The sequence below is a fragment of the Thermodesulfobium acidiphilum genome, from assembly GCF_003057965.1.
GTDB lineage: Bacteria > Thermodesulfobiota > Thermodesulfobiia > Thermodesulfobiales > Thermodesulfobiaceae > Thermodesulfobium > Thermodesulfobium acidiphilum.
Map to the genome: position 1 here is coordinate 230,686 of NZ_CP020921.1, position 57,671 is coordinate 288,356.

Annotated in this window: 59 protein-coding genes and 2 tRNA genes; 45 read left to right on the forward strand and 16 right to left on the reverse strand. The window is 34.3% G+C overall.

The window, feature by feature from the left end; translation table 11 throughout:
• Positions 1-130 precede the first annotated feature (130 nt).
• The 11 genes from TDSAC_RS01140 to TDSAC_RS01190 all read left to right on the forward strand — a co-directional run bounded on the left by TDSAC_RS01140 (position 131) and on the right by TDSAC_RS01190 (position 11,883).
• A complete protein-coding gene (locus TDSAC_RS01140; RefSeq protein ID WP_108308153.1) occupies positions 131-1,282 on the forward strand; it encodes a branched-chain amino acid ABC transporter substrate-binding protein in 1,152 nt (383 codons plus the stop codon).
• Between the two features lie 105 nt (positions 1,283-1,387).
• The gene (locus TDSAC_RS01145) at positions 1,388-2,614 is read left to right on the forward strand and encodes an HD-GYP domain-containing protein (protein ID WP_108308156.1); all 1,227 of its coding nucleotides are present in this window, start codon (positions 1,388-1,390) and stop codon (positions 2,612-2,614) included.
• Positions 2,615-2,840: 226 nt separating this feature from the next.
• A complete protein-coding gene (gene glmU / locus TDSAC_RS01150; protein ID WP_108308159.1) occupies positions 2,841-4,238 on the forward strand; it encodes a bifunctional UDP-N-acetylglucosamine diphosphorylase/glucosamine-1-phosphate N-acetyltransferase GlmU in 1,398 nt (465 codons plus the stop codon).
• Between the two features lie 46 nt (positions 4,239-4,284).
• Positions 4,285-5,229, forward strand: coding sequence for a ribose-phosphate diphosphokinase (locus tag TDSAC_RS01155; RefSeq protein ID WP_108308162.1), 945 nt, complete (start codon positions 4,285-4,287; stop codon positions 5,227-5,229).
• Positions 5,230-5,300: 71 nt separating this feature from the next.
• Entirely contained in the window at positions 5,301-6,218 is a 918-nt protein-coding gene (locus tag TDSAC_RS01160; RefSeq protein WP_108308164.1) for a selenium metabolism-associated LysR family transcriptional regulator, read from the forward strand.
• 11 nt (positions 6,219-6,229) lie between these two features.
• Positions 6,230-7,744, forward strand: coding sequence for a DNA polymerase III subunit gamma/tau (gene dnaX / locus TDSAC_RS01165; protein ID WP_199919833.1), 1,515 nt, complete (start codon positions 6,230-6,232; stop codon positions 7,742-7,744).
• 52 nt (positions 7,745-7,796) lie between these two features.
• Positions 7,797-8,075: a YbaB/EbfC family nucleoid-associated protein gene (locus TDSAC_RS01170; RefSeq protein WP_108308168.1), complete on the forward strand. Its 279-nt coding sequence runs from the start codon at positions 7,797-7,799 to the stop codon at positions 8,073-8,075.
• Complete coding sequence (gene recR, locus TDSAC_RS01175; RefSeq protein ID WP_108308170.1) at positions 8,075-8,686, forward strand: recombination mediator RecR; 612 nt, start codon at positions 8,075-8,077, stop codon at positions 8,684-8,686. Before TDSAC_RS01170 ends, recR begins: the two co-directional genes overlap by 1 nt.
• Before the next feature lie 86 nt (positions 8,687-8,772).
• Positions 8,773-9,906 carry a hypothetical protein gene (locus tag TDSAC_RS01180; RefSeq protein WP_150130267.1) on the forward strand — a complete coding sequence of 378 codons (1,134 nt, stop codon included), beginning with the start codon at positions 8,773-8,775 and terminating at the stop codon, positions 9,904-9,906.
• Between the two features lie 4 nt (positions 9,907-9,910).
• Positions 9,911-10,936, forward strand: a complete 1,026-nt coding sequence (locus TDSAC_RS01185; protein ID WP_108308175.1) for a glycosyltransferase family 4 protein — start codon at positions 9,911-9,913, stop codon at positions 10,934-10,936.
• Positions 10,933-11,883: a glycoside hydrolase family 130 protein gene (locus tag TDSAC_RS01190; protein WP_108308177.1), complete on the forward strand. Its 951-nt coding sequence runs from the start codon at positions 10,933-10,935 to the stop codon at positions 11,881-11,883. Before TDSAC_RS01185 ends, TDSAC_RS01190 begins: the two co-directional genes overlap by 4 nt.
• Positions 11,884-11,895: 12 nt before the next feature.
• Here the strand turns inward: TDSAC_RS01190 and TDSAC_RS01195 are convergent, their stop codons facing one another.
• The 6 genes from TDSAC_RS01195 to TDSAC_RS01220 all read right to left on the reverse strand — a co-directional run bounded on the left by TDSAC_RS01195 (position 11,896) and on the right by TDSAC_RS01220 (position 16,580).
• The gene (locus tag TDSAC_RS01195) at positions 11,896-12,918 is read right to left on the reverse strand and encodes a CofH family radical SAM protein (protein WP_108308179.1); all 1,023 of its coding nucleotides are present in this window, start codon (positions 12,916-12,918) and stop codon (positions 11,896-11,898) included.
• Between the two features lie 19 nt (positions 12,919-12,937).
• The gene (locus TDSAC_RS01200; RefSeq protein ID WP_108308182.1) at positions 12,938-13,681 is read right to left on the reverse strand and encodes a menaquinone biosynthesis protein; all 744 of its coding nucleotides are present in this window, start codon (positions 13,679-13,681) and stop codon (positions 12,938-12,940) included.
• 40 nt (positions 13,682-13,721) lie between these two features.
• Positions 13,722-14,729, reverse strand: a complete 1,008-nt coding sequence (locus TDSAC_RS01205; RefSeq protein WP_108308184.1) for a radical SAM protein — start codon at positions 14,727-14,729, stop codon at positions 13,722-13,724.
• Positions 14,722-15,546, reverse strand: coding sequence for an MqnA/MqnD/SBP family protein (locus TDSAC_RS01210; protein WP_108308187.1), 825 nt, complete (start codon positions 15,544-15,546; stop codon positions 14,722-14,724). Before TDSAC_RS01210 ends, TDSAC_RS01205 begins: the two co-directional genes overlap by 8 nt.
• A 20-nt stretch (positions 15,547-15,566) precedes the next feature.
• Complete coding sequence (locus tag TDSAC_RS01215) at positions 15,567-16,130, reverse strand: TetR/AcrR family transcriptional regulator (RefSeq protein WP_108308190.1); 564 nt, start codon at positions 16,128-16,130, stop codon at positions 15,567-15,569.
• A gap of 105 nt (positions 16,131-16,235) precedes the next feature.
• A complete protein-coding gene (locus TDSAC_RS01220; protein WP_108308192.1) occupies positions 16,236-16,580 on the reverse strand; it encodes a DUF488 domain-containing protein in 345 nt (114 codons plus the stop codon).
• A gap of 117 nt (positions 16,581-16,697) precedes the next feature.
• Here TDSAC_RS01220 and TDSAC_RS01225 point away from each other — a divergent pair, with 117 nt between their 5' ends.
• From TDSAC_RS01225 to TDSAC_RS01320, 20 genes are all read left to right on the forward strand, one after another.
• Complete coding sequence (locus TDSAC_RS01225; RefSeq protein ID WP_108308195.1) at positions 16,698-17,651, forward strand: glycoside hydrolase family 130 protein; 954 nt, start codon at positions 16,698-16,700, stop codon at positions 17,649-17,651.
• Positions 17,648-19,939: a glycosyltransferase family 4 protein gene (locus TDSAC_RS01230; protein WP_108308197.1), complete on the forward strand. Its 2,292-nt coding sequence runs from the start codon at positions 17,648-17,650 to the stop codon at positions 19,937-19,939. Before TDSAC_RS01225 ends, TDSAC_RS01230 begins: the two co-directional genes overlap by 4 nt.
• Positions 19,940-19,945: 6 nt before the next feature.
• On the forward strand, positions 19,946-20,773 hold the full coding sequence (locus TDSAC_RS01235) for a type III pantothenate kinase (protein WP_108308199.1): 828 nt from the start codon (positions 19,946-19,948) through the stop codon (positions 20,771-20,773).
• Between the two features lie 45 nt (positions 20,774-20,818).
• Positions 20,819-22,888 (forward strand): elongation factor G, encoded by a 2,070-nt coding sequence (locus TDSAC_RS01240; protein ID WP_108308202.1) that lies wholly within the window; start codon positions 20,819-20,821, stop codon positions 22,886-22,888.
• Entirely contained in the window at positions 22,872-24,746 is a 1,875-nt protein-coding gene (locus TDSAC_RS01245; RefSeq protein WP_199919834.1) for an ATP-dependent DNA ligase, read from the forward strand. The genes TDSAC_RS01240 and TDSAC_RS01245 overlap by 17 nt, the downstream gene beginning before the upstream one ends.
• Positions 24,747-24,764: 18 nt before the next feature.
• Positions 24,765-25,895 (forward strand): pyridoxal-phosphate-dependent aminotransferase family protein, encoded by a 1,131-nt coding sequence (locus tag TDSAC_RS01250; protein ID WP_108308206.1) that lies wholly within the window; start codon positions 24,765-24,767, stop codon positions 25,893-25,895.
• Positions 25,896-26,001: 106 nt separating this feature from the next.
• Positions 26,002-28,599, forward strand: coding sequence for an HD domain-containing phosphohydrolase (locus TDSAC_RS01255; protein WP_150130268.1), 2,598 nt, complete (start codon positions 26,002-26,004; stop codon positions 28,597-28,599).
• Positions 28,600-28,622: 23 nt separating this feature from the next.
• On the forward strand, positions 28,623-29,066 hold the full coding sequence (locus TDSAC_RS01260) for a hypothetical protein (protein WP_108308210.1): 444 nt from the start codon (positions 28,623-28,625) through the stop codon (positions 29,064-29,066).
• Complete coding sequence (locus tag TDSAC_RS01265) at positions 29,067-30,113, forward strand: DUF933 domain-containing protein (RefSeq protein ID WP_108308214.1); 1,047 nt, start codon at positions 29,067-29,069, stop codon at positions 30,111-30,113.
• Positions 30,114-30,131: 18 nt separating this feature from the next.
• Positions 30,132-30,875 (forward strand): UPF0280 family protein, encoded by a 744-nt coding sequence (locus TDSAC_RS01270; protein WP_108308216.1) that lies wholly within the window; start codon positions 30,132-30,134, stop codon positions 30,873-30,875.
• Between the two features lie 64 nt (positions 30,876-30,939).
• Positions 30,940-31,032, forward strand: a tRNA-Ser gene (locus TDSAC_RS01275).
• A 51-nt stretch (positions 31,033-31,083) separates the two neighbouring features.
• On the forward strand, positions 31,084-31,464 hold the full coding sequence (gene rpsF, locus TDSAC_RS01280) for a 30S ribosomal protein S6 (protein ID WP_199919835.1): 381 nt from the start codon (positions 31,084-31,086) through the stop codon (positions 31,462-31,464).
• The gene (locus TDSAC_RS01285) at positions 31,448-31,873 is read left to right on the forward strand and encodes a single-stranded DNA-binding protein (RefSeq protein ID WP_108308221.1); all 426 of its coding nucleotides are present in this window, start codon (positions 31,448-31,450) and stop codon (positions 31,871-31,873) included. Before rpsF ends, TDSAC_RS01285 begins: the two co-directional genes overlap by 17 nt.
• A gap of 79 nt (positions 31,874-31,952) precedes the next feature.
• Positions 31,953-32,186: a 30S ribosomal protein S18 gene (gene rpsR, locus TDSAC_RS01290; RefSeq protein ID WP_108308224.1), complete on the forward strand. Its 234-nt coding sequence runs from the start codon at positions 31,953-31,955 to the stop codon at positions 32,184-32,186.
• A gap of 94 nt (positions 32,187-32,280) precedes the next feature.
• The gene (locus TDSAC_RS01295; RefSeq protein ID WP_108308227.1) at positions 32,281-33,210 is read left to right on the forward strand and encodes a DUF2232 domain-containing protein; all 930 of its coding nucleotides are present in this window, start codon (positions 32,281-32,283) and stop codon (positions 33,208-33,210) included.
• A 45-nt stretch (positions 33,211-33,255) separates the two neighbouring features.
• Positions 33,256-33,714 (forward strand): 50S ribosomal protein L9, encoded by a 459-nt coding sequence (gene rplI / locus TDSAC_RS01300; RefSeq protein ID WP_108308229.1) that lies wholly within the window; start codon positions 33,256-33,258, stop codon positions 33,712-33,714.
• A gap of 35 nt (positions 33,715-33,749) precedes the next feature.
• Entirely contained in the window at positions 33,750-35,432 is a 1,683-nt protein-coding gene (gene dnaG / locus TDSAC_RS01305; RefSeq protein WP_108308231.1) for a DNA primase, read from the forward strand.
• Positions 35,433-35,459: 27 nt separating this feature from the next.
• Positions 35,460-35,906 (forward strand): tRNA (adenosine(37)-N6)-threonylcarbamoyltransferase complex ATPase subunit type 1 TsaE, encoded by a 447-nt coding sequence (tsaE, locus tag TDSAC_RS01310; RefSeq protein WP_108308234.1) that lies wholly within the window; start codon positions 35,460-35,462, stop codon positions 35,904-35,906.
• Positions 35,907-35,911: 5 nt separating this feature from the next.
• Positions 35,912-36,514: a hypothetical protein gene (locus TDSAC_RS01315; protein WP_108308237.1), complete on the forward strand. Its 603-nt coding sequence runs from the start codon at positions 35,912-35,914 to the stop codon at positions 36,512-36,514.
• A gap of 14 nt (positions 36,515-36,528) precedes the next feature.
• A complete protein-coding gene (locus TDSAC_RS01320) occupies positions 36,529-37,002 on the forward strand; it encodes a GNAT family N-acetyltransferase (RefSeq protein WP_108308240.1) in 474 nt (157 codons plus the stop codon).
• A 3-nt stretch (positions 37,003-37,005) separates the two neighbouring features.
• Here the strand turns inward: TDSAC_RS01320 and mfd are convergent, their stop codons facing one another.
• Genes mfd through TDSAC_RS01350 form a run of 6 tightly spaced genes read right to left on the reverse strand, consistent with a single transcriptional unit; the run spans position 37,006 to position 43,210 of the window.
• Entirely contained in the window at positions 37,006-40,344 is a 3,339-nt protein-coding gene (mfd, locus tag TDSAC_RS01325) for a transcription-repair coupling factor (RefSeq protein ID WP_108308242.1), read from the reverse strand.
• A 40-nt stretch (positions 40,345-40,384) separates the two neighbouring features.
• Positions 40,385-40,963 (reverse strand): aminoacyl-tRNA hydrolase, encoded by a 579-nt coding sequence (gene pth, locus TDSAC_RS01330; protein ID WP_108308245.1) that lies wholly within the window; start codon positions 40,961-40,963, stop codon positions 40,385-40,387.
• Positions 40,960-41,934 carry a sodium:calcium antiporter gene (locus TDSAC_RS01335; RefSeq protein WP_199919836.1) on the reverse strand — a complete coding sequence of 325 codons (975 nt, stop codon included), beginning with the start codon at positions 41,932-41,934 and terminating at the stop codon, positions 40,960-40,962. Before TDSAC_RS01335 ends, pth begins: the two co-directional genes overlap by 4 nt.
• A 29-nt stretch (positions 41,935-41,963) precedes the next feature.
• Positions 41,964-42,440 carry an N-acetyltransferase gene (locus TDSAC_RS01340; RefSeq protein WP_321165952.1) on the reverse strand — a complete coding sequence of 159 codons (477 nt, stop codon included), beginning with the start codon at positions 42,438-42,440 and terminating at the stop codon, positions 41,964-41,966.
• Complete coding sequence (gene acpS / locus TDSAC_RS01345) at positions 42,433-42,795, reverse strand: holo-ACP synthase (protein ID WP_108308252.1); 363 nt, start codon at positions 42,793-42,795, stop codon at positions 42,433-42,435. The genes TDSAC_RS01340 and acpS overlap by 8 nt, the downstream gene beginning before the upstream one ends.
• On the reverse strand, positions 42,782-43,210 hold the full coding sequence (locus TDSAC_RS01350; protein WP_150130271.1) for a hypothetical protein: 429 nt from the start codon (positions 43,208-43,210) through the stop codon (positions 42,782-42,784). The genes acpS and TDSAC_RS01350 overlap by 14 nt, the downstream gene beginning before the upstream one ends.
• Before the next feature lie 137 nt (positions 43,211-43,347).
• On the opposite strand from TDSAC_RS01350, the gene infC reads away from it, so the two are divergent.
• From infC to TDSAC_RS01385, 7 genes are all read left to right on the forward strand, one after another.
• Complete coding sequence (gene infC / locus TDSAC_RS01355) at positions 43,348-43,899, forward strand: translation initiation factor IF-3 (protein ID WP_108308257.1); 552 nt, start codon at positions 43,348-43,350, stop codon at positions 43,897-43,899.
• Between the two features lie 3 nt (positions 43,900-43,902).
• Positions 43,903-44,109, forward strand: a complete 207-nt coding sequence (gene rpmI / locus TDSAC_RS01360) for a 50S ribosomal protein L35 (protein WP_013755661.1) — start codon at positions 43,903-43,905, stop codon at positions 44,107-44,109.
• Between the two features lie 24 nt (positions 44,110-44,133).
• Positions 44,134-44,481, forward strand: coding sequence for a 50S ribosomal protein L20 (gene rplT / locus TDSAC_RS01365; RefSeq protein WP_108308259.1), 348 nt, complete (start codon positions 44,134-44,136; stop codon positions 44,479-44,481).
• A 4-nt stretch (positions 44,482-44,485) separates the two neighbouring features.
• On the forward strand, positions 44,486-45,271 hold the full coding sequence (locus tag TDSAC_RS01370) for a TrmH family RNA methyltransferase (protein WP_108308262.1): 786 nt from the start codon (positions 44,486-44,488) through the stop codon (positions 45,269-45,271).
• A 33-nt stretch (positions 45,272-45,304) separates the two neighbouring features.
• Complete coding sequence (locus TDSAC_RS01375) at positions 45,305-45,817, forward strand: hypothetical protein (RefSeq protein WP_108308265.1); 513 nt, start codon at positions 45,305-45,307, stop codon at positions 45,815-45,817.
• 100 nt (positions 45,818-45,917) lie between these two features.
• Positions 45,918-47,795: a carbon starvation CstA family protein gene (locus TDSAC_RS01380; RefSeq protein WP_108308267.1), complete on the forward strand. Its 1,878-nt coding sequence runs from the start codon at positions 45,918-45,920 to the stop codon at positions 47,793-47,795.
• 109 nt (positions 47,796-47,904) lie between these two features.
• Positions 47,905-48,873 carry a GDP-mannose 4,6-dehydratase gene (locus TDSAC_RS01385; protein ID WP_199919837.1) on the forward strand — a complete coding sequence of 323 codons (969 nt, stop codon included), beginning with the start codon at positions 47,905-47,907 and terminating at the stop codon, positions 48,871-48,873.
• 17 nt (positions 48,874-48,890) lie between these two features.
• On the opposite strand, the gene nifV is transcribed toward TDSAC_RS01385, so the two are convergent.
• Positions 48,891-50,063, reverse strand: a complete 1,173-nt coding sequence (gene nifV / locus TDSAC_RS01390; RefSeq protein WP_108308272.1) for a homocitrate synthase — start codon at positions 50,061-50,063, stop codon at positions 48,891-48,893.
• A gap of 180 nt (positions 50,064-50,243) precedes the next feature.
• Here nifV and TDSAC_RS01395 point away from each other — a divergent pair, with 180 nt between their 5' ends.
• From TDSAC_RS01395 to TDSAC_RS01420, 6 genes are read left to right on the forward strand one after another with little or no spacing between them, the layout of a single operon-like run.
• Positions 50,244-50,975, forward strand: a complete 732-nt coding sequence (locus TDSAC_RS01395; RefSeq protein ID WP_199919937.1) for an ABC transporter ATP-binding protein — start codon at positions 50,244-50,246, stop codon at positions 50,973-50,975.
• A complete protein-coding gene (locus TDSAC_RS01400; protein WP_108308277.1) occupies positions 50,966-52,216 on the forward strand; it encodes a SufB/SufD family protein in 1,251 nt (416 codons plus the stop codon). Before TDSAC_RS01395 ends, TDSAC_RS01400 begins: the two co-directional genes overlap by 10 nt.
• On the forward strand, positions 52,216-53,055 hold the full coding sequence (gene panC / locus TDSAC_RS01405; RefSeq protein WP_108308279.1) for a pantoate--beta-alanine ligase: 840 nt from the start codon (positions 52,216-52,218) through the stop codon (positions 53,053-53,055). Before TDSAC_RS01400 ends, panC begins: the two co-directional genes overlap by 1 nt.
• Positions 53,056-54,015 carry a polysaccharide pyruvyl transferase family protein gene (locus TDSAC_RS01410; protein WP_108308282.1) on the forward strand — a complete coding sequence of 320 codons (960 nt, stop codon included), beginning with the start codon at positions 53,056-53,058 and terminating at the stop codon, positions 54,013-54,015. It begins immediately after the preceding gene.
• Positions 54,002-54,739 (forward strand): WecB/TagA/CpsF family glycosyltransferase, encoded by a 738-nt coding sequence (locus tag TDSAC_RS01415; protein WP_108308284.1) that lies wholly within the window; start codon positions 54,002-54,004, stop codon positions 54,737-54,739. Before TDSAC_RS01410 ends, TDSAC_RS01415 begins: the two co-directional genes overlap by 14 nt.
• Positions 54,740-54,743: 4 nt before the next feature.
• Positions 54,744-55,469 (forward strand): dihydroorotate dehydrogenase electron transfer subunit, encoded by a 726-nt coding sequence (locus TDSAC_RS01420; RefSeq protein ID WP_150130272.1) that lies wholly within the window; start codon positions 54,744-54,746, stop codon positions 55,467-55,469.
• Between the two features lie 27 nt (positions 55,470-55,496).
• Here TDSAC_RS01420 and TDSAC_RS01425 read toward each other — a convergent pair.
• From TDSAC_RS01425 to TDSAC_RS09005, 3 genes are all read right to left on the reverse strand, one after another.
• Positions 55,497-55,573: transfer RNA gene (locus TDSAC_RS01425), tRNA-Lys, on the reverse strand.
• A 30-nt stretch (positions 55,574-55,603) separates the two neighbouring features.
• Positions 55,604-56,059 (reverse strand): nucleoside deaminase, encoded by a 456-nt coding sequence (locus TDSAC_RS01430; RefSeq protein ID WP_108308289.1) that lies wholly within the window; start codon positions 56,057-56,059, stop codon positions 55,604-55,606.
• A 438-nt stretch (positions 56,060-56,497) separates the two neighbouring features.
• Positions 56,498-56,647 carry a hypothetical protein gene (locus TDSAC_RS09005; protein WP_199919838.1) on the reverse strand — a complete coding sequence of 50 codons (150 nt, stop codon included), beginning with the start codon at positions 56,645-56,647 and terminating at the stop codon, positions 56,498-56,500.
• Between the two features lie 214 nt (positions 56,648-56,861).
• On the opposite strand from TDSAC_RS09005, the gene TDSAC_RS01435 reads away from it, so the two are divergent.
• On the forward strand, positions 56,862-57,656 hold the full coding sequence (locus tag TDSAC_RS01435; protein WP_108308292.1) for a hypothetical protein: 795 nt from the start codon (positions 56,862-56,864) through the stop codon (positions 57,654-57,656).
• The last annotated feature ends 15 nt before the right edge of the window (positions 57,657-57,671 follow it).

The following is a 57,671-nucleotide window of genomic DNA, read 5'->3' on the forward strand; positions in this document are numbered from 1 at the left end:
AAATGATTTTTTAAAATCTCCTTTTTAATGTATTTTTAAGTTATAAAAAGACTTTATGTTAGGTAATTGACATAATAGTCAGATAGCTATAAAATTTCAATAATTTGATGAGAGGAAGGGGTGTTGTTTAATGAAGCGTTTTGGGCTTTATGGATTATTCTTTGTTTTGATTGGAATTGGTATCCTTCTAGTTGCGGGATGCGCAGGTCAACAAAATAAACCTGCAGGTGAATCTAACGTTATAAAAATTGGCTTTGCTGCTCCATTAAGCGGTTCTCAAGCTGAGATGGGCACATATCTTAAGAATGGCGCACTTATGGCCATCGATAAGATAAATGCAAAGGGTGGGATTAATGGTAAAAAGCTTGAACTTGTTGCGATGGATGACAAAGCTGATCCAAAAGAAGCTGTTTCAGTAGCACAAAAGTTTGCTGCAGATCCATCAATAGTGGCTGTTATAGGGCATCTTAACTCGGGAGCTTCTATACCTGCTTCTGCTATTTATCATCAGGCAGGTCTTGTAATGGTTTCTCCTTCTTCAACTAATCCCAAACTTACCGAACAGGGATTTAATAATGTATTTAGAGTTTGTACTACCGATGCTATGCAAGGTCCTTTTGCTGCAAAGTTTGTAAAGGACAAATTGAAAAAGGATACAGCAGTTGTTTTGGATGACAAAACAGCATATGGTCAAGGTCTTGCAGATGAATTTGCAAAGGCATTTCAAGCTGATGGTGGAAAAATATTGATGAGAGAGGGTATAAATCAAGGGGACAAAGACTTTACTGCCCTTTTGACAAAGATAAAATCCTTAAATCCACAAGTTATTTATTTTGGCGGAATGTACCCTGAGGCAGGCCAAATGGTTAAACAAATGAAGTCTCTGGGGATGAATAAGATAGATTTTGTAAGTGGCGATGGAGTAGAAGATCCTGCTTTCATAAAGATCGCTGGCGCAGATGCTAATGGCACTTATGCAAGTAACGTTGGTCCAGCGATTGAGAAAATTCCTGGAGCAAAGGCTTTTATTGACGAATATACAAAGAAATTTGGAAATCCTCCAGGGCCATATGCACTTTTTGGTTATGATGCAGCTCTTGCAGTAATTACTGCTCTTGAAAAGGCACCTAAACCGGATAGAGCTGATGTATTGAAAGTCATGCCAACTGTAAGCTTTGAGGGGATGCTTGGAAAGACATCTTTTGATAGCAAGGGCGATACTACAAACAAGATTCTTACAATGTTTGTAGTTAAAGATGAAAAATGGCAACCTGTTGATTAGAGAGACTATTTAACTTTTTTTTAAAGATGGCGAGTAATTCGCCATCTTTTTTTTGGCTAAAAAAACAGTTAGAATTAATTAAAAACTTATTAGTGGGTGAAGTAATTGATCAGGATTGATATAAACAGACTTAGAGATGGCTATAAATTGAGCTCTCCAGTACTGGATTCAAAGGGAAGGCTTCTTATAGGTGAAGGTATACCTTTGGATTCGCGCATGATCAAACACCTTAAAGAATTGGGCTTGCAATTTATCCCTATCATTGTTCCCGGATATGAAGACATAACTCCTCTTGAGGCAATATCGAAGAAAGTTGAAATGTTTATGAAAAAAGAGGCTAATGAGATAATTAAAACCGCAAGAAGAACTGCTATGATAAATCCTGAAAGAATTATAAATGCTATAGACTACGTTATGAACGATATGCTTGCAAAGAGTAAGACAGGAATAGTAGTTGATGACCTTAGAACCAATAAGGAATTTTTGTTCGATCATCTTACAAGAGTTTGTATATATTCTGGTATATTGGGTACCGCATTGGGATTAAACGATTTAAGGTTAAGGACTCTTATGATTATTGCATATCTGCATGATGTTGGTATGGCATTGATTGATGACGAAAGCATTTTAAATGGAAGTTATATTACAGATAATCCAGATTATAGAATTAAAGAACACCCAAAGCTTGGAAGAGATTTGTGTAATAGGGCAGGGTTTCCATTTATAGTTAATCAATCAATTTATCAACATCACGAAAGAATTGATGGTAAAGGTTATCCATTAGGGTTGTTAGAAAAAGATATAACAATTTATGCAAAAATAGTTTCACTAGTTGACGCATACGATATACTTACCTCGCCTTTACCTCATAGAAAGCCATATTTACCAAATGAAGCAATAGAATTTATTATGGCTTTAAGCAATAGTGCTTTTGATAAAGACGTTCTAAAAGCCTTTTTAAAAAAGGTAGTCCCATACCCACCCGGAACTTTGGTTTTGTTGTCTGATAATCAAATATGTGTGGTAAAGGATTGTAATAACGATTTGCCTTTAAGACCAATTTTGAAAACTTATGCTTATCTTGAAAATAATCAGGTGAAATATGTTGATAAGCCAACAATAATAGATCTTAAGAGTCATTTGGATCTTACTATTGTAGGACAGGTTGATAGTTCAGGTAAAATTGTTGATTATGAAGGTTCAAACATTTCAAATATCTTAAAGGATTTTGAAAAAGAGAATAATAAAACTGAGAAATTTACTAAAAGTTACGTTAAGAAAAAAGTAATAAAGTTTAAGAGGAGTGCGAAGCTGGTTGATAAAAATAGATAATGGGGAAAAACCTTCTGGAAGCGAAATACAATTTCTATCTTTGATGGGTTTGGAAGGGTGCTTAGACTATAACAGGACAAATTAATTCTAAAGGTGAACTTAAAAGGTTTGCCAAGTTTGATTTTCTGCTAGGACCAGATCTTTTTTTATGTTAGAAATGATATAATTCAATGTAATATATAAGATATATTTATGAATTATAAAAATAATATATAAGGTGATAAATTTGACATATAATAAAAAGATTTATCCAGTTGTATTGTGTGCTGGCGTAGGGAAAAGAATGAGATCTAATTTTCCTAAAGTATTGCATTTTGTTTTAGATAAGCCAATGTTGTGGTGGGTTTTGAGGTCTTTTCGAGGTTTGATAGATAGTGAGCCTATTGTAGTAGTTGGAAAAAATAAGGATCTTGTTTCTCAGTATTTCGCTGATGAAAAAATAAGCTATGTAGTTCAGAATGAACCACTTGGGACTGCTCATGCACTTCTTTGTGCATATGAAAGTTTAAAGGTGTTGTCTGAAGAAGATTATTTTCTTGTGATGCCTGGAGATATGCCATTAATAAAGCAAAATACCATAAAAAATTTGTGTGAAATGTCTGAATTAAATAATGATATTACCTTTATTACCTGTAATGTTGATGATCCTAAAGGTTATGGTAGGATAGTCAGGGATAAAAACAACAACTTTTTGAGAATAATTGAAGAAAAGGACGCGAAAAATGATGAATTGAGGATAAATGAGATAAATGTTGGCATATATCTCATAAAAATTGCTTTATTAAAGCTACTTTATAACATTGAGAACGTAAATGCCCAGGGAGAGTACTATCTTACAGATTTGTTGGAAATCGCTTTGAAAAATGGACATAAGATTGGTACGATGGAAATCTTTGATCAGAAAGAGATATTAGGCGTTAATTCACAAAAGGATCTTTTGGAGGCACAAGGTGTAGCAAAAAGATCCGTAATTGAGGTTCATTTAAATAATGGTGTTCAAATATTTGATATTAATTCAACCTGGATTGGACCTGAAGTTAGTATAAGTTCTGGTGCGAAGATTATGCCTTCTTCAGTTATATACGGAAAAAGTAAAATTGGTTCTTCAACAATAGGACCTTTCTCAAATATAGAAAACTCAACTATAGGCGATAATTGTAACGTTTTCTATAGTGTTATAAGAAATTCCATAATAGGAAGCAATGTAAGTGTTGGCCCTTTTTCACATATAAGGGAACAAACTGTTATTTATGATAATATTAGAATTGGAAATTTTGTAGAACTCAAAAAAACACAAATCGAGAGCAATTCTAAGGTTTCACACCTATCTTATTTAGGTGATACTACTGTTGGATCAAACGTAAACATTGGTGCTGGAACAATAACCTGCAATTATGATGGTTTTGACAAGCATAGAACTACAATAGAGGATGATGTATTTGTGGGAAGCGACTCGATATTGGTTGCCCCAGTTAAACTTTCGAAAGGGTCAATGATTGCGGCTGGTTCAGTTATTACCAGAGATGTGCCAGAAGATTCTCTCGGCATTGGTAGAGCTTCTCAGGTAAATAAAGCTGGATGGGTGAAGGTTTTTAAGAGCATGAAAACCAAAAAGAAAAAGTGATTAAATGTGTAGTTTTTAACCCTGTTAAAGGAAGGAGTATATTTTAGTGGATAATTCATCGTATGCTATATTTTCTGGTTCTTCGAATATAGCTTTAAGCAAAGAGGTCTCAAGCTTTCTTGGAAGAAATCTTGGGGCTGTAAATATAACTCGTTTTAGTGACGGGGAAATTTATGTTAGGGTAGAAGAATCAGTCAGAGGAAAAGATATATTCCTTATCCAGTCAACTTCTAGTCCAGTAAATGAGAGACTTATGGAACTTTTGATAATGGTTGATGCCTTTAAAAGAGCATCTGTATCTTCTATAAACGTTATTATCCCATATTTTTGTTATGCCAGACAGGATAGAAAGGTAAGAGGTAGGGAACCAATTTCTGCAAAATTAGTTGCAAACCTTATTGAGCGTGCAGGTGTTGACAGGGTTATTGGTATAGATTTTCATACTGGTCAGATTCAGGGCTTTTTTGATATATTGGTTGATCATCTTACTGCTATACCAGTATTTGATTCATATCTTAGATCAAATTTTGAATTAGATAACCTGGTAATTGTGTCTCCAGATATAGGAGGGGTTGGAAGAGCTAGGGTTCTTGCTGAAAGAATGGGAGTTCCTCTTGCGGTTGTAGATAAAAGAAGGCCTCTTCCAAATCAAGCTGAAGCGGTTAATATAATTGGTGATGTTATAGGGAAAAGATGTGTTGTAATTGACGATATAGTTGATACGGGCGGAACTATGGTTGAGGCAGCTCACATATTGAAGAAAAATGGAGCAAAAGAAGTATTAGGGGTTGCAACACATGGTATTTTATCGGGGCCTGCTGTAGAAAGGCTTACAAAATCTGATTTTTCACATTTTATAGTTACAAATACTATTTACCATCCAGATGAGTTTTATGGGCCTAAAATTAAGATTATTTCTGTTGCAAGGCTTATTGCAGAATCTATCAAACGTATTGCTTTATCTGAGTCGGTTAGTGAACTTTTTAGATAATAAATTTTCTTAATTAAGTAATATAATATTAGGAAAATTAAGATAATACTTTTAATTAAAAGGAGGACACCTTGTATTTAAGACAATTCAAGGTTTTTTTGGTAGCGGCTGAAAGAGAAAGTTTTACTCAAGCTGCAAAAGAACTTTATTTAACGCAACCTGCTGTGTCATTTCAGATCCAGGCATTAGAGGATTTTTTTGGTGCAAAGCTATTTAAAAGGACAGGAAGAAAAGTAGAACTTACTGATGCAGGGGATGCACTTTTGCCATACGCAAAAAAAATTATCGAAGCAATGGAAGAGTCCAAAAAAGCAATAGAACAAGTTGGCGCTGCAAAAACAGGTAAATTAGTAGTAGGCGCTAGCACAACTATAGGTATATATATATTACCCCCATTAATTGCGATATACAGGTCTAAATATCCTCAAACAATAATTTCTATAAGGGTAGAGAATACTGAAGGCATAGAAGAGGCGCTGTTGAGAAAGGACATAGATTTTGGCTTGATAGAAGGGTTTGTTAAAAGTTCTTATGTGAAAAGGGAGAAATTTAGAGATGACGAGCTTGTTTTGATCGTACCTGCTCACCATCCGTGGCCAGATGTAATCGAATTATCAGATCTCATGATAGAACCGTTAATTCTAAGAGAAGAGGGCTCAGGTACCAGAATGGTTCTAGAAGGGGCTTTAATGGAAAAGAGTCTTTCTGTGTCTGATCTTAATATTAATATGGTTCTGGGAAACACAGAGGCAATCAAACATGCGGTTGCTGCAGGGTTAGGGGTATCTTTTGTTTCAAAATGCACAATTGGCAAAGAGTTAGCATTAGGCCTTTTGAGGATCGTAAGAGTAAGGGGTTTTAGTGTAATGAGAGAACTTTTTATAATCAGAAGAGAGAACGAAGATTTGTCGCCATATGCTGAGAGAATTTTAAGATTTCTCAATAAACCTATGCCTATTGAAACGCCCTTTTCCTCTACAGAAAAATAAGTATGGAGGTATTGTATAGGAAATATAGGCCAACAACGTTTGAGGATATGGTTGGCCAGGATGTTGTAAAAACTGTTCTCGAAAATGCTTCAAAGCTTGATGATCCTCCTCATGTCTATCTTTTTGCTGGCATGAGGGGTACAGGTAAAACTACTGCAGCAAGAATATTTGCAAGAGCACTTAACTGTACTTCAGAAGGCAAAAAACCCTGTTTAAAGTGTGAATCTTGTAAAAAGTTCCTGGAGGGTTCTCTTGATTATGTAGAAATGGATGCTGCAACGCACAGTAGCGTAGAGGATGCAAGGTCTTTAAGAGAAATGGCATTAATTGCCCCTATGTCTTCAAGGTACAGAATATTTGTAATAGATGAGGTGCATCGCTTGAGTCCTTCAGCTTTTGATGCCCTACTCAAGATAATTGAAGAACCGCCTCCTTTTTCGATATTTATCTTTGCAACAACTGAACCCCACAAAGTTCCAAAAACCATTCTTTCTAGGGTATTGAGGTTAGATTTTTCTCCTGTTAATACACAACTTTTAGCATCTTATCTTGATAAGATAGCCAGTCTTGAAGGTTATAAACTTGAAAAGAGTCTACTTTTGGCTATTGCAAGAAGATCAGAGGGTTCTGTTAGAGATTCACTTTCATTTTTACAACAAATTTTTATCCTTTTTGAGAAGAAGAGTTTATCAACAAAGGATATTTATTCTGTTTTAGGTATACCCGATGATGAAATTATCTCAAATATGATGAATTTTATATACAAGGGGGATCTTAGCAGCCTTGTTAACCTTATAGATTCTTTAAGGACATCGAGCTTTAGTCCCTTTGCAATTGTTGATTCCTGGATTTATTTTGTATTATCAAAAATTAATACCGATACAAGACCTTTAAAATTTATTGATAGACTTATAGAGGCAAAAAGTGATTTAAGATACGATCCTAATCCATTTATGAGATTCGAATTGGAAGTTTATGCTATATTTTCACTTCTAAATAGAAACGTGAAAATAAATAATGATAGTGATTCTAAAATTTTAGAAAAGAAAGAAAATATAGAAGAAGGTATAAAAAAGGAAGATAAAGTTGATATAAATGATATAAATATTAAAATTTTAGCTAATAAGATAACACCTCCTGAGAGTTTTAAAGAGCAAAAAAAAGTGGATCTTAATATTGATCAAATTAACAAGGCATATTTAAAGATTCTTGAACAGATCAAAAATACTAATCCACTTTTGCACGCAAAATATGTAGCTGCTAAACCCATAAAGTTTGAAGGTAATAAAATCACTTTTGGCTTTTCTAAAAAGGAGTCAAGATGGCACAAAGAGCAATTTGATTCCAATAAAGAAGAAAGAGAAATGCTAAGGAATATGCTTTCAAAAGAATTAGGTTTTGATGTGGAAATTACTAGCGAATTTATCGAGAAAGAGACTAAAAGGGATTCGAAAACAAAATCTTCTACTTTAACGTTTCCAGATATTTTACAGCACTTTAATGCAAAGGAAATAAAAAACGATTAGACTTAAACTTAGGTAATTATTTTATAAATCAATCAATTTGGGAGGTTTTATTATGATTCCTGGAATGAAAAAGGCACAACAAATGTTAGAAAAATTTCAAGCAGAGCTTGCCTCTTTAGAAGTTGAGGCTAAAGCAGGCGGAGATCTTGTAAGGGTAGTTGTTACAGGCGATCAAAAGATAAAGTCTATAACACTTGATCCTTCTCTTAAAGATGAAGATCTACAAACTCTGGCCGATCTTGTGATGGTAGCTGTTAATAACGCTCTTGAAGAAGTAAAGGAAGCTGGCATGAAAAAGATGCAAAAAATGGGGCTTCCAGGCCTATTTTAATGAAATATCCAAAGCCTTTAAGCGATTTATCTCATGAATTATCCCTTCTTCCGGGGATTGGGCCAAAATTGGCTTTAAGGTTAGCTTTCTTCATTTCTCAGAGAGGCGAGGAGAAGAATCTTTCTCTTATTGAAGCATTGCGAAATTTAAAAAATATAAAAAAATGCTCTCAGTGCAATGCTTTGTCTGAGAACGACCCCTGTGAAATATGTTCAGATCCATCAAGAAACAGTGAAATCTTATGTGTTGTCTCAGATGTGAGAGATCTGTGGAAGATAGAATCAACTAAATCATATTCTGGCAGGTATTTTGTTTTAAACAGTCTAATTATCCCACTGGAGGGTATTGACCCGGAAAAAGCCGGTATGACAAAACTCTTTACTTTAATTAGTACAAAAAAACCTAAAGAAATTATTATAGCGTTTGACTTCAGTATTGAGGGACAAACTACATCTTTATACATAAAAGAAAGGCTCTCAACTCAAAGAGATCAGTTAGGCTATATGCCACAATTAACTCGTCTTGCAATAGGACTTTCTATGGGCGATAACCTCAACAACACGGATGAATTCACTATTTCTCAGGCAATATTGCATAGACAGAAAATGTAGTGCTTTAATGTGTGGGATAAGTTCAACTTTTCAAAATTTTAGAAGGTTATTGTATAACTTTAAATTTTTTAGATTTTATTTTGGATATGTTTAAGATTATTAGTGAAGAGTACAAAGATTATCTTTTGTCTGTGGGCGAGAATTTGATCCTGGTGCCTCAGGAAAACGTGGGCAAAATAATCTATCTAAAAGGCAATATAGATCACATAGAATGTATAAGAGATTTTAAGAAGCATCTTTTTTCAAAGGAAAAAATAATAGAATTTGTAGTTTTTCTGAATGATAACACTTCATTTCGTGCTATTTCTGATGAAAGGATTTTCTTAAAGCTTCATCAATTAGCAAAATATACTAAATGCGAAAGTCCTGAAAGTGCATCGAACAAAAATGTTTTCTCAAGACAATATCTTTCTTTAATTTTACCGAAAATTCCAACTGCTATCCTCATTTTAGCAATTTTGTTTGCAATTTTTATTTTTGCAAATAAGTTTTATAAGAACCCGCATAAAATCTTTTATGGAGAACCTAGTATTAACATTATTTATCCCCAAGGGGATTCAGTAGAGCTTAAAAACATTGAAAATGGCTTATATCTTGAAGTAGAGTCTAATTTCGAACCAAAAGAGATTGATATTCTTGTGGATGGGAGTGTGGTTTATCAGAAAAGGAATTCAAAAGATGTTTATTATCAATGGTTCCCTCCAAATCCAGGAATATATAAAATCGTTGCTCGTTCTCAACTTAACGGAAAGGATGTTTTTTCGAAAACTTTGACAGTTTACGCACAGGTCCCAGAAAACAAAAATTATGCTCAAACTAATATAGAAACTTCAGCTTATGAAACTACAAAAATTGTACTTGGGAATCCTGTCACAATGTATTCAGAGCCTGATGAATCATCTGTGGTAGCTGGAACTATAGATAACGGATCAAAAGTAAAAGTTATTAAAAAGGTTGTAAGTCACAACTCAAAGCTTTATACGTTAAAAGAGGATCTTAGTTTATACACTGATGGGGTATTTATAAGCCTTAAAAAGGGGGAATTATTGAGACTTTACGATTCTTCTGGGGATATTTTTACTTTGATGTATAAAAACGGTGACTCTATTAGTCTTGTGAGACTTCAGAGACAATATCTACAAAGAGTTAATACAGAAGAATGGTACAAAGTTATATATAATGAAAAAGAAGGATGGATAAGTTCTTTCTTTACGAGGTGATGATATGAAGATTGCTATGATTTCACCAATTGCGTGGAGAACTCCTCCAAGGCATTATGGACCCTGGGAACAGGTTACATCATTGCTAACAGAAGGCCTTGTAAAAGAGGGTTTAAATGTAACCTTGTTTGCAACTGCAGATTCTATTACTTCTGCAAAGCTTGTTTCTGTAGTGCCAACAGGCTATGAAGAAGATAAAGAAGCTGACCCAAAGGTCTTAGAGTACCTTCATATCTCTAACGTTTTTGAGATGGCAGACGAATTTGACATAATACATAACCAATTTGACTTTATGCCGCTTTGCTATTCTAGACTTACAAAAACGCCAATGGTTACTACTATACACGGCTTTTCATCTGAAAAAATATTGCCTATTTACAAAAAATATAACAAACACGTTAGTTATGTATCTATTTCAAACTCGGATAGATATCCAAGCCTTGATTATATTTCTACGATATATCACGGAATTGATATTAACAATTTTCCATTTAACCCGGATCCGAGGGATTATCTTTTATTTTTTGGAAGGATGCATCCGGATAAGGGCGCTCATGATGCAATTAAAATAGCAAAATTTTTTAAAATGAAACTTTTTTTGGCAGGTCCTATACAGGATGAGGCTTATTTTAAAGAAAATATACAGCCTCACCTATCAGAAGATATAAAATATTTAGGCAGCGTTGGCCCTGAAAAAAGAGGAGAGTTGCTTTCTAACGCTATATGTTTGCTTCACCCTATATACTTTAATGAACCGTTCGGTTTGAGCGTAATTGAATCATTAGCTTGTGGTACTCCTGTCTTAGCTTATAATAGGGGAAGTATGAAGGAGATACTTGATGAATCAATTGGGATATTGGTTAGCTCTTTTGAGGAGGCAGTAGAGAAGTTTGGGCTTATTTATAAAATAAAAAGAAGTGATTGTAGAAAATATGTGGAAAGAAAGTTTACTTCTCAAAGAATGGTAAGTGAATATATTGAAGTCTATAAAAGGATATTAAATAGCAATCAAGGAGGAATGATACAATGAATTTAGAGTTATATAAAGGTTCTGGAATAGTAAAGAGATATATATTTAATCCTGTTCTTACTAAATATGACGTTCCTTATGAAGTTTCAACAGTTTATAATCCGGCTATTACTATGTATCAAAATAAGTATATATTAATATTTAGAGCAGCTAAGCTTAATGGCAGGTCAATTTTAGGGAAAGCTATTTCTGAAGATGGTCTTAATTTTGAAGTTGAAAGAGAACCATTTATGGTACCTGAAAGCGATGGGTATTTTGGCAGATATGAAAGTGCTGGCATAGAAGACCCACGAATTACTAGAATTGGTGATGAGTACTTTATTACCTATAGCGCTTACTCTGAATATGGGGTAAGGATTGGCCTTGCAAAGACGACCGACTTTAAGAGAGTTGAAAGAATTGCTCTAATTACAAGTGCAGATCATAGAAATATAGTAATTTTCCCTGAGAAATTTGGTACTGACTACGTTAGACTGGATAGACCTCACTCTGATATAATCCCCTGGTCCATCTGGATTTCATATTCAAAGGATCTTATACACTGGGGTAGATCGGAAATTTTGATAAAGCCGAAGCCATATCATTGGGATGAGCTAAAAATTGGTCCGGGTGCACCCCCTATAAAGACAAAGGACGGTTGGCTTAGTATTATTCACGGAGTTTATATGACTATGAGTGGTTCTGTTTATAGATTGGGCGTAGTTTTACACGATTTAGAAGACCCAGGTAAAATTTTGGGTTTATCTGACGAATGGATTCTTGAACCAGAGGATCATTGGGAAAGAGTTGGTTATGTTCCCAACGTTGTGTTCTGTTCAGCTGCTCTGAAGGAAGGCGATTTTATTAGGCTGTGGTGGGGAGCTGCTGATAGCGTAGTGTGTACAGGAATCGCAAGAGTGGACGAACTTGTAGAAAAGTGTCTAAAAAATAAAAGAAAACCCTTATAACAATTTATCTTTCTATTTTATAATGTTATAAAAAGCATCTCTTTGGGCACTTTCAAAACCAGCTGATTTTATGAGATTTTCTAGTTCTTCTGTGCTTTGAGGCTTGTGGTTTTGTCCCATTGCGCTTGCAACCACGTTTTCTTCAAGCATCACTGAACCTAGATCATTTGCCCCGCAAAGTAGAGCAACTGGCGCTACATCTTTTCCTACTGTAAGCCACGATGCACCTATATTTGGTATATTATCAAAAAAAATTCTTGATAGTGCTACAGTTTTTAAATAATCAATTTTGTTTTCCCATTTTGTTTTACTTTTTGATTTAAAAATCCAGGGGATAAATGCTATGAAGCCTCCAGTTTCATCTTGTAGATCTCTTACTTTTTTAAGATGTTGCAATCTATCATCAATCGTTTCGCCGAAGCCTATTACCATGGTAGCAGTACTCATTAAACCTGAATAGTGAGCAATTCTATGAATGTGTAGCCATGTAGAAGACGAGATCTTTTTTGGGCTAATTGTTTGCCTAATTTTGTCGACCAATATTTCTGCTCCAGCTCCAGGGAGCCCCTGAAGTCCAGCATCCTTTAATTTTTCTATTACTTCCTTATAAGAGATACGTTCAATTTTTGAAAAATGATCTATTTCTGCAGCTGATAGTGAATGAAGCACTAAATTGGGATATTTTTTTTTAATGTGTTTGAATATTTCTATTATATCTATAAGCCTAAACTCTGGGTCCAGTCCACCTTGAAGCATAATTTGTGTTGCATTAAGCTTTACAGCTTCGTCTACTCGTTTATAAATTTCAGCCTTAGAAAGCCTGATAGAATTTTTACTTCCTACAGGTACGCTAAAATAGCAGAATTTACAGTTTGAAGTACAAACGTTACTATAATTTATATTTCTATCTATAATATAAGTTACTTTTTTGTGTCCGAACTCAGCCCTTGTTTTGTCAGCCAATTTTGCAAGCTCAAATAATGGCAAATCGAAAAGTTTTTTTGCCTGTGGTATGCTTATTCTATTTTTTATCATGTGCACCTCTTAAAATTTATTAATAATTTAAGCTTTTTATTAATTTTTCTAATTCAAATAGTCCCTTCAAGTCATTCGTGTCAAGGATATATGACAAATTTGAATAATATTCATTTGCGGATGTCTTTTTATATTTCCAATCTAAATTATTTTTTTCTATTTCGGCGAACTTTAAAGCAAGCGAATAGGTTTTAATAAAGTCTAATAAAAGATCGTTTCTAATTTCTTTTCGCGCGGCAAGCAGCGAAAAAACAGTGGGCAAATTAGTTTGTTGTTTCCAGAGTTCTGACACGTCGTATACGAAACTATTATTTTTATTATCCATAAAGCTTAAGGCATCGTCACCAATAATTACCTGAGCGCAGAAGTTACTTGAATTCTTAGAGAAAATAGGATTGATTCTATAAAATTTTCTAAGTATACATATTACCATGCTATTGATAGTATTTGAGGTGTTCGATAACCTTATTATCTTTTTGTCAAGATTTTCAATTGGTTCGTTTGAGACAAGAAAGGTGCTAAGAACTGGTCCGTAGCAAGAAAGACCAAATGGTAAAATTGGTTTGAGCAAATCCTGATTGTTAATCCAGGTAACTGAAGATATTGTTGCAACGTCTAGTTTATCGTTTAATAACATATCGTTTAGGGTTGCGGGATCTGACAGGAAAAATTTATAACCAATTTTTTCAAGTCCCAGTTTCACCGGCAAAAAATTGTAAAACTTTATCAAACCAAACCTTAAAAAATTTTCATTAGTTTTCATTTTTTTGTCTCCCGATTTTTCTAAGATAAACAAACAATTTTTATCCTATCTTTTCGTAAAGAGAATTTCTTTCGAAAGGAACGAGACCAATATTCGTTATCATATCCTTTAGGCTTTCAGCCGATAATCCTCCTGGTTCTGGAGATCCTCCTTCGTGCATAATTTTCTCGTCTACTAAAGTGCCTTCAAGATCATCTGCGCCAGTCCAGAGCGCCATGAGCGCGCAATCTTGTCCTATTGATGGCCAATATGCTTTTATGTGAGGAATTGACAAAACTAAGCGCGAAATTGCAATTGTTTTAAGGGTTTTAATACTTGTTGCTGGTTTTATATGTCTAAATTTTGTGTTTAAAGGTTGAAATTTCAATGGGATAAAGGCCTGGAAGCCTCCTGTTTTTTGCTGTAGATCTTCTAAAAGATTCAGGTGTTCCAATATATCGTCAAAAGTTTCAAAATGGCCATATAACATAGTAGCATTTGATTTTAATCCAATTTTGTGGGCAATTTCATGAATTTTGAGCCACATTTCTGGCGAGGTCTTCTTAGTTAGAAGCTTTGTTCTCATAGAATCTTTTAATATTTCTGCTCCCCCACCTGTAAGGGATACGCTGCCGTGGTTTAAGAGATCTTCAATTATGCTTTCTATTGGTTTGTTCTCTTCCTTTGCGTAGAACTCAACTTCTACTGCCGTAAGAGATTTTATTGTAGCTTTTGGAAGCGTCTTTCTAATTGAATCTAGGATTTTAAGGACTTCATTCCACTTCAAATCTGGATTAAGACCTGAAGTAATATGAACCTCGCTTAACCATGTTAAACCCTGTAGCTTAGAGGCAACGACCTCTGGCGATAGCTTATATGCATCAAAGTCATCTTTGTTCCTGGCAAAAGGACAAAAGCCGCATCTTTCTACACAAATGTTGGTAAGGTTTAGATGAATATTTTTTGCAAAGAAGACGTTTTTGCCGTATAGAGAGCTTTTCTTTTTATTGGCCTCGTTGAACAAATCTATTGGATTATCTATTAAATTTTTTAAGTCTGATCTATTCATTTAATATGCTCTCCGGTATGTCTGGAATAGAAGGAATTAAAGATTTTTCAAATGCAACCTTATACAATATGTTTAGCGATTTGTACAAACTTTCATGAAATTTAATAGTATAATCGTTTACATACATATTTACAAATTTTTCATTCATTTCAGAATTAAGATCTCTGCCAAATTTCATGGCATGTGTGAGTGCTTCCTCAGGATGTGCTTTCCCCCATTTTATGGATTCTCTTAACAGGTTATTTATCATAATTCTTTCGTTTCTTAAACTTTTATGAATAGCGTTGCCACCTAATGGCAAGGGTAAATTATATTTTTCATACCACCACTCTCCAAGATCTACTATCTTTTTTAATCCCATATTTTTGTAAGAAAGTTGTCCTTCATGAATTAATAGACCTGCATCAACTTCTGAGTTAATAACTTTATCCATTATTTGATCGAAAGGAACGAATACTTCTTTGTGATCCTGTGAATATATGCGAAAAACTAAAGTTGCAGTAGTGAGCTCTCCCGGAAGGGCAATAACTTTGTTCTCCAGATTTGAAAGGGGATTTTTTGAAATAAGTATTGGGCCGTATTTATCTCCTACACTTGAACCTACGCTCATAAGATCATACTTGTCTATAATGTATGGTAGGGCATGATAAGAAATTGCGCTAATGTGATAGCGTCCGTTTATTGCTTCCTTGTTAAGAGTTTCTATATCTGATAGGGTTTCTTCTAATTCATATTTTGATTCGATTTTCCCATGCGTTAAGGCATAAAACATAAATGCATCATCAGGATCTGGGCTGTGTGCAACTGTTAATTTCATTAAAAACCTCCTAAAATTAATTATTTTTTAAGTATCTTTAACAATTTTTCAATAAAAAAATCTGAAAATTCTACAAGTGGTTTATCGGACGTAATAGAATCGATCACAAACTCACTTATTGAACCAACAATAATTGTTACGACGATATATTTTTCTACTTCTTCCATTTTTTGATTGGAAAGAATATTTAAAAAAAGCTTTTCCAACTTTTTCCTTACAGAAAATCTTTGTTCTTCGAATTGAGGCCCAAGACTAAAGGCTTCTATAAAGACGAATTTTGTTAGTTCACGATATTTTTCTAATATTCTAAAACCTTCCTTCAAAGCTGACCTAAAAATTTCTTCGAAAGTGTTTCCTTTAGCTTTGTTTTCAATTTTTTTGATAAGTTGATTGCTTAACTCTTCCACTAACTTTATTACCAGGTCTCTTTTTCCGGGGAAATAAAAGTAAAACGCACCTTTAGATGTGTTTGAATCTTCTACAATCTCATCAACGTTTGTGTAATGATACCCTTTGTTTGAAAAAAGCCTTAGTGCACTTTTAAGTATTTTATTTTTTGTAATAGAAGGTTTCTTGTTTTTCATATTGATATGATAGCATTTTTTGTATAATTTGTAAACCGACTGGTCGGTCTAAAAATTATACAAAAATAATATATAAATTAATTATTTCTAATAAAAATAGAATTCTCAGAAGGCTTTATTCAAAAATTCAAGAAGAATTGTTGCGTTGTTTAGATGGCTTTTAGAAGAGTATAAAAGAGTAACAGTAGAATTTTTTTCAATTTGTTTGATTTTTTCTATAAGTTCACCATTTCTCTCTAGTTCTGAAAAGTATCTTTTTTTAAATTCTTCGAATTTTTCAGGGTCATGTGAATACCATTTTCTCAGTTCATTTGTTGGTGCAATTTCCTTTAGCCAGAGATCTATTGCTGCCGTTTCTCTTTTTATGCCTCTTGGCCATAGTCTATCTACTAATATTCGATAGCCGTCTTGTGTTGAATATCTTTCATAAATACTCTTAATTCTTATCAAATTGCCCTCCCTGAGGTGTGCTTAAAAAAGTTGTTTTATATAATGTATCTATATATTTAGTATATATGATAAAATTAATTAATTTTGATAATATTAGATAATAAGTTGGGGTGAAATATGGGTACTCATGCTCTCTTTAAAAGATATGAAGGAAATCCAATTATTACAGCAGAAGATGTATCCTGCGAAGCTCATACCGTTTTTAATCCTGCAGCCGCAAAGTTCGAAAACAAGGTTATTCTTGTTTTGAGAGTAGAAGAACAAAGAGGGTTTTCTTACCTTATAAGAGCTTTTAGTGAGGACGGCGTTAATAATTGGAAAATTGACGATAAACCCTTTATGATTCATGAGCCCCAGATGGGAGAGCAATTCTGGGGATTAGAAGATCCCAGACTAACTTATATGGAAGAATTTGATCAATATTATCTAACTTATGTTTCGTTTGCACCAGGTGGGCCACAACTTTCTTTAGTTACTACTAGAGATTTTGAAAGAATATGCAGGCACGGTAATCTTTTTTATCCGGATAACAAAGACGGTGCCTTTTATCCAAAAAGATTTAACGGTAGATGGGCTTTGATCCATAGACCATATGCAAGGGGAAGGGCTGAAATATGGCTTTCTTTTACCCCCGATCTAAAGCACTACGGGGATCATACCTGTATCATCCCAGTTCGAGAGGGTTGGTGGGATTGTACAAGGGTTGGTATGGGACCCCCACCAATAGAGACTCCTGAGGGATGGCTTGTAATATATCATGGAGTTAGGACTACTGCCTCCGGCTCTCTTTATAGGGTTGGATTGGCTTTATTTGATTTGGATGATCCCACTAAACTTATCTGCAGGACCAATAGATGGGTTCTGGCACCAGAAACGCCATATGAGCTGATTGGAGATGTCCCGGGAGTGTGCTTTCCATGTGGCGCTATATGCGATGAGAATACTAGAGAGGTAATGCTTTATTATGGAGGTGCTGATACATCGACTTGTGTGGCATTTTCTACTATTGACGATATACTTGACTTTATCAAAGAAGACCAAAAAATAGGAAGGACTTTTTACTCGTTATGAGAGGTACTACAAAAGGAGCATCTCCAGATTTTAATGTGGCTTTTGTGGGCACCTATGTGCCAAGGCTATGCGGAATTGCTACTTTTACACATGACATTGCAAAATCTGTTGCTATGTGGTATCCAGATGACGCTTTTGAAAACAGGTGTGTAAGAGTTGTTGCAATGTCAAATGGTGTCTATTCATATCCCAGGGAAGTTTTTTTTGATATCAGAGAAAAGTTTAAAACAGATTATATAAAGGCAGCTGAGTTCATAAATATTTCAAATGTCAATGTAGTAAGCCTTCAACACGAATTTGGTATATATGGTGGTGAACATGGAGGTTATGTTCTTGATTTTCTAAAAAATTTAAAAAAACCTGTTGTAACTACCCTTCACACTGTTTTAGAGAAGCCAATAGAAGGTCAAAAAGAAGTTTTAGAAGAGATCTGCAGCCTGTCTTCAAGAATTGTTGTTTGTGCACAAAAAGCTCAGGAAATATTAGAAAGGGTCTATAGAGTTTCATCTGAAAAGATTTCTATGATTTATCACGGAGCTCCTGATGTTCCTTTTATGGATCCCTCATATTATAAAGATATCCTTAATCTTGAAGGAAAGACCGTTATTTTGACCTTTGGACTCTTAGGGCCCAGCAAGGGGATAGAATATGGTATAGAGGCTTTGAGCAAAATTTATAGAGATTATCCAAACGCTGTATACGTAGTACTTGGTGCAACTCATCCAGAAGTAAAAAGACTTTACGGAGAAAGCTATAGAATTAGCTTGCAAAAAATGGCTTATGAGGAAGGGATAGTTGATAACGTAATTTTTATTGATAGATATGTATCTTTCGAAGAATTGATGAACTTTTTAATTATGGCTGACATATATCTTACACCTTATTTGTCTTTAGAACAGATAGTTTCAGGAACCTTGACTTATGCAATTGCAGCTGGGAAAGCTATAATTTCTACTCCATATTGGTATGCTCAAGAAATGCTTCAAGATGAAAGAGGTGTTCTTGTTCCGTTTAGAGATAGTGATGCCCTATCCAATGCACTTAGAAGACTCTTAACAGATGTTCCTTACAGAAATAGATTGAGAAAAAACGCTTATGATTTTGGCAGAAAGATGATCTGGAAGAACGTTGCAAGAGAATATATTGAGCTTTTTGACGAGGCAATTAAGACTTATTCTAAGGAAAAAAATTTTATATACATTTCAAAAAAAGACTTAATTGGAAAGGAATCATTTCAGACAAAGCTTCCTTCTGTTCACCTTGCGCATCTAAAATTCTTAACTGATGAAACAGGGATATTACAACACGCCCTATACAATATGCCAAATAGAAATCACGGCTACTGTATTGATGATAATGCTAGAGCTTTTATGGTTCTTATCTTGTATTATGAACTTTTCAAAGATCAGAGCATACTTTATCTTTTGTATAGATTCTTATCTTTTATTCACAATGCTTTTGAAGAAAGAACTGGCAGGTTTTTGAACTTTTTAAAATATGATAGAACGTGGATTGATGATTTTAGTGAGGATGCGCATGCAAGAACTCTTCTTGCTTTAGCTACAGCAATACAATGGCCAGCAGTTCCAGAATTAATTCCTATTTGTGCTACTATTTTTGAAAAGGGTATAAAACAAGTTACGGATTTTACTTCTGTAAGGGGAATTAGCCTTTCTATTATTGCTTGTGACAAATTTGTTAGGACTTATCCGGGGGCTAAAGAGATAAAGGATATATTAATTAATCTATCAGAGAAGCTGTTCGATCTTTATAGGAACAATATTTCTGATGATTGGATTTTTCCTGAAAATATACTAACTTATGATAATGCAAGACAACCTCAAGCTTTAATTAGAGCTGGCCAGCAACTTGGCAGTGATGAAATGATTGAACTTGGTATTAGGAGTCTAAGGTGGTTAATAGAAATCCAAACAAATCAAGAAACACAATATCTTAGCATTATAGGGAATAGAGGGTGGTATAGGAGAGGATCTAGTAAGGCTCAATTTGATCAACAACCGATAGAATTAAGTAGCCTTTCTTGTGCGTGTATAGATGCTTACTTTCAAACTGGTGACAAATATTTTTATAACAATGTGATGAAAGCCTTAAGGTGGTTTTTAGGAGAAAACGATTCTTTTTGTCCTGTTGCAAAAGTTGAAACGGGCGGTTGTTATGATGGCTTAGAGCCTCAGGGCGTTAACAAAAATATGGGAGCGGAGTCAACAATATCTTATTTGATGACATTACTTCACGCATATAAATTAATATTTAAAAGAGGCGATTGATATTTTGTGAAAATCGGTATTAAAAAATTTGGCGACAAGTATATATCTAATGATAAAAAATTTTCTATACTTGCCTTTGATTTAGGAAATTCTAGATTAAAATGCTCTTATTTTGAAGATTCGTGTATGAAACATTATGGAGTTTTTCGATTAGATGAGATTTTTGTAAATAATAAATTTTATTCTCAACCTCTCGATAAGTGGTTAAAAGAAAAAGGAATCAATAATGATGTTAAGTGTTTTATCTCTTCTGTAAATTTAACTATAGAAAAACACCTTTTGTCATTTTTGAATGAAATTTTTTTTTCTATTAAAGTTATTGAACCAAAAGATCTTGTTGGCGTGATTGAGATTGAATACGATATAGATATGATAGGAATTGATAGATTGCTGCACTCTATTGGAGCATCGCTTTTTTATGGGGATAGAGTTTGTGTTGTGGATATGGGGACAGCTATTACACTTGACTTAACTAAAGGAAACGTATATAAAGGTGGCTTTATCATGCCAGGAATAGATATGATTTGTAAGTCTATAAAACTTTTTTTGCCACATCTGCCAGTGATAGATATAACAATTAATCATAAAAACGTTCCTTCAAGAAACACGAACGAAGCTCTAAATAACGGTATATTTTATTCTATAGTTTATGGCCTTGAAGGCATTGTTAAGTCGTGGCATGAAAAGTTTGGAGACTTTACTACTGTTCTGACTGGTGGTAGTGCAAGATTTTTTGAAAGCGAGCTGTCATGGCCATATTTCCCTCACCTGACACTTTGGGGGATATATAGATATGCAGAGTACATAGAATCTTTGAATGAGAAAGGTTTTTAATTTAATGATAAATATATTTAATAAAATTTTGAAAGGGATGGTAATATGGGGAAAACTATCAAAACAATTAGTTTAGCCTCTCATGTTGGGGCAGGGAAGACTTCACTAACTGAAGCGCTTTTGTTTTATGCAAAGAAAATTTCAAGGTTGGGTTCTGTAGATTCTGGGAATACAGTTACGGATTATGATGTAGAAGAGATAAAGAGAAAGATGACTCTTTCGCTTTCTGTAGTAAACTTTGAGGAGGAAGGCACTAAATACAACATTATAGATACTCCAGGATTTTTTGACTTTGAAAGCGATGTTATAGCTGCAGAAAGCGTGTCAGAGGGCCTGGTTTTGTTGTTAAATGCTACAAGTACGCTGGAGGTTGGCATTGAGAAGATCTTAAAAAGATTAAAGGCGAATCCAAAACCATTTATGGTTGTAGTAAACAAGATGGATAAAGAGGGGGCAGATTTTTTTAATGCGGTTAATGAGTTAAGATTAAAGTCGTTAGGCTTTAATATTGCTTGTATGTATCTGCCTTTTGGTAATGCAGGTGAATTTAAAGGCATGGTTCATGTGATGAGCAAAAAAAGCATTGTTTTTGATGGTGATTTCAAATTTCATATTGAAGAATCATTTCCAGAAGAATTGGAAACAAGAATTGAGGAAGAACAAGAGAGACTAAAAGAAGCTGCAGCTGAGGGCGATGACACCATTTTGGAAAAATATCTTGCTGGAGAAGATCTAAGCGAGGAAGAAATTGTTTCAAGTTTGAAAAATGCAGTAAAGCTTGGCAAGACTGCTTTGGTAATACCTGTTTCTTCTGTAAAGGGCTACGGTATAGCTCAACTGGTTAGGGCGTTTGGTTACTACTTCCCAGATTATAGCGAAAAAGAAAACCTTGAAATGTACTCAGAAAAGGAGATGAAGGTTTTCCCGATTAATTCAGACTCTGAACTCATCATACAAATTTTTAAGACCGTGCTCGATCCCTTTGTCGGAAAAGTTAGCTTTGCAAAAATTCTAAGCGGTTCATATAAGGGAGAATCCGTTTTGTACAATGTTACCAAGCAACAGGAGGAAAGGATAGCAAGCGTTAGCTTTCCGTTCGGAAAAGAACCTGTTATTACTAAGGAAGCCGATTGTGGGGATATTGTTACCTTTTCCAAGCTCCAGATTACAACTACCAACGACACTCTTTCACGCTCTAAAATAAAATACGAACCAAAGAAAATAGAGTTTCCAAAACCAACCTTTTTTATGGGAGTTTATCCAAAAGTAAAAGGCGATGAGGATAAACTTGGTTCTGCTATTATAAAGTTTATTGAAGAAGATCCATCAATGTTTTATGGAAAAAGTCCAGAAACAGGTGAATTTTTGCTTGGTGGTTTGGGGGATATCCAGATGGACGTTCTAATGGAGAAAGTTAAAAGAAGGTTTAAGGTAGAAGGCACCCTCGTAAAGCCAAAGGTTGCTTATAGAGAATCTATTAAAATTCCGGTTGTAGCGGAAGGCAAGCACAAAAAGCAAACTGGAGGACATGGTCAGTATGGTCATGTCATAATAAAATTTGAACCTATTGGTTATGAAGAAGAATTTATTTTTGAAAGTCAGATCGTAGGTGGAGTCGTCCCAAAACAGTATGTACCTGCTGTGGAAAAGGGTTTACGCGAAGTTCTTGGCAGCGGACATTTGGCAGGCTATCCAGTAATAGGCATTAAGGCAATTTTAGTAGATGGTTCTTATCATGAAGTGGATTCTAATGAACTTTCATTTAAAATGGCTGCACATCTTGCTTTCAAAAAGGCTATGGAAAAGGCGAAACCAGTTTTACTTGAGCCAATTAACTATATTGAGGTAACGGTACCGAAGGACTTTACTGGAGATGTTATGGGAGACCTGAATTCCAAGAGAGGAAGAATTCAAGGGATGGATTCTATAAAGGATTCTGAAACTGTTATAAAGGCATACGTTCCTCAAAGTGAAATTGTAAATTATGCAATGGATTTAAGATCCATTACTCAGGGTAGGGGTTCTTTTGTAACCAGATTTGATCATTTTGAAGAAGCCCCTCCTCAGATTGCCGAAAAAGTTATAAAGGAAGCAAGTGTTGAAAGTAGCAAATAATGCCTTACAATCTAATTTTATTTTATTAGCTCAGGTCTTCGACAAGCTTGAAAAAGAGACCTCGAGACTAAAGATGATGGAGATTCTTGCAGATTATTTTGAAAATATTTCTCCAGAAGATGTAAGAATTGCTATCTATCTTTTATCAGGAAAAACAGGACCATCCTTTGAAGCTGTAGACTTTGGGGTGGGAGAGAAGTTTGTTATTGAGTCTTTGTTGAGAATTTATGGGGGGTTTAAGGTCGAGATTGAAGATTTATATAAAGAATTAGGAGATCTTGGATTAGTAGCAAAAAATATAGTGAAGGATAAAGAAAGCTCCTTAACTCTTAATGAGGTTTTTAGTTATCTTAAAACAATAGCTCTTACTTCAGGGCCTAGTTCCCAAGACAAAAAGATAGAACTTCTTACCGAAATGCTAGACAGAGCAAGTTCTTTAGAGGCTCTTTACTTAGTAAGAATCATTCTTGGTAGACTTAGATTGGGAGCACAGGATGCTACTGTAATTGAGGCTCTTTCCTTTGCCAGGGTCAAGAGTAAGGATTTGAAGCCAAAAATCGAGAGATGCTATAACCTGACTTCTGATCTTGGTTATGTTGCTTATATATTATTTAAAGAGGGAGAGGAAGCATTAGATTTTGTACGTGCTATTGTCGGAAATCCTATTAGGATGGCACTGGCAGAAAGAATGGAAAACCCAGAAGAGATCTTTAATAAAGTAGGCAAGTGTATTGTAGAGCCTAAATATGATGGATTTCGATGTCAGGTTCATAAAATTGACAATAAGGTTAAAATTTATTCGAGAAATCTTGAAGATAATACTTATATGTTTCCAGAAATAGTCGAATCTACAATTAAGTTTTGCAGAGCAAAGGATTGTATTTTTGAAGGAGAAGCAATTAGTTTTGATCCTGAAACCCTACGCTTTATGCCCTTTCAAATAACTGTCCAAAGAAAGAGAAAGCATAATATCTTAAAGGTAGCTGCAAAATTTCCGTTAAGACTAGAAGTATTTGATCTGCTTTACAAAGATGGCCTTGATATTACATCAAAACCTCTATTTGAAAGAAAAAAGCTCCTAAATGACACAATAGTGAAAAATGAAACGATTGTAATATCTGATTCCTATGAGGTTGACAGTCCAGAAAAAATAAAGAACTTGTTTGAGAATTACGTTTCTCAGGGCATGGAAGGAATAATGATAAAGAGATTAGATGGAGTATATCAGGCAGGCTCACGGAATTTTAACTGGATAAAATTGAAGAGATCTATGAAACAATCAATTCTCTCCGATACGATTGATGCTGTTATCATGGGATATTTTTATGGAAAAGGGCAAAGAATAAAGTTAGGGATAGGATCTTTGTTGATAGGTTTGTATGATCCTGAAATGGATTGTTTTGAAACAATAGCGAAACTAGGTTCAGGATTTACTGAGGAAGAATGGATGGAACTTCTTAAAAATCTTGAAGAAATAAGGACTAACTTCAAACCTAACAATTATGTATCAGAAATAAATCCTGATTTTTGGGTAAAACCAAAGATAGTAGTTGAGGTTGAAGCAGATGAAATAACAGTTAGTCCTGTACATACTGTCGGAAGAAAGGGATTGAATAAAGATTATTTAAATAATTTGCCCACAGGAAGTGGCTTTGCACTTAGGTTTCCTAGAGCAAAGAGAATAAGATATGACAAAAGTCCCTTTGATTCTACTACGCCAAATGAAATTTATGAAATGTATGAACTCTCAAAAAACAAAAAGAGTAAGGATATTTCAGAAAATTCTGTTAATTTAGATTCCACAAAGTTGCTAAAAAAAACTAAAATGAAGGATAAAGATAAGACTTTATTTGACTGAGGAGGATAAAAGTTAAAAATGAATAAGAAGGCTATTTTAATGTGTCCAGGTCCATCTGAGGTTAATCCAGAAGTATTTTTGGCTATGGCTAAGCCCCTCGTAAGTCATGTTGATCCAACTTTTTTTGCTCTTTTAGATCAGCTTCAAGGCCAACTTAAAACAATATTCCAAACTGAAAACATCTGTATGCTTTTGTCTGGTACCGGGACATCTGGTATGGAAGCATCACTTATTAATTTCCTTGAACCAGATGACAGAGTTCTAGTTGGGGTAATAGGACATTTTGGAGATAGGATAAGAATGATCGCAGAAAGAATTGGTTGTAATGTAAAAGTAGTTAGCGCACCTGAGGGCAAAGCGCTTGATCCGGACGATGTAGAGATAGCTATAAAGGGATTTTCTCCTAAGCTTTTTGCTTGCGTTCACGCTGAAACGTCTACTGGCGTGCTTCAGCCTCTTGAAGATATTATGAATATTTGCAAAAAGTACGAGGTTCTAACCCTAGTTGACACCGTTGCTTCATTGGGTGGAGTTAATGTTCCTGTAGATAGTTTAGGAATCGATATAGTTTATAGCGGTTCGCAAAAGTGTTTGGGTTGTCCTCCAGGCGTAGCTCCTATAAGTTTTAGCCCAAGAGCTGAAAGGATTTTGGAGTCTTTAACGCCCAGAAATTACTATCTTGATCTCAGGCTTATAAGAAAATACTGGCTTGAGAGAGTATACCATCATACTCCACCAGTAAGCCTTTTTTATGCGTGTAACAAGGGATTTGATCTTATTATTGAAGAAGGTTTGATAAACAGATTTGAAAGACACAGAAAAATAGGTCTTGCATTACAAAAAGGGCTTGAGGCTATGGGCTTTAAGTTGGTTGCTGATAAAAATGTTCAGAACCCTGTGGTTACTGCAGTTTATCTTCCTGCTGAAATAGAGGATATAAAGCTAAGAAAGATATTATTGGAGGAATTTGGGATTGAAATAGCTTTAGGCATTGCTCAGTTAAAGGGGAAGATTGCCAGATTTGGAACTATGGCTGAATCTGCAAGGCCTCAAAATGTTTTGTATTTGTTGAGTGCATTAGAAAATATACTAAAACGCTATAAAATATTTAAAGAAAGCGGAACAGATGTTGCATCTAGCATGCTTTAGAAAAGGGTTGTTTAAGATATTTTTAAAAGATTATTTTGGTGATTATTGAGGATAGTGGATAAAATTATTGTTATTTGTTGAATATTTAAAAAAGTTTTTAAATTATTTGAAACATTTTTGGTCAGGGCTCAAACTTTACAAAAAGATGAGCCTTGTTTTTATTGTCTTGTCTCTAATTATAATTTCTTTGAACGTTATCTTTATGATCTATGAACAATCTAGAGATTATAGAGATTTTATGAACGTTAATTTCCAAAGCGCTTTAGAAATTGAGTCAAACTATATAAACTCAAAAATTTCAAACGATATACTCTTTCCAATTATTAGCTTAAGTTCAAATTTAGGTAGAACTAACCTTAAAGTTGGGCATGAAGGCTTGCTAAAAGAATTTTTGCTAAGAAATCAAGCTTTTAACTCTGTATTAGTTGCTGATACAAATGGAAATATAATTAATGGTTTTGATAGAGAAAAAGGAGCAATTGTAGATCACGAAAACATTTCCCAAAGGTCATACTTTAAAAGTGCTTTAGAAAATAAGTCATTTGCTATGTTTGGGCCTATTCAACTTGATTCAAAGAATATGATTGTAGCACTTTACCCTATATTTACTCGCGAAAATAACATTAATGGTTTTATAATTACATCAATATCTCTAAAGTGGTTTGACTATTTATCTGATGAGATTAATAAGGGGATAAATGCCCCCTTTAAATTTTTTATTGTATCAGGGAAGATGAATTCAATAAGTTTGAGCCATCCAATAAAATTTAATTTTCCAATAGAAAATTTTTTTGACAAAAAATTTTTTAAAACTTATATTGATGGTTCACAATTTACAATGTTTTCAAAAAATATTAATTACACGCCATTTTTTATTATTGGCGGGTATCCTGATTATGAGATAAATTTTAAAATTGGAAGGCTTATCTTAGGTTCATTGTTTCCCATGTTTGCCCTGCTTATTCTGGCAGGATATTTTGGTTTGGTTTTAGGCAAATATTTATCTCGTCCTTTAGAAAATTTAGCTGATGAAGCTGAAAGAATTTCTAAGAATCCAATTTCTGGAGAGGCTTTTACGATCTTTGAGGGCAAGGATGAAATTGCAAGGCTTTCCTTTTCGCTTCAAGTGATGCTTGATGAATTTTACGCTGCTCAGCAACAGCTAAAGGCTGCTGAGGAAGAGAGTAAGTTTGTTGCACAAAACAACTCTGTTTTAATGAAGATAGCATCTTATATAAATAGTTTTGATTCAAAAGAAAGGATAATAGAAAAATCTTTGCAACAAATTAAAGATATAACTAATGCCAGAGTTATTATGCTTTATTTGCTGGATTCTTGTGGGCAAAGTTTAGTAATTGATAGCTTGGTAGGCGAAATTAGTGATGATCTTTATTTAAAACTTAATAAACTTGAAATATTAAACTTTTGGGTTGGTCAGGTATTTTTAGACAAAAAGGTTTCTGTAGTTTTTGATTTGAGGACTAATCCTATTCTGAAATATTCTAATGAGATATTAGAAAACGATTTTTACTCGATTATATGTTCTCCGTTAAATTCTAAAGAAATGCCTATTGGTGCAATTTTATTATTTTTTGACAAACCATATGTATTTCAGTCTGATCAAAGAGAATTCCTGATAAGGGTCTCGGATATGCTTTCTCTGTATCTTTCTAGAATTGAAAGGGAAGAAATCTTAGAAGACTCTACTGAAATGAACTTTTACTTTAGAGATATTTCAATAAAGCTTTCTGGTATGGAAAATATTGACGATACTATTAATCTTGCTATTAACTTTTTGGTTGATAATTTAAGCTTTGTTTCAGATGCAAGGTGTGTCTATTTTAATGAGGAGACTAGTTATAGTGATATTTCTGAAACGTGTGTTTATTCTGTACCATTTAGTGATTTTAAGATTCTCCCGGTAAGAAAAGCAAATTGCCCAAATTTGCCCAGTGACGCTATAAGGATTGCTATTTTGCCGCTGAGATTGTACAACAAACCTTATGCCAATATCATTGTTTATATAAAAGCTTTTGACATGAGGGTAGTTCACTCTGAATTCTTTATGAACCTAAACGATATTTTGAATCAAAAAATTGGCATTACTTATTCTATCCAACACTCAAAGGAACTTTATAAGGAGGCTCTCGAAAGTATTGCTCAGGCTTTAGATGCAAGGGACCCCTTTTCCGCAAAACATTCTAAAAGAGTTAGTACCTTTTCAGTAAGGTTCGGGAAATATTTGAAACTCGATAAAAAAGATATAGATGTTCTTGGGTTTGGTGCACTACTTCACGATATAGGTAAAGTAGGGATTCCAGATACTGTGCTCAAGAAGCCTGGGAAATTAACCCAAACAGAGTATATTTTAATGCAGTCTCATCCAATTGTCGGATATAATATATTAAAGTCTATAAAAGAAGAACTTATGCCAGGACTTTTGGAAATTATTCTATATCACCATGAAAGATATGATGGCAAAGGTTATCCTTATGGCTTAAGTAAAGACGAAATACCGTTTCTTGCAAGGTTAGTTTCTATTGCTGATTCTTTTGAGGCTATGATTTCTGACAGACCATATAGAAAAGGAATGACAAAGTTGGATGCTCTTGCAGAAATAAGCAGGTGTTCTGGTACACAGTTCGATCCTTATCTTGCTCAGATGTTTGTCAGGGTGATTTCACAAACGGCCGATGAAGATTAAATTCAAATTTTAAGGAGGATAAGGTGGTAGCGTTGTTTTTTAGATTGTTGAAAAAAAATGCTTTTCTATTATCGGTGTTCTTGTTGTTTTTATGCTTGGCGCCTCTTCCAGTAAATGCATATGCTTTTCAAGTAGTTGATCAGGGGATATCCAAGATGGCTCCAAACAATCAGGATCCAGATAGTTTTGAAAAATTAACTGTTTTCCCGCAAGACTGGCCTATTTTATATTATTGGGTAAAGTATGTGGATGCATCCCCCAATGATAAGTTGGTAGCAAGATTTCAATATATAGATCAGGAGCCCACTACCTTTTCTGAGATCTCAGAGGTTGTAGAAAAACCCGACGAATTATGGATTACACACGTAGCCCTCAATCCAGGTAAAAGTTGGCCTGTAGGAAAGTATAAAGTTGTACTTTTATTGAACGGCAAAGAAGTATCAACGCTTGAATTTGAGGTGAAATAGTTGGTTGGAATAACTGCCTTTCCCTTTTCAGGAAAAACTACAGTTATTAATCTTTTGCTAAAAAGAAGCAGTTTTCAAAAATCAGATAACGAGGGAAGGATATCTGTTCCTGATGAGAGACTTGAAACTTTGGCCAGGATTTTTGAACCGCTTAAAAAAACTCCAGCATTTATCCCCATAAAAGAGCTAAGTGCTTTTGACTTGAGAAAAAGGATAGAGCCTTCGCTAATAAACGAGATGAAAAATGCTGAAGTTATATCATTTGTGGCCAGGTCTTTTGATATTTCGTTGTATCCATATATATATCCAGAAATTGATCCGAAGCGCGACATAAGAAAATTTTTGGATGAACTTATAATTGAAGACATTGCTGTAGTAGAGAAAAGGATAAAAACATCTTCAAAAGGTATTAAAAAAAATAGTCAGGAAGAAAAAGAAATAGAAATTTTAAAGAAAGCCCTTCCAATATTGGAAGAAGGAAGGTTGTTTAGAGAGGTAGAACTTTCAAGCGATGAAATAAAACATTTAAAACATTATTCGTTTTTGACCCTTAAGCCGTTTCTTTTGCTACTTAATATTGGCGAATCTGATCTTGTCAATACCGGAAAAATTGAAGAAGAATTTACCAGGTTTCTTGGGAGAAGCGCTAAAGTTCTTGCACTTTCAGCAAAGTTGGAAGAAGAGTTATCAATGCTTGAACCTGAAGAGGCAAAAGAAATGCTCTTAAGTTTTGGTCTAAAGAGTTTTGGCCTGGAAAGATTTATTCAAGCGTGTTACGACTTGTTGGGATATATGACATTTTTTACAGTTGGTAAGGACGAAGTTAGGGCCTGGCAGGTAAGAAAAGGTGCAAGCGCTTTAGAGGCTGCAGCAAGGATCCACTCAGATATTGCAAGAGGATTTATTCGTGCAGAAGTTATTTCATATGAGGATTTTATTAGTTGTGGAGCAATGAATGAGGCGAAAAAAAGAGGGCTCCTAAGGTTAGAGGGTAAGGAGTATTTGGTGAAGGATGGCGACATCCTCCATGTTAGATTTAATATCTAACCAGGATTGATAAAGATCGTGTATCTTGACTATAAGAGAAAATTTTATGTTGAAAACCTACACGGCGATCTGAAACCTACTTTTGTTGATGTTGAAGAGTCAAAAATCCTGATCCTTTCTAGGGATATAGTGCTAGAAGCAAAGGACATTGTATGTAGTCTCAGAAAGGATATTGTTGAACACATTGAAAGGGAGCGTTTTTTTAAAAACTCTCTAATTCCGTTGCAGAATATTTTAGGAGAGCCATATATTGTAAGTATTATGAAAAATTATTCAAAAATTATGAACGTTGGGCCTATGGCATGCGTGGCGGGTGCTATAGCTCAAATTCTTGGTGAAAAACTTTTTAAGGGAGAAGATTTAATAATAGAAAATGGTGGGGACATTTTTATCTATAAAAAAGGTTTAATAAATATAAAAGTTTATACAAACGATGAGGTCTTTAAGGACAAAATTGTTATAAGTGTTGAAGGGGGGGAAGATTTTAAACCTTTGGGGGTTGCTACGTCATCTGCAACTATCGGTCCCTCTCTTTCTTTTGGCAAAACTTGTGCTACCGTAGTAGTGAGCAACAACTGTGCCCTGTCCGATGCTGCTGCTACAAGAATAGCAAACGATATTAAAACTTCTCAAGATCTTAAGAGAGTTTTGGACAAGTACAAAAAGATGATATATGATTGTAATATACCAATTCTGGGTGTTGTTTGTGTAATTGATTCAAGTATGGCCCTATTTGGGAAGATAAAGGTTGATTTCGTATAAATGTGTCATTGTTTTTGCTGTTTTCTCTATATTGATAACTGTGTTATAATATGTTTTGCTTTTGGGAGAGGTGCTGGAGTGGTCGAACAGGCTCGCCTGGAAAGCGTGTAGATGGCAAAAAACCGTCTCGAGGGTTCGAATCCCTCCCTCTCCGCCATTTTTTATCCCTGCCCTTAAAAAAGGGCAAAACCCATAGGGAGGTGTATTGTTGGCAAATTCAAAGCTTTATGAACTGGTAATTTTGTTTAATCCCAATGCAGAAGAGGAAAAGATTGATGCGTTGATGAAACGTATTCACGATCTGATCTCAAAAAGTTCTGGAGAACTCTTGAAAAGCGATAATTGGGGGAAAAAAAGATTGGCTTACACCATCGATGACTTGCGTGAAGCCATTTATATCTATGATGAGTTCAGGCTTCCAACGTCTGTGGTGGCTGAGGTTGACAGAATTTTGAAGATTAGCGAGATTGTTATCCGTCACATGATTGTTAAGAAACCAGACGTCCTTCAAAAAGCTGCTTTAAATGCTGAAAAGGAGGATAATCAGTCAAAAGAGGGAGAGACTGATTCTAATGAGCAGGTTCAATAAGGTTATTTTGGTAGGTAGACTGGTTAAGGATCCGGAGCTTAGATACACAGCTGAGGGTGTTCCAGTGGCAAGTTTGACTATTGCTGTTAATAGAATTAACAGGAAAAACTCTACCGATCAAACAAATGCAGATTTTTTTAATATTGTTGCCTGGCGCGCTACAGCAGAGTTTGCTAGTAACTTTATGAGGAAAGGGATTCTCTTTCTTGTAGAGGGCAGATTGCAAAATAGAAGTTATGAAACAAAAGAGGGTTCAAAAAGAACGGTAACTGAAATTGTAGCAGACAGCATACAGCTTTTGAGTCCAAAACAAGAAAGCGCTCAGAAATCTGAGACAGGAGAAGATGTTGCAGAGTTAGATGACTTTATTTTTGATGATGATTTTTCGAAAGGAGATTCTCCATTCTAATGTTTAAACTGTTGGTTTATTCTAAAATCTCTTAAAGAATGCAAGATAGTTATTTTTTAAATTTTAAGGAGGGTTTTGGTTGGCTTTACAAAATACAAGAAAAAGGGTTAGACGAAAGGCTTGTTCTTTTTGTGCTGAGAAGGTGAAATATATTGATTATAAAGATGTTAATCGTTTAAAGAAATATTTAAGCGACAGAGGCAAGATTTTGCCAAAAAGGGCTACAGGAGTTTGTGCTAAGCACCAAAGGCAGCTTACAACTGCGATTAAGAGGGCAAGAATGATAGCTCTTTTACCATTTACTGTTGATTAGAAAATAATTATGGGTAGTTAGCTATGAGTTTTTAGTACTTGATTGCCAGGATCTAAAACCGTTTGCTAACTACTCACTTGTTTAAGGAGGTTATTTGCTTAAAAAAAACTTTGATGCCATTGAGGTTTTCTTAGCTTCAGCCTTGGTGGTTTTTTTTGTTTTGTTTGGTGTTTACGTTCCAACTTTTGGTTTTTTGGGGCTTCTTTTAATGGCTGTTCCTATATGTATAGTTACTTATAGGAGAGGTATTTTTTATGGCGTTTTAACTCTTCTTTTGTCAGGTATTATCCTTGCTATTCTTTTGCCATATATCATTTCTGTAATATTTTGTACAATTAACTTTTCTCTTGGCATTGTTATGGGACTAATTTTAAGGAAAGAAAAGCCAATAAACGTACTACTTGGGACAACTGCAGCACTGTCTGGATTATTTGCTTTAGGTGTAGCATTCTTTATTCTAACTGGTCCAAAGGATCTTCTAAGCAATCTTTATGCAGCTTTTGAATCGTATATGATATCTTATTATCAAGGTTCTTCAGGGGTTGCGACTGAAGAAGTAAAGCAATTTGTAAAGTATATTGAAATCTATCTTCCTTCTTTAGTAATACTTTTATTCTTCATCTGGTCAGTATTTCAATACAGGATTGTTTCGTATGTCTTAAGATACCTATACAAGGTTGAAGTTCCACAGTTTGGCGATTTTAAAGAGGTTCGAATTCCGTACGAATTAAGTTTTCTTTTTTTAGCTTCATTGATAGCTAGTTTTTTGCCTATTTCAAATGAAATTAAGAATGCTTTTTTAAACGTTGAGCTAATACTTACTTTTATATATATGTTTGCTGGCGCATCTGTGCTTTTCTTTATTCTGTCTAAAAAATTATTTTTTAAGAATGACACCATAACTAAAATTATAAATTTGATTGTAGTACTACTTTTTGTAATAGTGCCGTTTTTAAGCTTTTTTTTGGTTTTTTTGGGGGTGTTTGATTCTGTATTTAATATTAGAAAGTACTTTAAACTTTAGATTTGGACAGATTTTTTAAAATTTTGTTAGGAAGGAGTGATATATATGGATAAGATTAAGGTTCTTTTAATTCAGGATATAAAATCCCTTGGCAAGGCAGGGGATATAGTTGAGGTATCTCAAGGGTATGCAAGAAACTATTTATTTTTGAAAAATCTTGCGAAAGAAGCTACAAAACCAATTATCGAAGAGTATGAGAAAAGAAAAATAGCTAACAAAAAGAAAGAGGACAAAAAATTGGCAGAAGCCAAAAATATATCACAAAAGCTTTCCTCAACAAATATAGTAATAAAAGCGAGGATGGGAGAAAATAATAAATTTTATGGAGCAATAACTTCCAAAGATATATCAAACAAACTAAAGGAAATGGGATTTGATTTCGATCCAAAACAAATAACCTTTGAAGGGGCGAAGGTTCCTGGTGAGTATGAGGCAAAGATAAGAGTTTATCCAGGAGTATTTTCTGTCATAAAGTTAACAGTCGAAGGCGTTTTAGATTTATAATTCTTTAATTTTAAAAACAAGCGATCGGGTTAAATATGACTGATTTTGATTATGTTAAAAAACAAATTTCTATTACCGACGTTATCGGACACTACGTTCATCTAAAACAAAGAGGCAACAGTTTAGTTGGACTTTGTCCTTTTCACAATGAGAAAACTCCATCCTTTTATGTTAGCCCAGAAAAAGGGCTTTTTTACTGTTTTGGGTGTAAAGTTGGCGGAGACGTTTTTACTTTTCTAATGAAATTGGAAAACCTTACCTTTGTTGAAGCATTTAAGAAAGCAGCTTCAATTTGTGGGGTTGAAGTCTCATCCGAATTTGAAAATTCTTCAAAGGATCAGGTTTTAAGGGTTTTAAAAGAGGCAGGCGCATTTTTTACAGAAAATTTGTGGAAAGAATCAGGAAAAGATGCTTTAGAATATATGCGTTCAAGAGGCTTTTCTGATGATTTTTTAAAAGAATATGAAGTTGGCTTTGTTCCAGAAGACGCAAGTGAATTAGTTGAAAGGCTAAAAAGACTTTCCTTTTCTGAGGATATAATTTATAAATCTGCAATCTTTTTAAACTTTAAAGAAGGCATTTTAAGGCTTTCTGGAAGAGTTTCATTTCCTATAAAAAATGTAGAGAATGAAATAGTTGCATTTGGCGCAAGACTTATTAAAAACGAACCTGATTCTCCAAAATACTTAAATTATCCTGATACGCTTGTTTTTAGGAAAAAGAATGCACTTTTCTTAATTGATAAAGCATTTGAACACATAAAGAGTTTAAGGAAAGTTATTCTTGTAGAAGGCTATTTAGATGCCTTGATGATGCACCAGAAAGGCTTTAAAAATACAGTTGCATCTTTAGGCACAACCCTTAATCCATCTAGTTTCAAGAGAATTGATAAACTTGTAGATAGATTGATAATTATGTACGATTCTGATGATGCTGGGAAAATTGCTACCAACAGACTCTTAAATATGACAGATCAGTTTACCTGTAATCTGTCTGTTGCAAGTCTGCCAGAAGGGCTTGATCCCCACGACGTTTTAACAAAATATGGCAAAGGTGCAATGGAAAGAATAGTGCAAAATTATATTAGCGGAGTTGATTTTAGAATTAATCTTATATTTTCTAATCCTTCTAACACAATAGAATCAAAAAGACAAAAGTATAGATTAGCCATTAGGGAACTGCAAAATCTTGGAGCAGAAGAGATTGAAGAATTTGTAAAAAAAGTTAGTGAAAAGTTGCACGTTCCTGAATCAAGAATTTTGTCTGACTCAGAGAGAATGTCTAGAAAAAAGATATCAGGAGAAAAGATTTTTTATAATTTGGTTAACTATTTTGATAGACATATTTTGAGAACTATTATTGAGAGGCCTGATTTTTATTTTTTGCTTAAGTCTTTTGATTATTCTATGCTCTTTAACGATGAAGAGTATTTACAAGCTGCAGAAGAGATTTTTAATATGGATAGCTTTGATATTGACGATAATATTCTTGACCTGTCAGATAAAACGAAGGCAAAAATAAGTCAGATTATACTTGAAGATGTGCCAATTATTCCAGATGATCAATGGGAGGAGATATTACAACTGGCGTGGACAAGAAAAAATATGTTTCTGTTGAAAGAGAACCTGTCCAAAGATAAGGATGCTATGATTGAATTTTTAGAGTTAGCAAAAAAAGAAAAGGAGCTGTCTTCAAAAATTGCAAGAATTAACGGTTGATATCTTAAATACGTTAAGATTAGTTTTATGCTAAAGTTTGAAGGTGAAACCTTTAAAGTGTTAATTAAGGATGAAAAGGAGATGATTAAGTTTGGTTCTAAGGTTGGATCTTGCCTTGAGAAAGGAGATGTCTTGCTTTTGGAAGGAAAGCTTGGTTCTGGCAAGACTACCTTTGTGCGAGGGATAATAAAAGATGCCTTTAGTCCAAGTTTTACTCTCTTAAACAAGTATAACTTTAAAGATACTCAAATTTATCATTTTGATTTTTACAGGTTAGAAAAACCTGATTATGACCTTTTTATAGAACTTGAAGAGGTTGAAGATGCAGTGGTGATCGTTGAATGGCCAAAATTTGACATACCAATATTCGAAAAGTCTACTATTTTAAAGTTTATTATATTTGAGGATCATAGAGAAGTTATAATCTGTGGTGAAAAGGCACGTGAATTTTACCAAAGCTATTCTAAAAAGTAATTTTAATGAATATTATGTTTAGAAAAAATAAATTCTTTATAGCGCACATTAACGACGAAACCTATTTCTTAATAGATAATGGAAAAGGTATTAAAGATTTTAGTTTCAAAGGACAATTATCAGATCAACTCCATCTAAAATTTAAACAATTTTTGGATTTATATGAGGTTAGTCTAGATGATATTAATTCAATTTATGTTTCAAGAGGACCTGGATCCTTTACTGCATTGAGAACGATTATACTATTTGCTAAAACTTTATGTTTATGCCTTGGAGCACAACTCTTTTCGTCAAATATTTTTGAAATTTTTTTATATGGTTCAGATTCTTTAAAAGGAGTTCAAAACATGGTTCTTTTTTCTAAAAAAAACAATTATTACCTGGCGAAAGTTATCCCAAATAAAGGCCTTTGTGGATACAACTTGGTTGAAGAGAGAGAATTGAACAATCTAAGTGGATTTATCATAGGAGATAAACCCTTCAAAAATTTTAAGAGCATTTCTTTCAAAGATATAAAAATAAATTTCAGTATTTTTAGAGAAGAAGATGTATATTACTTTGAGCCTGAATATGGAATTGATCTCAATGTTAAGATTTATCATCGATAGAAGTTAGTCTCTTTATGGAAATAAAAAACGCGAACTCTTTTAAAATAGGTCCTTCAAAGTTTGATATTATTCCTGCGACGCTCTCTCATTGTGAAAGCTTAATGGAATTTGGCAAAGATCTTCCCTCATTTTATTCAAATATAGAGTTTTTAAAAAAGGATTTATCCGATCCTTTAAAGTGTTTTTTTATAGCAATTTATAAAGATCTGGTAGTTGGTTTCATTTCATTTTTCAAGCTATACGACGAGATTCATCTTGCTTATATATATGTAAAAAAGGATTTTAGAAATATGGGTCTGGGAACTAGGCTTTTTAAATTCGCTTATGAAAAGTTCTTCCTTAAGGGAAAAGAAATATGGCTTGAGGTAGAAACTTCGAATACAACTGCATGTCTTTTTTATACAAAATTAGGTTTTAGGATAGTGTATAGGAGGAAGAATTATTATGGAGAAAACAAAGATGCATGGATAATGAAGAGGGAAGCTTAAGAATTAGCTAGATAGTAGTGAAAGTAGGGAAATAGCAAAGCCAAATGAATCAGCTGGACTGGATGGCCTAATTACTATTTCTTCCTTTGTAGCTTTAACAAAAAAGCCACTCTTCTTAATTTTTTCAATATATTCATTATTATTTGGAGCTATTTTGATGCTGTCTTTTAGAATATTTAATTCCTTTATTCCAATTTTTGTGGCCTTTAATTTTATTAATGTCAGCAAGAAGAGATTCGATAGCTCTTTTGGCATTTTACCAAACCTGTCTTCAATTTCTTCCTGTAACGAAAAAAGTTCTTCTTCACTTTCAACTTTTTGAAGTCTTTTGTAAAGATCAATCCTTAATCCCTCTTCATTTATATAATTTTTGTCTATATAGAGTTCAATTTCAGCTTTTATTTTAGTAAATTCCTTAACGGTTCCTCTTATTCTTGCAAGCTCTTCTGCGATCATCTCTGTGAACAGTTCAACTCCAATATTTTCCATATGTCCGTGTTGTTCTGTCCCCAGAACATTTCCAGTCCCTCTAATTTCCATGTCTTTCAGACTTATATTAAAGCCGCTAACAAGTGAAGAATTCCTTTGGATGGTTTCCAGCCTTCTTTTTGCATCTTCTGTAATTCTTTTATCTGAACTATATAAAAAATACGCATAACCCTGTTTGAAGCTCCTGCCTACCCTGCCTCTTAGTTGATAGAGTTCAGAAAGTCCAAATAAATCTGCATTGTTTATAATTATAGTATTTACCTCAGGAATATCTAAACCAGATTCTAATATCGCTGTTGAAATGAGAAGGTCTATTTCTTTGTTTAAAAATCTCTCTAGTGTGGTTGATATTTCTTGAGGACTTTTTTGGCCGTGTAATATTGCGCAGCTAACATTTCCTACTATATTTTCTATTTTTTCTTTTAAATTGTTTAAATTAGAAATTCTTGCATCGACGACAAAAATTTGACCCCCTCTGTCAAGTTCTCTTAGTATGGCTTCTCTGACAATTACGTCTTTAAAAACTGAAACTATTGAACGAATTGGCATTCTATTTTTTGGTGGAGTAAAGATGGTTGATATGTCCCTTAGTCCGCTTAATGCCATATTCAGAGTTCGAGGTATAGGCGTTGCAGACAAAGACAAAACGTCTAGTTCTGTTCTAATCTTCTTAAACTGTTCTTTTTGCATGACTCCAAACTTTTGTTCTTCATCTATGATTAATAAACCTAAATTTTTAAATTTTATATTTTTTGATAATAACGAGTGTGTTCCAATAATGATGTCTATTTTATTTTCTTTCAGATCTTTTAGGATTTTGTTTTTATTTCCTGATTTTGAAATTCTTGACAAAACTTCCACTCTTACCCCTAGGGGATCAAATCTATTTTTGAAAGTTCTATAGTGCTGATCGGCTAACAATGTGGTAGGGGCAAGTAACGCAACCTGTCTTGATGCTAGTACTGCTCTATATGCTGCTCTTATTGCTATTTCTGTTTTTCCAAAGCCAGCATCAGCTACTATCAATCTATCCATTGGATATGGTTTTGACATATCTAGAAAAACATCCTCAATAGCCCTTTCTTGGTCTGGAGTTTCATCGTAACCAAAGCTCTCTTTTAGTTCTAGTTCTTCCATAGTAGGGTCTTTGGTGTTTGAATATATAGGTCTTTGAACATTTCGTCTTGAGGCTTCTATAAAAACTATTTCATGAGCTATTTTTTCGGCAAAATCTTTAGCTCTTTTTTTCTTTGAAGTCCAATCGTTTGACCTTAAACTAGAAAGTTCTGCATCATCTGGGCCAATATATTTTGATAATCTGGTAAATTCTTCAACAGGAATGTATAAGATGTCATCATCCTTGTATAGAATTTGTGCATATTCTCTTTGGACTTTGGTAAAATTCATGAGCTTTAGTCCGATAAATCTACCTATTCCATGATCTCTGTGTACTACCAGATCGTTGTATTGGAGTTCCTGGAGGCTAGATATACTTTTGCGTCTTGTTGTTTTTTCCTTTGTCTGTATTGTAGAAAACTCTTGTGACGTAAAGATTATTAAGTTTTCTCTGATGCTGTATTTTTTTGCCAATTTTTTGTCTATACCCAATATCTCAATGCCTGCTGGATACCTTTTCTCTGAGAATATTAATTGAGGGTTTTCAAGGTCCTTTAGGCAGTTAGGTATATGATTCATAGATACTTCAACTGTATAATTGGCATTTAAATACCAGTTAAGAGTGTTTTTTATATTTTCAGTACCCCCTCTTGGTAAAGGAGGTGCTGCTCTAACTTCCTTAACAAGAGGTTTTATTAACTCTGGATTAAAATCAACTATATCTTTAGAGCGTTCTTTTGTATTAAAATCTTCTGCAAATAAATTTTCAGGATCCCTAAATAAATTGTAGATAAAGGATGGAATTTTGACATATATTTTGTTTTCAATTTGAAAGCTTCTTAGTTTTTTAATTTCCTGCAAAAGCCTGGTTATTTCTGATTGAACTTGATCTTTGTCGACAAAGAAGACCATATTAAAGTCATCTAATATAGATTTTAGATCGTTTTTAAAATACAGATAATTCTCAATGCCGTAAAAGTTAGTGTCATTTTCTATGTTTGTTATTTCTTCAGAAATAATATTTCTTTCTTCTTTTGATAGGGCATTGAAAAACCTTCTGATTTTTTCCTTTTCATCTGGTGAAAATTTTAGCGTTTCTATAACAATTAAATCAAAACTTTCAATTTCTCTTAGAGTTCTTTGATCTTCCGGGTTAAAATATTTTATTGCGTTAATAGTGTTGTCGCTGAAGATTAATCTGACTGGATTTTCTGAGTAGAATGGGAAAACGTCTAAAAGCATTCCTCTTACCGCAAATTCTCCGGGCAATTCACAAAGACTCTTTCTTGTATAATTTTTACTTAGTAAATCTATCAATTTTTCTCTATCAATTTCTACGTTTTTTTTCAAAAAAAGACTTTGAAAATTTTTTTCTTTGGGAGAGAGTACTGCCTTTGTAGAACTTATCAGCACAGAATATTTCTTTTGAGCAATTATTCTTTGGGAAATTATTCTAAAGGACGGGGAGAGTCTTTCTCCAAAGAGGATGTCCCAGGCTGGATACAACGAAAAATTAATCTCTTCTTCTGAATTAGTATTCGAATTCCTTTTGAGCAAATTGTAAGCGTCTTGAGAGATTTTCTCATTTTTATATACAAAAAGAGCTTTTTTGTTTTTTTGTGAAAAATAGTATGCGAGGAACAAGGACGTTTCAAATTGTACGTTGATTATATTACTTTTATAATTTGTGATACATTTTTCAAGAACCTTGTTAAATAATTCATCCAAAAATTTCAATTAAACTTTCCTCTTTCTAATTTTCTTTTCTTAGTGATCTTTAAGGAGAAACCTTAACTTTCCCACATTTCATAAGAGCTTCGTTTTCTCCTTTTTCAAGAAATATCTCAAGGCACGTAGCAACACTTTCAAATATTTTGGGAAGACATGAAAGCTCAGTATTGTCAAAATTTGAAAGGACCCAGTCTCTTGCTTTTACTCCCTCTTTTCTTCCTATACCAATTTTTATCCTTGGAATCAATTGAGTTCCAAGTTCTTCTATAATTGATTGCATTCCCTTGTGTCCTGCTGAACTACCCTTTGACCTAAATCTGATTGTTTTAAACTCTAAATCTAGATCATCATATATGACTATTATATTTTTGTGATCAATTTTATAAAAATCCGATACTTTTCTTACTGCAATTCCAGATCTATTCATATACGTATCGGGTTTGAGAAATATCAAATTATTGATTTTTTCTTCAAATTTTGAAAAATTAAAACCAAGATTTTCAAATAAGAAATCTAAAAATAGAAAACCAACGTTGTGTCTGGTTAAAGTATATTCTTTCCCTATGTTTCCAAGACCTACTATTAAATATAGCTCTTGTTTTGATGACAACCTGGTTAAGTTCATAATCTAACTCCAAAATTTAGAGATATCAGGATATAGATAATGTAAAAAATAAAGTTTAGAAACAATAATTTTGGATTTATGGCCCCATTTTTAATAAGAAAATATAAGTATAATGAGGAAAGAATTGTTACTGAACACAAAGCGATAGCCTTTTCATCCAACTGCCATGAACTTAAGATTAGACCTGCCATTATAGGAAAAGAAGATTGGAATACCATTGCGCCTGTAATGTTTGATATGGCAAGATGATCTTTTCCTTTAATCACCCAGGAAATTGAGTTAAACTTTTCTGGTAGTTCGGTAGCTATGGGTGAGAATATTGCGGAAACAATAAAAGGATTTAACCCAATAATATTCGATACAGATTCAATGCTGTTTACAAAAAAGTAAGATGATAATAAAATACCACACAGGCCAATTCCTAGTTGTAAAAATACCATTAGGTTGCCAGGGTCTTTTGATGTAGAAATTAAAAGAAGGTGCAGGTCTTCTTCTTCAAATCCCTCGTCTCTTTTAAAAACTGTATATAGATAAAATAAGTAAGAAATTAGAAAAAAAATTGCAAAAAAATACTTTAATTTGATTGAAAAAATTGATATTAACAGCGCTAGAGAGAAGTTAAATATAAAAAATTTTATGTCTAAAAGAATTGCCTCTTTTTTAAAATTGAGATTTTTATTGCCTTTTCTAAAAAGAGCAGGCAGCGCTAGGAGAGAAAAGGTTAGAGTTGATAGCATGAGCGGCGCACCTAAGATTGCTCCTATACCAATTCCTTCTCTAGAAGCAAGGGTAGGTAAGGTTAAAAGGGCTATTATCGGTATAATTGTTTCGGGAAGGGCAGTTGAAACAGCACTAAACACGCTTCCAACTACAGAATGCCCAAAATTTAAATTTTTTCCGAGCCACTCTACAGCATTCGTAAAGAGTTCACAAAATGCCAATATAGCAAGCAAAGATAAAATTAAAGTCAAAAGTTCCATCATCAAAGTTTAGAGCTTTTTTATACCTTCCTGATCATTGCTACCTCATCGCAATCAGGAAACTTTGGGCACTTTACACATTCAGACCATATCTTTTGGGGGAGATGCGACTTATCTAATATTTCGAACCCTAATGATTTAAAAAAAACTACCTGATACGTCAAAGCAAATACCTTTTTTAGCTTAAGTTGCCTTGCTTCTTCGATCAAAAAATTTACTATTTCTTTCCCTAATCCCCTTTTCTGATAATCACTGTTTACACACAAGCTTCTTATCTCTGCGATGTCTTCCCAAAAAATATGAAGTGCACCGCACCCGCAGATTTTATCATCGATTTCTAACACACAAAAGTCTCTTATAGATTCATAAATATCTGAAAGAGGCCTTATGAGCATTAGATTCTGTTTCGCAAAGCTTTCTATTAATGCCTTTATTACTTTTGCATCGTCGATTCTGGCTTTTCTAATAATAATTTTTGTCCTCCTAAAATTAATTATTTTTTGTAATCAGAGCAATTGCTACCGAACAATCCTTTTCGTGTGATATAGAAACCATTATCTCTAAACTAGATAAGTCTAAATCTTTTGAATATATCTTTACAGTTACTCCTTCATCTTTTTTGCCAATTATTTCTATCTGTTTCATCTTTAATTTTATAAAACAGTGTTGATAAATGGCTTTTATACAAGCTTCTTTTGCTGCAAACCTTGCAGAAAGACATTCTATATAAGATTTCTTGCTTAGACAATATTCTATCTCACTTTTTGTATATATTTTTTCCAGAAATTTAGACTTGTATTTATTAATTGCTCTTTCTATTCGTTTGTTGTTAACTATATCAATCCCTATCATTTTTCTCCTTTGTATTCCTTATTTTTTTAGGATCAAGAAGCTCCCTTTCATTAAGATTTATGTAAGGAAATAGCTTTTCGGTAATTTGAGGTACATAAATGATAGCTTCTTTTTTTGTATTTTTGAAAAAGTTTCTAAGTTTATTAATTGTTTCACAGTTCTTGTCGTCAGAATCTAACATTTGTAAAAATTTTGAATTCTTTAAAAGAAAATCTTTGAACTCAACTTGCTCATTACTTTTTTTCCAGAGCGTTCTTAATTCTTTTATTTCTAAGCCAGGTAGATTCTTTTCAATATATGCAATAGCAAATTCTATAACAAAAAAGCTTGAACTATCAAGCGGGCACAACATAGAATATAGTAAAAGATAATCCTCAAGAGCATTTAAAAACAGATGTGAAATTTTGTAATTCATAATTTATATTATTATAGATTATAAGAATTAATTGTTGTTATTTTTTTTATTTTTTCGTATAATCAAATATATTTTAATTTGGGTTGTCTTTGTTTATAATTTAAGTTAAAATTGTCGTCTTATATCTAAATTCGGAGGTGAATGTTATAAGTAAAGAATATGCCGTTAATGAGGAGATCCAGATCTATCCAAGCGTTAGACTGATAGATGTGGATGGACAGCAGCTAGGCGTTCAGTCTACAGAAGAAGCTCTTAGACTGGCAAGGGCAAAGGGTAGCGATCTGGTCCTAATTGCTCCTCATGGAAGCCCCCCAGTAGCAAGAATAATGGATTATGGGAAATTTAGGTTTGAGCAATCAAAAAAAGAAAAATCTCAAAGAAAACATCAGAGACAGACTGTTGTTAAAGAAGTTCGCTTAAGGCCTGCTATAGGCGAAAACGATCTTCTTACTAAGGCAAAAGCTGCACAAGACTTCATTAACGAGGGCAATAAGGTTAAGTTGAGCGTTATCTTTAGAGGACGTGAAATGATCCACATGAATCAGGGTATAGATCTTGTCAACAGATTTTTCGCTTTACTTAAAAATGCTGTTATGGAAAAACTTCCTGAGGTCGAAAGCGAGAAACACCTTGTAGCAATAATCGGCCCTGCTAAAATAAAGCAGAAAACAGAAAAAAAGGAGGGTTGAAGGATGCCTAAAATGAAAACTTGTAGAGCAGCAGCAAAGAGGTTTAGAGTGACGGGTTCTGGTAAAATAATAAGAAGACAGCAGAATAGGAGTCACCTCCTTTTTCATAAGAGCCCAAAGAGGAAGAGAAGACTTGCAAAGACGTTAGTAGTTTCGAGCTCCGATTTGCCAAGATTGATGTCTCAACTTCCATATCATAGTGTAAATTAGGTTTTTAATTATAGGAGGAAAAGTATGCGCGTTAAAGGTGGCTTTGTGACACGTAGACGTCACAAGAAAGTTTTGAAAATGACTAGAGGTTTTAGGGGTTCTTTACATAGATTATATAGAACCGCTAATCAGCACTTGTTGCATGCCCTAAAATATGCTTTTGTAGACAGAAGAAGAAAAAAGAGAGAGTTCAGGAGTTTGTGGATCGTAAGGATCAACGCAGCCGTTAGAGAATATGGTCTTTCGTATAGTAAATTTATGAATGCATTAAAAAAATCAGGACTTGATATGGACAGAAAGGTGCTGGCTCAAATGGCGCTGTCTTATCCTGAACAATTTAAGAAGGTAGTTATGAAAGTTAAGGAAATGTAAGTTTGTGAACGTAGACTTCGCATCACGGTCTAAGATAAAAGAATTGCTCAGAATGAAAAAGTCTGGGCAATTTATTTTTTTTGAAGGAATTCATGCGCTTGAAGAAGCTCTTTTGGCAAATTATGTTCCTGAATATATTCTTATAAAGGACACCGATACTCTGGAGAAAAAATTTTTTAAAGTTAAAATTTTAGAAACATTTCTTGAAAAGTTAAGATTTCTTGTAGTTAAAGAAGATGTGATTAAAAGGCTTTCGAGCGAGAGCTCCCCAACAGGAATTATTAGTGTAGGGAATTTACCTCAAGAGAAGATTTTTGGTCCTGCTCCATGGATTTATCTTGATAAAATTCAGGATCCTGGTAATCTTGGAACCATATTAAGAGGATCTCTTGCATTTGAGTGCGGGGGCATATTTTTATCTGAAGACTCGTGCAATATTTATAACCCAAAGGTTATAAGATCTTCTGCGGGGGCATTTTTTAAGGTTCCGTTTAAAAAGAAAAATTTTAGCGATATTGTTAGAGATATGGATACAAGTTTGAAGGTATTTTCTTTTTCTCCGAGAGCAGAGAAACCATTTTTTTCGTACAGTTACGATGGTAGCTGCCTGCTTGTCTTTGGCAATGAGGGCAAAGGAATTAGCAGTGAGATTGAGAAGCTGTCTTACAAAACAGTTTATATACCTACTCAAAACGTAGAATCCCTGAATGTGGCTATGTGTGTGAATATTGTTCTTTCATTTTTGTACTTTAAAAAAATAAATGCTTTAATTCTTGGTGAAAAGCTCTAAATTAAAAATTTGTATAACTCGATGGAGGGGAGTATGAAGAGGATAAAGTGGTACGTTTATCTTATTTTTATTTTGCTTGTGTGCCTTGTTGTTTCAAATGTCTACTGGATATTTAATACAAAATCTATTAAAGAAAATCTTGATAAAAATTGTCAAAGTAACCTTGAAAGCGTTAGAGAAGAATTACAAAATAAGTTTTTTACCGATAGCAAAGATTTTTTGATTGATATTGCAATACCATTAACCTATTTTGTTAGAGATAGTCTTCAGTCGAATAGAACTTATCAAGTTGGGGAATGCTTCAACCAAATTGTAAAGAATAAAGGCTTTAAAGAAATTAGCTTTGTAAGTGGCGATAAAATCCAGATATCAACTAATAAAAAATATGAAGATTCTGTCTTTTCGAAACTTTATCCAGAGCAGTTTGCGAGTTTTCAGAAAATAACAGTTGTAAGCGATCAAGGAAAGATTTTTGTAGTATCTCCTGTTATGAACGTTAATGAAAAAATTGGATTCATAATAATTTCTTATGTTTTATCTCAATAAGTACTAATAGATATGTGATAAAATATTTAAAGCTTTTTATTTTTGCCTAATAAATAAGGAGGGAGAAATTTTGCTAATTTTTTTTAAGGGGGTTTGAAAAGTGAAAGCCACATCTATTTTTGGGATTGTCCTACTTTTAATTGTTGCAGTCTTAGCTTTGATCTCTGTTTTAAGCGTACCAAGTGCAATATTGCTTTTGATTTTCGGATTTGCTGTTTGGACTATTGGTTATCGTTATTATAGTGCCTTTATTGCTGCAAAGGTAATGTGTTTGGACGCAGGTGCTGAAACTCCTGCATGCAGAGTTAACGATGGAAGAGATTTCGTTCCTACTAACAAGTATGTCTTGTTTGGCCATCAATTTGCTGCCATATCGGGTGCCGGACCACTTATTGGTCCTGTATTGGCAGCTCAATTTGGTTTTATGCCAGGACTACTCTGGCTTGTCATTGGATCAGCTCTTGCTGGCGCGGTACATGACTTTGTAGTATTAGTAGCATCTACAAGAAGGGGTGCGTGTTCTCTTGCTGATATCGCAAGACAGGAAATTTCTTCTCCTACAGGAAAGATTTTGTCTTTAGCTACCTTTCTAATTCTTGTTCTTGCAATGGCTGGCCTTTCTATAGCGGTGGTAAACGCTTTAAAGAGCTCTTCTTGGGGTGTGATTACTGTAGGCCTAACTATTCCAATTGCTTTTATAATGGCCTTCTGGATGTATGTCTTTCGACCGGGCAAAGTTTTGGAGGCTAGCCTCATAGGTGTGGTTCTTTTGTTTGTCGTTACCTGGGTTGGTGGTTTAGTTCCGCCACAATCAGAGCTTGGGAGGATGCTAACCCTTAATGAGAATACTGTAAAAATTATTTTGCCTACTTATGCCTTTATAGCATCTGTCCTGCCTGTTTGGATGCTCCTTCTTCCTAGAGACTATCTATCTTCATATATGAAGATAGGTGTAGCGGTTGCAATTGCAATATGCGTTTTTATAGTTCACCCAAATCTTCAAATGCCAGCTTTTACTAAATTTGATGCAGGCGGCGGCCCGATTATTCCTGGCCCGCTTTTCCCATATTTGTTTATAACAATTGCCTGCGGTGCCATATCTGGTTTTCACGCTCTGGTAGGTTCTGGCACTACTCCAAAGATGTTAAGTTGTGAAACTGATGCAAGGTTTATAGGTTATGGGGCAATGCTAATGGAAAGTTTTGTAGGAGTTCTTGCTCTGATTGCAGCTTGTGTTCTTCCTCAGGGTGATTATTTTGCGATCAATACGCCACCCGCAGTCTTCGAAAAATTGGGTATGGTAGCTAATCAGGTGCCTGTGCTCTCTGCTATGGTTCACGAAAATCTTGCAGGAAGACCCGGTGGTGCAGTTTCTCTTGCTGCTGGCGTAGCTTATATAACTGAACAAGTGCCTTTTCTTTCTGGTATGATGGCATATTGGTATCACTTTATAATAATGTTTGAGGCAATGTTTATTTTGTCTGCTATTGATGCCGGAACAAGAGTCGGTAGGTATCTTTTACAGGAATTTTTCGGGTATTTTGTTCCTCAATTTAGGGATATGCACTGGAATTTTGGTATAATATCAACAGGTTTTTTGGTTTCCTTTTTCTGGGGTTATCTTTTATACTCTGGCAGTGTTTCCACTATATGGCCAATTTTCGGCGCTACCAATCAGCTTCTTGCAACCTTTGCTCTCATAATATCTACTACCGAGATATTAAGAAGAACTGGCAAATTTTCTTATGCAATGGTTACCCTTTTGCCAGGTGCATTTATGACTGTTATAACATTTTTGGCCTGCTGGCTTAACTTTAGCAACATATATTTGCCTCTTGCAATGAAGGGAAACTTTGCCATGGGAATAAATGCGTTTCTTTCACTTTTACTATTGGCCATGGGAATATGGCTGATTTTAGATTCTGTAAGAATCTGGTCAAATATTTTATCCGGCAGGAAGGCAAAGAGCACAGTATAAGAGTATTAATTTAATTTTTTCTATAAATTATTAAGAAATAGGGGCATAAATTAATGTGCTCCTATTTTTTTGTTATATAATAACATAAATTTATTTTTAGGAGGAAATCTTGACAAAGATTGTCGTTACTGGCGCGGCAGGGTTTATTGGTTCACATATTGTAGATTATTGGATAGAAAAAGGACATAAAGTATTATCAATTGACGATTTGTCAAGTGGCAATGTTGATAACCTTAACCCAAAGAGTTTATTTTTCAAGGGGAATATATGTTCTGAAAGAACTTTTAAAAAGATTTTGGAATTTTCTCCTGATGTGATTTGTCATCAGGCAGCTCAGATATCAGTGCCTTACTCGGTAACTCATCCTTACATTGATGCAAAAATAAATATACTTGGTACTATAAGAATGCTTGAGTGCGCTTCGAAATTAAAGGCAAAATTTTTGTTCGCATCAACTGGAGGGGCAATATATGGTGAAATAAAGGATATGGCAAATGAGGATACACAGCCTTCTATTACATCTTTTTATGCCCTGTCAAAATTAACTTCAGAAAATTATATAAAGCTTATGTCTCAAAGATCTGGATTTAAATATGTTATTTTGAGGTACTCTAACGTGTATGGTCCTCGTCAGGTTCCTCACGGGGAAGCAGGGGTTGTATCTATATTTCTTGAAAACTTGATTAACAAGAGAAAATCTACTATAAATATTTTTCCAGAAGATACCGAAGGGATGATTAGAGATTATGTCTTTGTAAAGGATGTGGTAATTGCAAATGACCTTGCCCTTGAGCTGGATGAGTGTGGAACTTTTAACATATCGACTGGCATACCCACCAAGACAAAAAAAATTTTTTCTTTAATTTTGGATTCTTTGAAAAAATACGGAATAGAAATACCTGTAAACATTTCTGTGCCAGATTATGCTAATGCCAGGCCAGGAGATCTTAGGAGAAGTTTGCTAGATTTTACTAAGGCAAAAAAAGTTCTTAAGTGGGAGCCAACAGTAGATCTAAGAGAGGGAATAGATCTTACTGTACAATGGTTTCTTAAAAGAAGAGGCCAGGTAAAAACCTGACCTCAAAATAAATAAATCTAGACTGCTAAATTGGACTTTTTGTTGAGAATCTTTTGGACATCATTGTAGATGTACATAAGTTCTTTGTCGAAAAGTGGTCTCTTTAACTGGATAGACATATTTCTTACGTTTTCGAGTATCAATTTTGTTTCTTCTTTGCTGAGTTCTATACCAAATTGATTAAATTTGCTCCTTATGGCGGCACTCCCGGAGTGCTTGCCTATTATAATTTGTCTGACGAGACCAACCTCATCAGGTGAAAATGCTTCGTAAGTTGTTGGATTTTTTAGCACTCCATCGGCGTGTATACCAGATTCATGGGCAAAAATGTTAGCTCCAACAATCGTTTTCCATATTGGGATTTGTCTTGATGATGCGTTAGCTACATACTCGCATATTTCTATAAATTTCTTTGTTTTGAACCCCAGATCTATGTTGTGTATTATTTTAAGGGCCATTACAACTTCTTCCAATGCAGCATTGCCTGCTCTTTCTCCCAGTCCATTCACGGTTACTCCTACATACCTTGCACCGCCTCTTACTCCTGCCAGAGCGTTGGCGGTAGCCATTCCGAAGTCATTATGTGTGTGCATCTCTATATCAATTCCTACGCTATCGCGGATTGTTTTGATTTTTGAGAAGGTTTCAAATGGGTCAAGTATTCCTAATGTATCGCAAAACCTCAGCCTATCAGCACCAGACTCCTTTGCCTTTTCAGCGAATTTGATAAGGAAATCCATTTCTGATCTTGACGCGTCCTCTGCATTTGCAGAAACATAAAGCCCCTTTGATTTCGCAAATTCTACGGCTTTAGACATAGAATCTAAAACGTCTTCCCTTGAAGACTTTAATTTGTGTTTGATATGTATGTCTGATGTAGATATAGAAATGGCTACAGCATCTACTCCGCAATCGATTGAATTTTTTATATCTTCAATAACGGCTCTATTCCATGCCATTATTGAGGCCTTTAGCCCCAGATTGACTATAGATTTTATAGCTTCTTTTTCTGCGCCGCCCATAGCGGGTATTCCAACTTCTATTTGGTTAACACCTATTTCGTCCAACATCTTTGCAATATGAATCTTTTCTTGATTAGCAAAGACGACTCCTGCTGTTTGTTCTCCGTCTCTGAGAGTGGTGTCCACGATAAAAATTTTATCAACAAAATCTTTAAGAGATAGATACAAATCAGTCACCTCCACACTTTTTCATATAAAATTTTAATTTAAACAAAGTTTTTTGTAAAATTTTATGAATTGTCAGACAATTTTACACTCAGTTTCTCCATTCAAGTTTTTTGATTAGTCCTTTTTATGTTAAAATTGGACATATATTAAATCTTTTTAGTGAGGTAAAATATGCAAGAAATGCTGCAGGTAGTAGATTTATGGGTATCTGTAGAGGGTAAGCAGGTATTAAAAGGCGTAGACTTTTCTATGGGATACGGAGACGTATATGTTCTCTTTGGTCCAAATGGTGCAGGCAAGACGTCTTTTATGATGTCTTTGATGGGATTTCCAAAATATAAAGTAGAACAGGGTAAGATTTATTTTAAAGGAGAGGATATTACAAATAAAGACATATATGAGAGGGCGAAATTAGGTATAGGCCTTTCATTTCAAAGGCCACCAACGGTGAGCGGAGTTAGCCTTGAGAGGTTAATAAAGTTGCTTAGCAAGAATAATGGTATATCTGATGAAGAAGTTGAAAACATATTGGAGAGCTTGAAAATTAAAGATCACATAAAAAGATACATTAACGATGGGTTTTCTGGTGGAGAAATGAAGAGGTCCGAAATATTACAACTTATGCTTCAGAAACCTGAATTTGTGCTTATAGATGAGCCCGAATCAGGTGTAGACATGGAAAACATATCACTTGTAGGACATGCAATTAATCATCTGTTAGGTAAAGATAAGGTGAGAAGTCCAAAAAGAAGTGCCCTAATAATAACGCATACTGGATACATCCTGGATTTTGTAAACGCTGATAAAGGGTATATATTTATAAACGGGAGAATAATATGTACAGGCAATCCCAGGGATATGCTGAACGAGATTAAAAGAAATGGCTATAAGGGGTGTCAGGTATGCCAATAAGTGAAAAAAGGCTCTCTGAAATAATATCTCTTGCCAATGCTGCCAGAGAAAAAAAGGCTGTTTTCGGTCCTGATGTGGATCTTGAGAGATTTAAGGAATTAGTGGAAAGAGATAGGGTTGAAAGCCTGGCTTCTTTAAAGGCTCAAACTATGGAAGCCGCTATTATGAGCGGAATGGACATAAAGGAAGAGACAAGAAGTGGCTCCTTTTTTCAGTTAAATCACAGCGTTATATATGAAAGCCTTAACGAGAAGTATAAAGATCAACTTCAAATAATGAGCACTGATGATGCACTTAGTAAGTTTGATTGGATAGAAGATTATTTCTGGAGGGTGGTCAAACCAGATCAGGATAAGTACACTGCAGCAGTGGCCCTTAACCCTACACATGGTTATTTTATGAGAGTGTTTCCTAATCAACACGTAGAATATCCTTTGCAGGCGTGTCTTCTTATAGATGAGGGAAACATTAGTCAAAATGTTCACAACATAATAATAGTAGAAGAAGGTGCGTCTCTTAACGTTATTACAGGGTGTTCTCTATCGAAAAATGATGCCGAAGGAATTCACCTTGGGATTAGTGAGTTTTACGTAAAGAAGGGTGCAAGTCTAACCTTTACGATGATACACAACTGGGCAGATAATTTTGATGTTAGACCAAGAACAGGAGTGTATCTCGAAGAAGACGCTAGATACGTTAACAATTATATTCTTTTAAAGCCTGTAAAGTCTATTCAGTCTGCGCCAAATGTATATCTTGCAGGGGAAAATGCTACAGCACAGTTTAATAACGTGATATATGGTCTTGGAAATTCTTATATTGATCTCGGATCAAAGATGTATTTGGATGCTCCAAATACTCGCGCAGAATCTATTGCAAGGACTATTGCTGCAGATAAAAGCGTGATATATTCAAGAGGAGATATGATAGCAAGGACAAAAGATTTTTGTATGGCACATCTTGACTGTAGAGGGATAGTTTTTTCTAAGGAAGCCACGATGTATGCAATTCCTGCTCTTGTCTCAGAGGGATCTGTAAAGGCACATCTCTCTCATGAGGCATCGATTGGTCCTATTTCTCAAGAGCAAGTAGAATATTTGATGAGTAGGGGTATAGAAAAAGACGATGCCGTGTCGTTGATTACCACGGGTTTTTTGAACTTAAACATTCCATATATCCCTGCATTTATCAACAATAAGATTAAAGATATTATAAACGCCACTGCAAAGGATGCCCTGTGATGAGAGTCTTTTTCGATAAGAAATCTTTAAGAAAATTCTTAGAAGAAAAGAGATCTACGGGTAAGACAATATCTCTGGTGCCAACAATGGGATGTTTGCATGATGGGCACATATCCTTAGTTAGGAGAGCAAGGGGGATGTCGGGAATTGTAGTAGTGTCAATTTTTGTTAATCCGATACAGTTTGGCCCGAACGAAGACCTGGATAGATATCCTAGAGATCTTGGCTCAGATCTCAGGCTTCTTGATAGAGAGGGAGCTGATGCGGTATTTTGTCCTAATTCTGAAGAGATGTATCCAGAAAAACAGCTTTGTTTTGTGGAAGTAAAGGACCTTCAGGACAGGCTTTGCGGCCTGTTCAGACCGGGCCACTTTAAAGGCGTTTGTACAGTAGTTGCCAAGCTTTTTAATATCGTTCAGCCTGATTTTGCCCACTTTGGTGAGAAGGACTTTCAACAACTGGTAATCTTGAGAAAGATGGTGAAAGACTTAGATTTTCCAATTAAAATTGTCCCATCGCCTATTGTAAGGGATAGCGATAATCTGGCATTAAGTTCGAGAAATTTATATTTAACTCCTGATGAAAGAAAAATTGCTTTGAATCTTAGTAAAGAACTTTTTTGGATAAAAGAAAGAATTGAATCGGGAAATTATGATATAAAAATTCTTGAAGATTCAAAGGAAAGACTTAAGGAAGAAGGGATAAAGTTAGACTATCTTCAGGCTGTCAATACAGAAAATCTTGTTGAAAAATCAGATCTAACCCCACCTGTAGCGGTTCTTGTAGCGGGTTGGATTGGAAAAGTTCGATTAATAGATAATATTATAGTTGAGTCATAAATGGATTTTTTGATTGGTTATTTTGGCGCTGGTAATGTAGGAGACGATGCAATACTTCAGGCATACCTTCTGAAAAACAAAAATGCAGTTAAGATCCTCTGGAACTCTAAAAAATCGGCTTTAAACCACGTAGAGAAAGAAAGTTTATTTGATGTTCTTAAAAATATTTTTCTGGCAGATAGAATAATATTTCCTGGTGGGGGTATTATTCAGGACAGGACCAGTTTTTTTAGCCTTCTTTTTTATACTGGGATAGTTTTTATTGCAAGTTTGTTAAAAAAAAGAATTTACATGTTGTCTCAATCACTGGGCCCCATAGAGCGTAGTAGATCAAAATTTTTTGTTAAGGCGCTTAACAACGTTGAAGTTTTAGCCCTCAGAGATCCTATTTCCATTTCTCTAGCAAAAAGGCTAAGACTGAGAAGCGATATTATTAAAGAAGTTTCTGACATCACTTTGACCATAGATTTCGTACTGCCGAAAAAAGAAAAAATCTTTGGAATCAACCTTAGAAATTGCGAAGAATCTTCACGAGCAGTTCAAGAACTGGTAATCTTTTCTGAGAGATTGAAAAGCGAAGGCTTTTTAATAAGAGGCGTAGCTTTTGATAAAGAAGATGAGAGGTTTCTAAAAAGTTTACCTATAAAGTTCGATGAAATTTTTTATGGTAATTTCATAAACTCATTCAGATCGGTTGCGCAATGTGAGATGTTTGTTGCTACCAGATTTCACAGTGCAGCCTTTTGTGTAAAGTCTTTAACGCCTTTTGTTGCGATCGATTATGACCCTAAAGTTAGAGGTTTTATGAGGCAGGTTGGTTTAGAAAAATATTGTTATAAATCGCCTTCTTTTGAAGAACTTTTAGAATTTTATAATAATAAAAAGTTTATAGAAAAGCAGATTTCCATGAGAATAGGTGAACTTGAAAAATTAGCATACAAAAATTTTGAATTCATTTAACGCTATGCGAAAATTTTTATTTGACAAAGTGCCGGTAGATATTGTTAGTTTTGAAGAAATACTAAATCTTTTTGAAAAAAGGCTTGTTAAAAATTTAGGCCTTAGAATTATAACCCTTAATCCAGAGATGGTTATGTATTCTATGAAAAAGAATGATAGCTCAAGTGTTATGCTTGAAACCTTTAATAAGGCAGACCTTGTGGTTCCTGATGGAATAGGGATTGCTATTTTTTTAAACACAAAAAGAATGAGTGGAATAGATCTTATTCCACATTTTTTAGAGATATGCAAAAGGCACAATAAAGGAGTTTATTTAATAGGTTCCACAGATGAAGTAGTCAAATCGCTAAGCGAAAAGTTACTAAAAACGGGCATAAACGTATCGGGTTATGAAAACGGTTATTTTACTGACTTTAAGCCGTCTATAGAGAGGATTATCTCATCTGGCGCAACTTTTGTAATGGCTGCTATGGGTTTCCCAAAACAAGAGATTTTCTTAAATGAACTCTTTAAAGTTAAGAACGATATAATTGGTATTGGAGTAGGAGGTTCTTTTGATGTTTTATCTGGTAAGAAGAAAAGAGCGCCAGAAATATTTAGAAATTTTGGGCTTGAATGGTTATACAGGCTGCTTAGTGAGCCTGCAAGGTTGAAAAGAATGCTTGTTTTGCCTAAATTTGCTTTGCTTGCGTTTTTCTGGAGAATGAAAAAATTTGGAGAATGAGAAGATGATTGAGACAAAGGTTATAAAAACTGAAAAAATTAGCAATTTTCATTTTTTAATGGATTTGAAAGTAGAAGGGAACTTTAATCCCTTACCGGGACAGTATTTTATGTTAAAAGTAAATAACTTAAACGATCCATTTTTTATGAGACCATTTAGCGTTTTTGATTTTGATTTTGGTAGGTTAAGTTTTTTGATTGAAATAAAGGGCAAGGGAACGACAATTTTGAGCAAGATGAAAGAGGGCGATTTTTTAAAAATTAGGGGCCCCTTAGGTAATGGTTTTCGTTTCAATGGAATTAAAAACGCCTTGCTTTATGCAGGAGGAACGGGAATAGCACCAATATTTTATCTGGCAAAACACCTCAAAAAAATAGGGGTTGAGTCAGACGTTGTTTTAGGTTTCAGGAATAAGGAGAGGGTAATATGTGTAGACAGATTCTCTGAATTGGGTAATATTTATGTTTTTACTGATGACGGAACATATGCAAATAAGGGTACGGTGATTGACTTTAAATTAGAAAGGACTTATGATTCTATTTTTGCTTGTGGGCCTGTTTTAATGCTTAAAGCGATTCAAAGAAGACACAAAGGGGCACAGATTAGTTTGGAGTCTGTTTTTGCTTGTGGGGCAGGAGCATGCATGGGATGTGTGGTAAAAAGCGTTAGGGGATATTTGAGAGTTTGTAAAGATGGCCCTGTCTTTAACGCAGAAGAAATCATATTCTAAAGATGTCTTTTGGTTTAATAAAAAAAATGGTGAGCCGTGAAGGCTTCGAACCTTCGACCCTCGGCTTAAAAGGCCGATGCTCTACCTGGCTGAGCTAACGGCTCACAGATTGTAATTCTAAACTTTTTATAATGTTATGTCAATATTTGTCTTGAGCGTTTGTATAAGTTTTTTTTGTTTCTTATTTCCTTGAAAAATCTATCTATTAAATTTTTAAATCTTTCGTCAAACATTTCTCTACAAAAAATATTGTTTGATTCCAGGATATACCTTGTAGAATATTTTGAGCTAACACAAAATATAACGTTTTTTATCTTGCACTCTATTATCGCTCCAGCACACATTAAGCAGGGTTCAAGAGAACAGTAAATAGTGGATCCCTGTATGTACCACCTATTATATCTTTGGATAGCGTTTTTTATAGCCAATATTTCTGCATGTTCGATAGGAGACTTTGATCTTTCACAGAAATTTTGTGACATAGACAAAATTTTTCCATCCTTGTAAAGAATAGCTCCGACTGGTAATTCCCCAGCATTAAAGGATAAAAATGATAAAAAATATAGCATATTTATAATATTATTTGTCAATTTATATCTCCCTTAAGAATACGTGTTGCCTCACTTAAAATTCTAAACATAACCATAACATATTTTATCTTTATCTTTGCTAATTTTTTTAATAGAATTTCTTACTTCTTCCTTTATGGATATGTCTTCTAGTAATCTTTTTTGAAGTTTTACTATTTCTCTTTGAAGTTCAGCTGGATTTAATTTTGTATACCGTTCTCTTAACTTTTCTTTATCTATTTTTTCTACACCAGGATTTTCTAATATTCTTTGATAAGGAGTTCTTGCTTTATCATATTTTTTTGTAACTTTACTTTCATATTCTTTCTTTTGAGATTTATTTCATTACAGGCTGAAAAAAGTTTATATATAACTTTAAGCTTTCATAAAGCTTTTTTAAAGTCATTAGCTCAACTTCTCTATCATATCTAAAATAACCAACTTATTATCTTCTCGTGACTAGCTAAAAAAACATGCATAACTACGATTGTATCCAGTCAAAGCTATTAGCTCATCTAAAATAATGCCTTTTTGTTTCTTGCCTGCTTTTTTATATCTTTTTGCAATTTCACTCACCACTGCTTTTCTTTCCTTCATCGTTAACCCCATTTCTAGCCTCCAGAGTTATAGTAACTACTATTCTAAGAGACTTTTTATTTTTATTTAGATTTTTTATTTGAGGCAACGATTGTATTTCATTTAGATTTTTGATGAAGCAATTCGAAATATTTTACTTTTTTAAAAAATATGTTATACTAACTTCGATTATTTTTAAATACAAAATTTTATAAATTTAATCGCCCGCTTGAAAGGGGGTAGTTTAATGAAAATTTGCACCAAATTGGCAGCGGTTTTAACTGTCCTTTTATTCTTTTTTCCAGTTTCTGCCGGTGCAAAAAGCCTGGATAGTGCAAAAAATCCTTTTTTATCTAAGGAAGCATTTGTGAAACAAAATAGTGCTGAGGGAGCAAATTCTACAATACTGCCATCGTCATCGGGATCTTATAGTACTTCTTTTAAGGAATTATCTCCTGATGAAAATTCTACATCTAATCTTGCAACTACCTTTGGTGCTGCTATGGTTCAGAGAAATATCGAGAAGACCCTTTCTGCTGCTAATGGTTTTTTGGAGGCAGGAGATACAGAGGATGCGTGGAACGCTTATACCTATGCTATGGGTCTTGCCATTTCTCAAAGAAACGTTCAGGCATTAGTTATGGTGGGAGACGGTTTTAGGAAGTTGGGCAGCAATTCTGATGCAAAAAAGGCCTACACTATCGCTTTTGCTTTTGCCAAAATGCAAAGGTCATTGGATGGATGTATATTGGCGGGCGACGGCTTCAGGTCTTTAGGAGACAAAGAAGACTCCTGGAATGCTTACAATTACGCGTTTGGACTTGCTATGAAATTTAGATCTGCATCTGGGGCAATTAAAGCAGGAGATGGTTTCAAGAATGTAGGTTCTAAGGCTGATGCGTGGACTGCTTATAATTATGCCTTTTCCGTTGCGCTTAGTGAAGGAAACAAAGAAGATCTAATTAAAGCAGGAGATGGCTTCAAATCAATTGGTGCAAGATCAGACGCTGAAAACGCCTTTAATTTTGCAAACAACCTATAACCTTTAGAGTAAAAG

Excerpts from the sequence above, each read along its gene's own strand:
- TDSAC_RS01140 (WP_108308153.1), top strand. The coding sequence starts at position 131 with ATGAAGCGTTTTGGGCTTTATGGATTATTCTTTGTTTTGATTGGAATT.
- TDSAC_RS01170 (WP_108308168.1), top strand. The coding sequence starts at position 7,797 with ATGATTCCTGGAATGAAAAAGGCACAACAAATGTTAGAAAAATTTCAA.
- recR (WP_108308170.1), top strand. The coding sequence starts at position 8,075 with ATGAAATATCCAAAGCCTTTAAGCGATTTATCTCATGAATTATCCCTT.
- TDSAC_RS01180 (WP_150130267.1), top strand. The coding sequence starts at position 8,773 with ATGTTTAAGATTATTAGTGAAGAGTACAAAGATTATCTTTTGTCTGTG.
- TDSAC_RS01185 (WP_108308175.1), top strand. The coding sequence starts at position 9,911 with ATGAAGATTGCTATGATTTCACCAATTGCGTGGAGAACTCCTCCAAGG.
- TDSAC_RS01190 (WP_108308177.1), top strand. The coding sequence starts at position 10,933 with ATGAATTTAGAGTTATATAAAGGTTCTGGAATAGTAAAGAGATATATA.
- TDSAC_RS01195 (WP_108308179.1), bottom strand. The coding sequence starts at position 12,918 with ATGATAAAAAATAGAATAAGCATACCACAGGCAAAAAAACTTTTCGAT.
- TDSAC_RS01200 (WP_108308182.1), bottom strand. The coding sequence starts at position 13,681 with ATGAAAACTAATGAAAATTTTTTAAGGTTTGGTTTGATAAAGTTTTAC.
- TDSAC_RS01205 (WP_108308184.1), bottom strand. The coding sequence starts at position 14,729 with ATGAATAGATCAGACTTAAAAAATTTAATAGATAATCCAATAGATTTG.
- TDSAC_RS01210 (WP_108308187.1), bottom strand. The coding sequence starts at position 15,546 with ATGAAATTAACAGTTGCACACAGCCCAGATCCTGATGATGCATTTATG.
- TDSAC_RS01215 (WP_108308190.1), bottom strand. The coding sequence starts at position 16,130 with ATGAAAAACAAGAAACCTTCTATTACAAAAAATAAAATACTTAAAAGT.
- TDSAC_RS01225 (WP_108308195.1), top strand. The coding sequence starts at position 16,698 with ATGGGTACTCATGCTCTCTTTAAAAGATATGAAGGAAATCCAATTATT.
- TDSAC_RS01230 (WP_108308197.1), top strand. The coding sequence starts at position 17,648 with ATGAGAGGTACTACAAAAGGAGCATCTCCAGATTTTAATGTGGCTTTT.
- TDSAC_RS01240 (WP_108308202.1), top strand. The coding sequence starts at position 20,819 with ATGGGGAAAACTATCAAAACAATTAGTTTAGCCTCTCATGTTGGGGCA.
- TDSAC_RS01250 (WP_108308206.1), top strand. The coding sequence starts at position 24,765 with ATGAATAAGAAGGCTATTTTAATGTGTCCAGGTCCATCTGAGGTTAAT.
- TDSAC_RS01285 (WP_108308221.1), top strand. The coding sequence starts at position 31,448 with ATGAGCAGGTTCAATAAGGTTATTTTGGTAGGTAGACTGGTTAAGGAT.
- rplI (WP_108308229.1), top strand. The coding sequence starts at position 33,256 with ATGGATAAGATTAAGGTTCTTTTAATTCAGGATATAAAATCCCTTGGC.
- dnaG (WP_108308231.1), top strand. The coding sequence starts at position 33,750 with ATGACTGATTTTGATTATGTTAAAAAACAAATTTCTATTACCGACGTT.
- tsaE (WP_108308234.1), top strand. The coding sequence starts at position 35,460 with ATGCTAAAGTTTGAAGGTGAAACCTTTAAAGTGTTAATTAAGGATGAA.
- TDSAC_RS01315 (WP_108308237.1), top strand. The coding sequence starts at position 35,912 with ATGAATATTATGTTTAGAAAAAATAAATTCTTTATAGCGCACATTAAC.
- TDSAC_RS01320 (WP_108308240.1), top strand. The coding sequence starts at position 36,529 with ATGGAAATAAAAAACGCGAACTCTTTTAAAATAGGTCCTTCAAAGTTT.
- pth (WP_108308245.1), bottom strand. The coding sequence starts at position 40,963 with ATGAACTTAACCAGGTTGTCATCAAAACAAGAGCTATATTTAATAGTA.
- acpS (WP_108308252.1), bottom strand. The coding sequence starts at position 42,795 with ATGATAGGGATTGATATAGTTAACAACAAACGAATAGAAAGAGCAATT.
- TDSAC_RS01350 (WP_150130271.1), bottom strand. The coding sequence starts at position 43,210 with ATGAATTACAAAATTTCACATCTGTTTTTAAATGCTCTTGAGGATTAT.
- rpmI (WP_013755661.1), top strand. The coding sequence starts at position 43,903 with ATGCCTAAAATGAAAACTTGTAGAGCAGCAGCAAAGAGGTTTAGAGTG.
- rplT (WP_108308259.1), top strand. The coding sequence starts at position 44,134 with ATGCGCGTTAAAGGTGGCTTTGTGACACGTAGACGTCACAAGAAAGTT.
- TDSAC_RS01375 (WP_108308265.1), top strand. The coding sequence starts at position 45,305 with ATGAAGAGGATAAAGTGGTACGTTTATCTTATTTTTATTTTGCTTGTG.
- TDSAC_RS01395 (WP_199919937.1), top strand. The coding sequence starts at position 50,244 with ATGCTGCAGGTAGTAGATTTATGGGTATCTGTAGAGGGTAAGCAGGTA.
- TDSAC_RS01400 (WP_108308277.1), top strand. The coding sequence starts at position 50,966 with ATGCCAATAAGTGAAAAAAGGCTCTCTGAAATAATATCTCTTGCCAAT.
- panC (WP_108308279.1), top strand. The coding sequence starts at position 52,216 with ATGAGAGTCTTTTTCGATAAGAAATCTTTAAGAAAATTCTTAGAAGAA.
- TDSAC_RS01410 (WP_108308282.1), top strand. The coding sequence starts at position 53,056 with ATGGATTTTTTGATTGGTTATTTTGGCGCTGGTAATGTAGGAGACGAT.
- TDSAC_RS01420 (WP_150130272.1), top strand. The coding sequence starts at position 54,744 with ATGATTGAGACAAAGGTTATAAAAACTGAAAAAATTAGCAATTTTCAT.
- TDSAC_RS09005 (WP_199919838.1), bottom strand. The coding sequence starts at position 56,647 with ATGGGGTTAACGATGAAGGAAAGAAAAGCAGTGGTGAGTGAAATTGCA.
- TDSAC_RS01435 (WP_108308292.1), top strand. The coding sequence starts at position 56,862 with ATGAAAATTTGCACCAAATTGGCAGCGGTTTTAACTGTCCTTTTATTC.